50 protein-coding genes and 2 pseudogenes (1 of these 52 cut by a window edge) are annotated in these 43,957 nt (G+C 39.4%); 33 read left to right on the forward strand and 19 right to left on the reverse strand.

From position 1 onward, the window contains the following. From ACFSR5_RS19215 to ACFSR5_RS19235, 5 genes are all read right to left on the reverse strand, one after another. Positions 1-391, reverse strand: the 5' portion of a protein-coding gene (locus ACFSR5_RS19215) for a RagB/SusD family nutrient uptake outer membrane protein (RefSeq protein WP_380906096.1). It extends 1,397 nt beyond the left edge of the window; the window shows 391 of its 1,788 coding nt (coding positions 1-391); it begins with the start codon at positions 389-391; the stop codon falls past the left edge of the window. A 17-nt stretch (positions 392-408) separates the two neighbouring features. Continuing rightward, on the reverse strand, positions 409-3,870 hold the full coding sequence (locus ACFSR5_RS19220) for a SusC/RagA family TonB-linked outer membrane protein (RefSeq protein WP_380906097.1): 3,462 nt from the start codon (positions 3,868-3,870) through the stop codon (positions 409-411). Between the two features lie 149 nt (positions 3,871-4,019). Further along, positions 4,020-5,084, reverse strand: a complete 1,065-nt coding sequence (locus ACFSR5_RS19225; RefSeq protein ID WP_380906098.1) for a FecR family protein — start codon at positions 5,082-5,084, stop codon at positions 4,020-4,022. An 85-nt stretch (positions 5,085-5,169) separates the two neighbouring features. Next, positions 5,170-5,727: an RNA polymerase sigma factor gene (locus tag ACFSR5_RS19230; RefSeq protein WP_380906099.1), complete on the reverse strand. Its 558-nt coding sequence runs from the start codon at positions 5,725-5,727 to the stop codon at positions 5,170-5,172. 350 nt (positions 5,728-6,077) lie between these two features. Further along, the gene (locus tag ACFSR5_RS19235) at positions 6,078-6,887 is read right to left on the reverse strand and encodes a LuxR C-terminal-related transcriptional regulator (protein WP_380906100.1); all 810 of its coding nucleotides are present in this window, start codon (positions 6,885-6,887) and stop codon (positions 6,078-6,080) included. A gap of 207 nt (positions 6,888-7,094) precedes the next feature. On the opposite strand from ACFSR5_RS19235, the gene ACFSR5_RS19240 reads away from it, so the two are divergent. The 11 genes from ACFSR5_RS19240 (at position 7,095) to ACFSR5_RS19290 (ending at position 14,107) form a co-directional block, all read left to right on the forward strand. After that, the gene (locus ACFSR5_RS19240; protein ID WP_380906101.1) at positions 7,095-7,547 is read left to right on the forward strand and encodes a hypothetical protein; all 453 of its coding nucleotides are present in this window, start codon (positions 7,095-7,097) and stop codon (positions 7,545-7,547) included. A 10-nt stretch (positions 7,548-7,557) separates the two neighbouring features. Continuing rightward, complete coding sequence (locus ACFSR5_RS19245; protein ID WP_380906102.1) at positions 7,558-7,860, forward strand: hypothetical protein; 303 nt, start codon at positions 7,558-7,560, stop codon at positions 7,858-7,860. 227 nt (positions 7,861-8,087) lie between these two features. Further along, entirely contained in the window at positions 8,088-8,504 is a 417-nt protein-coding gene (locus ACFSR5_RS19250) for a hypothetical protein (protein ID WP_380906103.1), read from the forward strand. A gap of 296 nt (positions 8,505-8,800) precedes the next feature. Beyond that, the gene (locus ACFSR5_RS19255) at positions 8,801-9,328 is read left to right on the forward strand and encodes a hypothetical protein (RefSeq protein WP_380906104.1); all 528 of its coding nucleotides are present in this window, start codon (positions 8,801-8,803) and stop codon (positions 9,326-9,328) included. Between the two features lie 12 nt (positions 9,329-9,340). After that, positions 9,341-9,556: a hypothetical protein gene (locus ACFSR5_RS19260; protein WP_380906105.1), complete on the forward strand. Its 216-nt coding sequence runs from the start codon at positions 9,341-9,343 to the stop codon at positions 9,554-9,556. A 258-nt stretch (positions 9,557-9,814) separates the two neighbouring features. Then, on the forward strand, positions 9,815-10,363 hold the full coding sequence (locus tag ACFSR5_RS19265) for a hypothetical protein (RefSeq protein ID WP_380906106.1): 549 nt from the start codon (positions 9,815-9,817) through the stop codon (positions 10,361-10,363). Positions 10,364-10,405: 42 nt separating this feature from the next. Continuing rightward, positions 10,406-11,470 carry a hypothetical protein gene (locus ACFSR5_RS19270; RefSeq protein ID WP_380906107.1) on the forward strand — a complete coding sequence of 355 codons (1,065 nt, stop codon included), beginning with the start codon at positions 10,406-10,408 and terminating at the stop codon, positions 11,468-11,470. A 107-nt stretch (positions 11,471-11,577) separates the two neighbouring features. After that, a complete protein-coding gene (locus ACFSR5_RS19275; protein ID WP_380906108.1) occupies positions 11,578-12,207 on the forward strand; it encodes a hypothetical protein in 630 nt (209 codons plus the stop codon). Between the two features lie 12 nt (positions 12,208-12,219). Further along, positions 12,220-12,678: a hypothetical protein gene (locus ACFSR5_RS19280; protein ID WP_380906109.1), complete on the forward strand. Its 459-nt coding sequence runs from the start codon at positions 12,220-12,222 to the stop codon at positions 12,676-12,678. Positions 12,679-12,698: 20 nt separating this feature from the next. Next, complete coding sequence (locus ACFSR5_RS19285; RefSeq protein ID WP_380906110.1) at positions 12,699-13,316, forward strand: hypothetical protein; 618 nt, start codon at positions 12,699-12,701, stop codon at positions 13,314-13,316. A gap of 17 nt (positions 13,317-13,333) precedes the next feature. Beyond that, complete coding sequence (locus ACFSR5_RS19290) at positions 13,334-14,107, forward strand: helix-turn-helix transcriptional regulator (protein ID WP_380906111.1); 774 nt, start codon at positions 13,334-13,336, stop codon at positions 14,105-14,107. Between the two features lie 134 nt (positions 14,108-14,241). Here the strand turns inward: ACFSR5_RS19290 and ACFSR5_RS19295 are convergent, their stop codons facing one another. From ACFSR5_RS19295 to ACFSR5_RS19320, 6 genes are all read right to left on the reverse strand, one after another. Further along, the gene (locus tag ACFSR5_RS19295) at positions 14,242-14,532 is read right to left on the reverse strand and encodes a helix-turn-helix domain-containing protein (protein ID WP_380906112.1); all 291 of its coding nucleotides are present in this window, start codon (positions 14,530-14,532) and stop codon (positions 14,242-14,244) included. 141 nt (positions 14,533-14,673) lie between these two features. Further along, positions 14,674-15,135: a VOC family protein gene (locus ACFSR5_RS19300; protein WP_380906113.1), complete on the reverse strand. Its 462-nt coding sequence runs from the start codon at positions 15,133-15,135 to the stop codon at positions 14,674-14,676. Between the two features lie 432 nt (positions 15,136-15,567). Then, positions 15,568-16,275, reverse strand: a complete 708-nt coding sequence (locus tag ACFSR5_RS19305; RefSeq protein WP_380906114.1) for a hypothetical protein — start codon at positions 16,273-16,275, stop codon at positions 15,568-15,570. 182 nt (positions 16,276-16,457) lie between these two features. After that, positions 16,458-17,075: a hypothetical protein gene (locus tag ACFSR5_RS19310; protein WP_380906115.1), complete on the reverse strand. Its 618-nt coding sequence runs from the start codon at positions 17,073-17,075 to the stop codon at positions 16,458-16,460. 13 nt (positions 17,076-17,088) lie between these two features. After that, positions 17,089-17,880 (reverse strand): carboxypeptidase-like regulatory domain-containing protein, encoded by a 792-nt coding sequence (locus tag ACFSR5_RS19315; RefSeq protein ID WP_380906116.1) that lies wholly within the window; start codon positions 17,878-17,880, stop codon positions 17,089-17,091. Positions 17,881-18,479: 599 nt separating this feature from the next. Then, positions 18,480-18,758, reverse strand: a complete 279-nt coding sequence (locus tag ACFSR5_RS19320; RefSeq protein ID WP_380906117.1) for a hypothetical protein — start codon at positions 18,756-18,758, stop codon at positions 18,480-18,482. Positions 18,759-18,780: 22 nt separating this feature from the next. Between ACFSR5_RS19320 and ACFSR5_RS19325 the strand changes: the two genes are divergently transcribed. From ACFSR5_RS19325 to ACFSR5_RS19405, 17 genes are all read left to right on the forward strand, one after another. Next, positions 18,781-18,966 carry a DUF1348 family protein gene (locus ACFSR5_RS19325; protein WP_380906118.1) on the forward strand — a complete coding sequence of 62 codons (186 nt, stop codon included), beginning with the start codon at positions 18,781-18,783 and terminating at the stop codon, positions 18,964-18,966. A gap of 33 nt (positions 18,967-18,999) precedes the next feature. Further along, positions 19,000-19,584 (forward strand): Crp/Fnr family transcriptional regulator, encoded by a 585-nt coding sequence (locus ACFSR5_RS19330; protein ID WP_380906119.1) that lies wholly within the window; start codon positions 19,000-19,002, stop codon positions 19,582-19,584. Between the two features lie 61 nt (positions 19,585-19,645). Then, on the forward strand, positions 19,646-20,761 hold the full coding sequence (locus tag ACFSR5_RS19335; RefSeq protein ID WP_380906121.1) for an oxidoreductase: 1,116 nt from the start codon (positions 19,646-19,648) through the stop codon (positions 20,759-20,761). 207 nt (positions 20,762-20,968) lie between these two features. Then, positions 20,969-21,376 carry a RidA family protein gene (locus ACFSR5_RS19340; protein ID WP_380906122.1) on the forward strand — a complete coding sequence of 136 codons (408 nt, stop codon included), beginning with the start codon at positions 20,969-20,971 and terminating at the stop codon, positions 21,374-21,376. A 246-nt stretch (positions 21,377-21,622) separates the two neighbouring features. Further along, positions 21,623-22,498: a helix-turn-helix domain-containing protein gene (locus ACFSR5_RS19345; RefSeq protein WP_380906124.1), complete on the forward strand. Its 876-nt coding sequence runs from the start codon at positions 21,623-21,625 to the stop codon at positions 22,496-22,498. A gap of 290 nt (positions 22,499-22,788) precedes the next feature. Beyond that, positions 22,789-23,430 (forward strand): hypothetical protein, encoded by a 642-nt coding sequence (locus ACFSR5_RS19350; RefSeq protein WP_380906126.1) that lies wholly within the window; start codon positions 22,789-22,791, stop codon positions 23,428-23,430. Positions 23,431-23,455: 25 nt separating this feature from the next. Next, positions 23,456-24,358, forward strand: coding sequence for an NAD(P)-dependent oxidoreductase (locus ACFSR5_RS19355; protein WP_380906127.1), 903 nt, complete (start codon positions 23,456-23,458; stop codon positions 24,356-24,358). A 71-nt stretch (positions 24,359-24,429) separates the two neighbouring features. Beyond that, entirely contained in the window at positions 24,430-24,885 is a 456-nt protein-coding gene (locus ACFSR5_RS19360) for a DoxX family protein (protein WP_380906129.1), read from the forward strand. A gap of 9 nt (positions 24,886-24,894) precedes the next feature. Continuing rightward, positions 24,895-25,533 (forward strand): LysE family translocator, encoded by a 639-nt coding sequence (locus tag ACFSR5_RS19365; RefSeq protein WP_380906130.1) that lies wholly within the window; start codon positions 24,895-24,897, stop codon positions 25,531-25,533. A gap of 19 nt (positions 25,534-25,552) precedes the next feature. Further along, complete coding sequence (locus tag ACFSR5_RS19370) at positions 25,553-25,990, forward strand: carboxymuconolactone decarboxylase family protein (protein WP_028071614.1); 438 nt, start codon at positions 25,553-25,555, stop codon at positions 25,988-25,990. Positions 25,991-26,022: 32 nt separating this feature from the next. Next, positions 26,023-26,619 (forward strand): hypothetical protein, encoded by a 597-nt coding sequence (locus tag ACFSR5_RS19375; protein WP_380906131.1) that lies wholly within the window; start codon positions 26,023-26,025, stop codon positions 26,617-26,619. A gap of 11 nt (positions 26,620-26,630) precedes the next feature. Continuing rightward, positions 26,631-27,068 (forward strand): antibiotic biosynthesis monooxygenase, encoded by a 438-nt coding sequence (locus tag ACFSR5_RS19380; RefSeq protein ID WP_380906132.1) that lies wholly within the window; start codon positions 26,631-26,633, stop codon positions 27,066-27,068. Positions 27,069-27,251: 183 nt separating this feature from the next. Continuing rightward, positions 27,252-27,920: a flavin reductase family protein gene (locus ACFSR5_RS19385; protein ID WP_380906134.1), complete on the forward strand. Its 669-nt coding sequence runs from the start codon at positions 27,252-27,254 to the stop codon at positions 27,918-27,920. A gap of 25 nt (positions 27,921-27,945) precedes the next feature. Beyond that, the gene (locus ACFSR5_RS19390; RefSeq protein ID WP_380906136.1) at positions 27,946-28,311 is read left to right on the forward strand and encodes a nuclear transport factor 2 family protein; all 366 of its coding nucleotides are present in this window, start codon (positions 27,946-27,948) and stop codon (positions 28,309-28,311) included. 99 nt (positions 28,312-28,410) lie between these two features. Further along, positions 28,411-29,433, forward strand: coding sequence for an alpha/beta fold hydrolase (locus ACFSR5_RS19395; protein WP_380906137.1), 1,023 nt, complete (start codon positions 28,411-28,413; stop codon positions 29,431-29,433). 38 nt (positions 29,434-29,471) lie between these two features. Then, positions 29,472-30,320: a sigma-70 family RNA polymerase sigma factor gene (locus ACFSR5_RS19400; protein ID WP_380906139.1), complete on the forward strand. Its 849-nt coding sequence runs from the start codon at positions 29,472-29,474 to the stop codon at positions 30,318-30,320. A gap of 35 nt (positions 30,321-30,355) precedes the next feature. Further along, entirely contained in the window at positions 30,356-30,868 is a 513-nt protein-coding gene (locus ACFSR5_RS19405; protein WP_380906141.1) for an FMN-dependent NADH-azoreductase, read from the forward strand. A gap of 11 nt (positions 30,869-30,879) precedes the next feature. Here ACFSR5_RS19405 and ACFSR5_RS19410 read toward each other — a convergent pair. Further along, positions 30,880-31,392: pseudogene (locus ACFSR5_RS19410) on the reverse strand (SDR family NAD(P)-dependent oxidoreductase); the annotation flags it as partial. A 5-nt stretch (positions 31,393-31,397) separates the two neighbouring features. After that, positions 31,398-31,871 (reverse strand): YybH family protein, encoded by a 474-nt coding sequence (locus ACFSR5_RS19415; RefSeq protein WP_380906143.1) that lies wholly within the window; start codon positions 31,869-31,871, stop codon positions 31,398-31,400. 141 nt (positions 31,872-32,012) lie between these two features. On the opposite strand from ACFSR5_RS19415, the gene ACFSR5_RS19420 reads away from it, so the two are divergent. Together ACFSR5_RS19420 and ACFSR5_RS19425 are read left to right on the forward strand one after the other, a co-directional pair. Beyond that, on the forward strand, positions 32,013-32,768 hold the full coding sequence (locus tag ACFSR5_RS19420; protein WP_380906144.1) for a Crp/Fnr family transcriptional regulator: 756 nt from the start codon (positions 32,013-32,015) through the stop codon (positions 32,766-32,768). A gap of 399 nt (positions 32,769-33,167) precedes the next feature. After that, positions 33,168-33,959, forward strand: coding sequence for a hypothetical protein (locus ACFSR5_RS19425; RefSeq protein WP_380906146.1), 792 nt, complete (start codon positions 33,168-33,170; stop codon positions 33,957-33,959). A 283-nt stretch (positions 33,960-34,242) separates the two neighbouring features. Here ACFSR5_RS19425 and ACFSR5_RS19430 read toward each other — a convergent pair whose 3' ends face one another. The 5 genes from ACFSR5_RS19430 to ACFSR5_RS19450 form a co-directional block, all read right to left on the reverse strand. Then, positions 34,243-36,528: a hypothetical protein gene (locus ACFSR5_RS19430; RefSeq protein WP_380906147.1), complete on the reverse strand. Its 2,286-nt coding sequence runs from the start codon at positions 36,526-36,528 to the stop codon at positions 34,243-34,245. Positions 36,529-36,960: 432 nt separating this feature from the next. Then, positions 36,961-37,668: an Imm43 family immunity protein gene (locus ACFSR5_RS19435; RefSeq protein ID WP_380906149.1), complete on the reverse strand. Its 708-nt coding sequence runs from the start codon at positions 37,666-37,668 to the stop codon at positions 36,961-36,963. 85 nt (positions 37,669-37,753) lie between these two features. Then, positions 37,754-38,239, reverse strand: a complete 486-nt coding sequence (locus tag ACFSR5_RS19440; protein WP_380906150.1) for a hypothetical protein — start codon at positions 38,237-38,239, stop codon at positions 37,754-37,756. Positions 38,240-38,265: 26 nt separating this feature from the next. Next, complete coding sequence (locus ACFSR5_RS19445; RefSeq protein WP_380906151.1) at positions 38,266-39,111, reverse strand: hypothetical protein; 846 nt, start codon at positions 39,109-39,111, stop codon at positions 38,266-38,268. A 49-nt stretch (positions 39,112-39,160) separates the two neighbouring features. Further along, positions 39,161-39,565 carry a hypothetical protein gene (locus ACFSR5_RS19450; RefSeq protein WP_380906152.1) on the reverse strand — a complete coding sequence of 135 codons (405 nt, stop codon included), beginning with the start codon at positions 39,563-39,565 and terminating at the stop codon, positions 39,161-39,163. Positions 39,566-39,851: 286 nt separating this feature from the next. Here ACFSR5_RS19450 and ACFSR5_RS19455 point away from each other — a divergent pair, with 286 nt between their 5' ends. Beyond that, on the forward strand, positions 39,852-40,535 hold the full coding sequence (locus ACFSR5_RS19455) for a hypothetical protein (protein ID WP_380906154.1): 684 nt from the start codon (positions 39,852-39,854) through the stop codon (positions 40,533-40,535). A gap of 103 nt (positions 40,536-40,638) precedes the next feature. Then, on the forward strand, positions 40,639-42,582 hold the full coding sequence (locus tag ACFSR5_RS19460; protein ID WP_380906155.1) for a hypothetical protein: 1,944 nt from the start codon (positions 40,639-40,641) through the stop codon (positions 42,580-42,582). A gap of 89 nt (positions 42,583-42,671) precedes the next feature. Here ACFSR5_RS19460 and ACFSR5_RS21275 read toward each other — a convergent pair. Next, a pseudogene (locus ACFSR5_RS21275) lies at positions 42,672-42,880 on the reverse strand (IS256 family transposase); the annotation flags it as partial. 400 nt (positions 42,881-43,280) lie between these two features. On the opposite strand from ACFSR5_RS21275, the gene ACFSR5_RS19465 reads away from it, so the two are divergent. Continuing rightward, positions 43,281-43,847 carry a hypothetical protein gene (locus tag ACFSR5_RS19465; protein ID WP_380906156.1) on the forward strand — a complete coding sequence of 189 codons (567 nt, stop codon included), beginning with the start codon at positions 43,281-43,283 and terminating at the stop codon, positions 43,845-43,847. Positions 43,848-43,957: the final 110 nt, after the last annotated feature.

The raw sequence follows: 43,957 nt of genomic DNA on the forward strand, positions 1-43,957 counted from the left end.
TATGTTTCTTTTCCGCATCCGTCAGAACGGTTGATCCCTCAATATTGTCCAATAAGATATTGATGGACCTGATGTTTTCGTACGGCGCTTTATAATCTTCTGACGAGCCAGGGGTGACCATCCTGTTCCATAGCCAGTCTGAGGTTGCGTTCGTATTGGCTTTAGCAAATAAATCCCCATTTACTTCTGAGTCTGGTACAGCATTTCCATAGCCCGGAAATACACCGTAAAATTGCCATGCATAGGTGACGAAGTTATTGTAGGAGGTAAATGTCGTTTTCTCGACCAGTGATCCTTCCGGAGTTAAGTCCAACAGATTAGAACAGCTCACGCTCGAAAAACCGATAGCGGCTGCAAATGCTATACGTAAAAATGATTTTATAAATTTCATTGGAGTAGGAGTAAGGGTTAGAAATTAATATTAATACCAGCGCTGAATTTTTTTAGGTAAGGATATATTCCCCCTGAATTAATATTATCTGCATCCGCCTCAATTCCTTGCGGAAGTCTGTCAAATAAGAATAAATTCTCTCCCGTAAAATAAAGACGGATATTTTCAATCTTTTTCGTTTTTAACAATTCTTTACCCAGGTTATATCCCAGTGTAATATTACGGACACGCAGATAGGAGCCATCTTGTAGGTATTTGGTCTGAACACGGCGATTAGCTCCAGAGTTCAGTCCACCGTTGGCATACACGCGGCCATAGTAAGCATCCTGATTTTCAGGAGTCCAATAGTCTAATGTGTGTTCGTAAAGTGTCGAAAATTCATTAGTGAACGGCCAGATTACCGGGTTACTCATCCAAAGATCTCGTTTACCTACACCTTGCAAGAATATCGACAAGTCAACATTCTTATAGCTAAAGTTACCGTTGATGCCGAATTGGTAGCGTCTTCGGTTATTACCGATGACCTTCATATCTCCAGGGTTATTGATCGTTCCGTTCCCGGAAAATATGATACCGTCTCCGTTAAGATCTTTGTACAAGACGTCTCCGGGATTTTGTGCGACACCATTGAAGTAGGGAATACCAGGTTTTAGCGTGCCTCCAGTAAGGTCAGCTTTGAGTGAACCCGGTTCAAAATCATCCACGGTATAGTAGCGGTCTGTCACATACCCCCAGATTTCGCCCATTTCTTTATTTTGATAGTGGCCACTGATAGTACCAGCGTTATTTTCAAGTTTGGTTATGAAGGCTCTATTATCCGATAGATTGAAACCCAGCGAGTAATTAAAGTCGTTGATTTTGTCCTTCCACGTTAATTCCCATTCCCAGCCCTTTGATTCCAGATCTGTAATGTTCTGGAACGGAGCGGGAGCCCCCAACACTGCAGGAAGGCCTAGGGGTTGGAATAACATACCGATAGTCTGCCGTCTGAACCAATCGAAACTTGTTGTTAATCTATTGTTGACAAGTGCTATGTCAACCCCAAGGTTTAATGTCCTTACTTTTTCCCATGTAAAAGTGGAGGATACCAAGTCCGGACGATTAATGGTCAAGTAGCGTATCCCGGTCTCCGGGTTGATCCAGTTGGCATTTGTTGTTGACATTTCAGGGTTTACAGGGAAATAGTTTAAGGATTGATCCGTGTTGTATACCACCTGATTTCCGATCTCACCTAAAGATCCTCTTAATTTTAGCAAGGGTATCCAATTACGAACGGAAGACATAAACGCCTCCTCGGTCACATTCCACCCCGCAGATACCGATGGGAAGAATCCAAACCGAGCGCCTTCGAGGAAACGTGAAGATCCATCCAAACGACCATTGACTTCGAGTAGATATTTATTTTTGTAATCGTAGTTGATCCGGCCAAAATAGCCCAATACGGCGTATTGTCCAAATGCATCCGATACGTTCTGTGTACCACTACTGGTGCTTAACGATGGCGATGTCGGACTTAATATGTCGTATCGAGTGGCTGTAAATGTTTCGAAATGACTCTTTTCATAGTTGGTTCCCAACAAATATTTGAGATTATGATTGCCAATACTATGTGTGTAGTTTGCATACAGGTTTAACGCATTATAATTCGTTAGGCTATTCCGTCTTCGATAAAACTGATTGTTGAACAAGTATTCTTCCGTGTAGTTGTTCGGGTTCATGTACTTGTTTTTGGTTTGGAAGTACGTATTGTTTTCATTCTTTTTATTGAAGGTATATTCCGCCGTAATATTTAACCCTTTCAAAGGATTGTATTCCGCTTTACCAAAGAGGCGTAAATCATCGTTATAGTCCTTTTCCGGTTGTTCATATTTTAAATAATTGTTTGGCGTTCCGTAAGGTATCGTCGTGCCATCCATAGCTAGCGCATATCCCGGGTCGAGGTAAGAGCTGAACGTAATCGCCCGGTAGAACATTTCACTCATATTCATTGGGTTCGTTCTCTTGTCATTTTTGTAGAATATATTAGCACTTACATTGAAGTTTTTCGCCAGCTCCGTACTGACATAGGCATTTAGGTTGTATCTGCTGTATGTATCGTTTTTGGAGGTCATGATCCCGTCTTCGTCGGCATACATGCCAGATAATCTATAGGCTATTTTTTCACTTCCACCGCTGAATGATAGGTTATGAAGCTGTTCAAAGCCTGTAGTGAACACTTCACTATAGAGGTCATGCGTCTTTAACGGATATTTCGTATTCTCTACCGTGGTGATACCTTCTGGATATTTTGTAGGATCCGTTTCATATTCCTTCAGTAAGTTTAACCAAATGTCGACATTTTGGCCTGTCCAGTTGGTGGTATTTCCGAAATCTTTTAACCCTTGCACAAATTGCAATGGACTTGCTTTTTCGGGCAGCGTAGTTGCCTTCGACGACGTCAAATTGCTTGCGTAGTTAAATCGGGTCGGTTGGTTTTTTCCAGCCTTTTTCGTGGTCACTAAAATCACACCATAAGCCGCTCGAGCACCATATATGGAAGCTGCTGCTGCATCCTTAAGGATCGTTACGTTTTGAATATCCTTGGGGTTGACATCATCGATATTCATCGGCACATTATCCACCAATACCAATGGCTCCCCTCCATTAATGGACGTTACCCCTCGGATGTTTAATGACGTACCCTGTCCAGGTCTTCCACTACCAAATGTAACTTGCATACCCGGCATAGCACCCTGTAGAGCTTGGGAAGCACTACTTACTGGCCGGTCTCCCAGCACGTTGTCCATATCCACCGACGAAACCGCTCCAGTGAGGTTGGCTTTCTTTTGCGTACCGTACCCTACGACCACTACTTCGTCCAAGGAAGAAATGTCCTCTTGCATCACAATACGCATTTCTTTACTTGTTGTCGCGATTTCCTGATTCAGGTAGCCAATATAACTCACAATAAGTAGGGCATCGTTTTTACTTACGGTCAGTTCAAATTTGCCATTCGCATTGCTACTTGTTCCGTTGCTAGAGCCTTTTTCGGTAATGGAGACACCCGACAATGGAACGCCCGTATTATCAACAACGATACCGGTTATAGTCTGCCCCTGGGGTTTTCTTTCCAGAGGAGTGATCACCATCCTACTATCTTCCAGTTTTTTTAGCGATAGCCCTGCTTTATTTAATAAGGGGAGGAGTACCTGTGTCCACGGCTGGTTTGCAACATTGATGTTGCCTACTTCGCCTTCAAGCAAGAGGCCGTCTAGGTAAATGAACTTTACCTTGGTTTGTTTCTCGATTGATTTGATTACGCCTTTAAGATTACTGTCAAAAAGCCGCAAGGTCACTTTTTCTTGAGCTATGGAGTTGTTGGCCAAGACAGGAGCCGAAAAAATAAACAATAAACAAATGATTGACTTAATCATCAGTAGAATTTTTAACGATAAGGGAATCTGCACACGCGCATTGTTGGCATGTAAATTAATTTTCATAATTTTGATTTGATTGATGTTTAATAAAGTACCTTACTTTCTCAGGGCGCGGTACTTGTTAATTGATTAATCTTACGTGTAAAGGGTACATCTTTGATGTATCCTTTATTTTGTATTGGGGCTTACTTCATCACCATTGGTTTTTTATGTTAGTAAATGATAATTCGTTGATCTATTTTTTTGTATTTAAATTGGGCACCTCCCAACTGCAGTACCTTTAGCAGATCTTCTACACTTTTTTCCGTAAAAGTCCCCGTAACGGAAAGGTTGGTTAATGCCGTATTTTGTAATTCTATTTTTGTATCATACCATTTTTCCATTTTTAATAGCGCTGTTGATAATGCCTCACTATCGAAAGCCAGCTTCTCTTCTTTCCATGCTATTTCAGACGGCGTCTCATCTGGATTTTCTTTACCGAAAGAAGATCTTAAGATTTCATATTCTCTGAACTCTCTCTGTTCCGGGATAGATAGCTTCTCTTGGTTATGGGAAAGCGTGTTGTCCAGGATTTTTATTTTTTCGCCGGGTACGAGATGATAAACTTGCGTAGTGGATTTACGTTTATCGCTTACATACAACTCTATTTTGCCTTCAACGAGACTTGCTTCATAGCTGTCTTCGTCGCGGTACGATTTTATATTAAATGACGTGCCGACAACCTTTACTTTGATTCCTTTAGCAGCTATGATCATGGGCAAATCCTTATTCGGTGTCACATCAAAAAATGCTTCACCGTCCAATTCTATCGTACGGTCTGTTTTTCCAAACGAAGGAAGATAGGATATCGTGCTACCGCCATTTAGCCAAACCTCCGTGCTATCAGGAAGCGTGATTTTCTTTCGCTCTGCATTTTTTGTATGTATAGTCTTTGCCAGGGCCTGATCATCGATAGCAACGTTTTGTAGTCGGGGCACCAGGAAGAGAAGAATAGCTCCTACAACAGCAGCAGCAAGTGCAATCTTGTAGATCGGAAATTTCAACCATCTTTTCTGCAAAGTCGGAAAGGTGTTGTTTTCAGAAGAAATAACCTTATCAAATTTAGACTGTAACTCCGGTAAAGAGCTCTTTTTTACGTTTGATTTTGTTATCGTGTCAAATAGGAGACGGCGCTGCGCATCTTCTTCCAGATTTTTTTCCAGAAAAAATTGCTCCTCTGCACTCATCTCTTGTTTTAGATATTTATGCACAAGTTCGTAAAAATGATCTTCGTTCATGGCGGCTTCTTGGCTATTTGTAGGTAAGACAAATCAAGAGACCAAAATCACCAATAGAAAATTATATTTTTTTTAAGTATCCTGATTATGAGTTGTTTATTTTTTTTAAAAGGCCTCTAATATGAGCCAATGCCATTTGAATATGTCGGTCTACTGTGTTGGTACTCACTTCCATAATGACAGCAGCCTCCTTGTAGCTGAGCGAGTTATCCTTAATCAGGGTAAAAGCCATTTTCATTTTAGGCGGCATTTTGTCAATTATTTCTTCCAATTGTTTGCCAAACTCCTTGCTTAGCATCAGTTGTTCTGGGGTATACGGAGGTTGTACGGGCGATTCAGATTCTTTATACAGTGTTCGGATTTTCTGCTGGGATAGATGATTCAGCGAGCTGTTTTTTACGGATTGGAATAAATAAGTCTTTAAGTTAGATACCTGTTGGAATTTGTCTGCATTCGTCCAGATTTTCGACATTAGTTCGGATACGATATCTTCTGAAACTTCTACATTTTTTGTAATGGAGAGCGAAAAATGCAAAAGGTTGTCGTAGAAGTGAAAGAAAATCTTTTTAAAAGCCATTTCGTCTTTCAAGACAACAGCGTCCAAAATTTCCTCCCATTCGATATCGGCCATTTTCTCTAGCATCTGATTTTCCCCATTGGTCTAAAATATTAATAAAAATCGATATCGGTCAAGCAGTTTGAAAATCTGTCCCGTATCGAACAGATTTTCACCCTGTTTTTCAATAAAAGGGGGATTTATGGTGTTTCGGTTTTCTGTTTTTTGATGTTGATGTAATTTGACAGAAGGTGAAGGAGACGAATAGACATCATCTAAAAGAAATAAAATAGGAGATGAACTATCAGCCATTCATAACGTAGCGACCAAAAACTCTATGCCTGTTACCGTTACACATATTGCACGGTGTGATCAATTATTTTGTTTTGCAATCATCTAAACCGTCATTCTGACCTCAACAGATTACTTACCGCATTTTATATGAATAATTCGAGATTAGAAAAGAACAACAACTGCAAAAGTCCCCATTCGAGGCATTTACAGATAAACTCGCCCACATTTTTTGTTTCCGTTTTCTTAAAGAGATTTTTCCGGTGTGTCCGTACAGTAAAAGGCGATATAAAGAGCTTTTCGGCAATCTGTGGACTTGAGTTTCCTTTGGCCATCAAGGAAATCACTTCCATCTCCCGTTTGGAAAAAGAAGGAATATTATTTATTGCAAGTTCAGAAGAGAGATCGATCTGACAGTAATCATCGCGTGTACCTATGCCGGTAACCAGAACAATTTTGTTGTTTTTCTGTGTAACGTGATGAATATCTGTATGGATGTTCAATGCAGTCGATAATCTGCCCGAATCATCTTTAGCCAAATGTATGGCTTGATGATGAAATAGGTGATAACTACCGTTGGAAACACGCATGCGAAAACAATAAGACGTTTTCAGAAGAAGTTGATGCTCGAACCCTATCTCCTGCATTTTTACCAATGTGGCTTCCTCCGCCCGTAATACAAAATCCAGATCGTCCGGATGTATTTGGTCAATTATTTCCTTCACTGTCGTTGGCTGGCTCGTGAGCCCGTGAATGTCTTTGGTATTCTGGGACACTTGGGAAAGCGAGTAGTCGGCAATATTGATAATATAATGGTAATATGGACCAATTGCCAAAATATCCGATAGGTGATTCACGATACTATATGATTTTTCGGATTGAAAATTATTTGACAGTGCGTTGGGATAGCTCTCCCAAAGGTCAGCAAGAAGATGGCGATGTTTCTTGGGTTCCATAAACTATAAATATGTGGTCAATTAGTTGGTTTTGAAAAATACAGCCTGTTTGTGGCAGTTAAAAATATAGAAAAAGGTACAAAAATATTTGCGCTACGGCAATATTTCAGCGTTTGATATTCCAATGGTCCTAATATACCTCAATTGGGGTATAAGACCTTTCCATACTTTACCTTAATTTCGTATACAAGAGCTATACATACACCAATGGAACAGAAACGCTTTAAGGACCAAAATAAGAGATTAACAGAATTCAGGAAAGAGGTATTGGTCGTCTGCCCGGCTTGTCGGAAACAAGCTGTAGCGAGTGTGGATTATGAAAACGAAAAATCTCGATTGCTCTGCCCATCATGTGGCTATAACAAAGAAAGAACCACAGAAGCACGATTGTTCGGCATAAGAAGTCCAGTAGAGGTGGCCGCAAATCTTTATTTCGGTGCTGAACTGTGGCTGGTACATCCGTTTAAAGGAGACGTTATTTGGGCATATAATTATGCACATCTCGATTATTTGGAAAGTTATATCGCGGCCTCCTTACGGGAACATAAGGACCGGAGCCATTTTACGTTGCTCGAAAAGCTGCCCAAATTTTACCATGATGCCAAAAACCGAACTGCATTGTTGAAATTGATCAACAAGATGCGAAAGCGTTCACTCTAGCCTTGGATCTATGAAACGATTGTATGTGATTTTCTTTTTATTAGTATTTGGATGGATTCATTTTGCGTCAGCACAAGCGACTCAACCAAAAGATAACCTCCTGTTGGCAAAGGCCTATCTGCTTGATATTCAGAAGTCCTTATCTAAGAAGCAGGAAAGACCACAAAAGATCGTTATGCTTGATCGCTTAATCAGCCAAGGAAAAGCGTTAGACAAGGTATTTCACCGAGGTCAATTATCCAGTCTATCACGCTCTTTCATTTTATACTGCAATCGTTGGCACGCTACAAGTCTGATCTTAAAACTGCTGTAGAGAGCCCTATGGAAAGGCGGTATCTCGCGGAGAACATCCATTACTACTCAAACAGATCGATAATGTTCGTGCATCAAGGCAATAGGCATCCAAGTCGTGATCTATCTTAACATCTCTTCTCTTAAACGTGTATCTCAATAGATACTTTAAAAATACCCCATTTGAGGTATTTACATGCACGTGTCAAATATGGAACTTAGCAGTACTTATTAACTAAAAAAATGATTATGAAAACTATTGCCAAGATGATGTGCCTATTCATGTTTATAGGTTTTGTAGTTAAGGGCCATGCACAGAAGAAGGAAGAAACGGTCTACGCTTTTTGTTATTCCTATAAAACTGGGGATAAATTGTTCTATGTATCCAATATTGTAAACGGTGTTATAAATAGTGATATCTATTACGATGTAAATCGTGATGATTTGCAGCTTCAGTGGACGGCAAAGCTCAAGACGGTCGTCAATGATTATTACAATTGGGCAAATGTGTATATGGGGTTTCATGGCAGCACCCGTACGGATGGCTATGACAAAATTGATGAAGAACGTACAGAGATCATAGGCAAATTTAAGCAAGAAGGGTATACAATTCGTTATGTGAATACTTTTTCCTATCGAAAAAGTAAAAGAGAAGATGGCAATTAAAAAAATAACAGATGAAAACATTCTTAATACCAATATATTTTATTGTATTTCTGGGGTTTACAATGCAGAGCCAAGCACAGACTAAAGAAGAGACGATAGGTTGGTTGAAAGAAAAATTATCAAATAATATGTTGGGTAGGATTTCGTACACTGTCGATGTCAATGATAAAAAACACCATTTTCTACAAGCTCAATTGGATATTCTGTCTTGCTATTTAAACTAATTGGCAAAGATTAAAGATAGACTAGTATTGTTATCGACAGAGCTATCTTCCTTTGATTTTATACCAAAAATAATGAAAAAACTACTTATACTTTTTACGTTGTTCCTTGGATTAGGAACAGCTGAAGCACAAGAATCAAAACCGACGAAAGAAGAGACCGTTGAATATATCAACAACAAATTTGATAAACTCGTTTATCGCTCAAGCAATTCAGTTGCTGCTGATCAGATCGATTATTTGAACACCAAATTTGATGGCTGCAATTTCATTGTTAAGATGTCTTTCAAAAGAGTTATAGGTAAAAATGAATACTGTGTTGAAACTAACGATTCTTTTGAAATTCCTATAGATAAAATGGAGAAAGTAGAAATAATCGAATCTGGTTTGAGGTTAATGTCTCATCGAAATGCGAAATTAGTTAAACAAATAAGAGTGGGGACAAGCAAAGACTCCAATGGTACTTCTGAAAAGATTGATGAGAACGAAATATTATCCGCTGGATATCTTCCAATGTATCAGTCAGATGCTGACGAGTTAGTAAAAGCCTTCAACCACCTTCGTAAACTCTGTGGTGCCCCAGAGCCTATTTCTTTTGATTAAAATTTAAATAACATGAAAAATCTTATTTTACTACTAGTCTTTGTCACTTCATTGATAACAACCTTTGCACAGAGCATTACTTATCAGTTTATCTATTACAAAACCGGTACAGATGCGAAACCCATCTACTACTTTTCTGATCTCTTTACAAGCAAGGATTGGTCTAGTAACAAAGAAGAAATCAAATCGGAATTCAAATCCTTATTGGCAAAAGAAGGTATAGAGTAACCCCATTACTTATTCAGGAGGGGTTAACGGGGGCAAATTCAGCAGATTCGAAATTTAAGGCCAATGAGTTTAAGGAAATCATTATAAATCAGGATAAAGACAATTTCGAACGTATACAAACTCACTATTCGGCAAACAAAAAGGAGGTCTTTAATCCCTCGAAAAAGACAATTAACTTAAATAGATTATAATTATAGATTTTTCAATTTAAATGGTGGGATTTATTGCTTTTCAAACTTAATCCAGATAGCATATAATATGAAACAACTACTCATACTTTTCGTTTTATTCCTCGGATTAGGAATGGCGGAAGCGCAAACAAAAGACACTCCTCAAAGAATAGAGGAAAAGGAACTGGTGTCAGGAACAGAGCCAAGTAAAGATGCAACGGTTTTGTTTATAAAAACAAAATTGGCAAACGGTCTCTTGTGGTATACAAACCTAAGCTCAGTTCCCGGCAGTAACTGTGACAAATCTGCATTAGAATCCATGTTTAGGCCATCGTCTACGTCCTTTGTGACTAATACATTTGTATTTACGGCAACGTGTTCATACGACCCGACAATGACAGGTACACTTACGTTATTTCTCGATAAAGTAACTTCTATTGATATTGAGGGGAAGCATGGATTAACCCTAAAATCAGACAAGCCTTTTTTTGAAGTGATACACAATGGAGAAAAAATAAAACCGAACCTTAGCACTACCATTACATTTTTAGACGTATCAGACAATGAAAAAGTACGTAAAGCTTTTAAGCATTTATGTAAGCTGTTAAACATTCAATTGGTAGATGATATGTTTTAGGTCTTTTCCCGAAGAACCATTTAACCGTATTAAATCTTAATTATGGTCGCAAAATTAGTATTGCTATTCCTGTTCGGGTGGGTAGGCGTAGCTTGGGGACAGGAAGTTATTGAAAATAATTCAATAGTGTACGATTCAGACCGGAAGTCTAACCCGATATTTGATTCGCTAAATTATAATATACGTGAAAATCATCGGATATTACAATATCATGATCCAATTTTATATTTAGGTGCCTTTCCAATTTTTAGACCGGCCTCCGAACGTAGAACGCCGTTAGAAGACAGAGAGGGTAAGAAGGGATATTGGTTAGAAGGAGACATGAATTATCGCTTTGATCTGTATAAAGGAGCGTATTATAGCCCTGGGGCGACACGACCACTACGAGTGACATTTGACGCAGGTTTTACTGTGCGTATGACAAGAGATGAATCCAGTCCTTTATTGCCGACCAATAACCGTTTCGGTATAGGATTGGATTATATGCTCTCGGAATTATTCAAGCCCAAGAATTCGTCTATTAATTTTTGGCTGACTGTATTAGCACATCATTATTCAAACGGTCAATCCAAAACTGATTTTTTTCATGAGGACGGTCTTCGTAACAATTATAAAAATGGTGATTTCAGCACAAATTATATACGGTTTCTATGGTATATATCAAAAAGATGTCAGCATAATAATTTGTTCTCGGCGGGATTGGGCTACCAAAGAGATGGAGGGGTTGCTGGACCTTTTATCCTCGCCGAGGAAATGAAAAATGGTCACTATGGACAGAATAGGTTACTGCTCAATATTCAAGCTTTGCGGATACCCGGGTTTAGCATCGATGATGATGGTAATACCAGATGGCTGACTCGAAGAACAAAAATGTCGTTCAGGACGGAAATGTCCCTTATTTTGGACCAAGATTTAGTCGGTATCTCAACTACGAATAATCTATATCGGTTCGGAGCGCATAATTATTTTACTTACTTTCCAGCAGAAAAGGGGCGGGTAGGTCTGATGGTCAAGCACTACTTTGGGAGAGACTATATGAATATGCGGTATGACGATGTTGTAAACGCGTGGATGGTAGGTTTAACAATAGATATGAACAGATATTAACCTGCTTAAAATTTAATCCTGTTGCACATGTTCTAGTGCGCAAATAAATGGGGCTAGCAATAGAGCATATCTAAAAGACATCGAAATAAAGCTAACAAACATTAACCATGAAAAAACTACTTATACTTTTTATATTATCGTTAGGATTAGGAACCGTGAATGCACAGGCGAAGAAAACAGTGTCAAAATCAGCTGTTGCAGAGGGACAACCAATAGCATCTACCAAGGAGCAAACTCCTGCTGAGGCCAAAGGACCATCAAAGGAAGAAACAATAACCTACATTCACAATATTGTTAAAAATATTAAATATTACAATTTCGAAAGTGCCCCCAACATTAATGTAACCACCTCAGATAATACTATTTACGAAAGTGTTGTTTTAGATGGCTGCAATCTAATAATCACCTCGTTATGGGAAAGGAAGGCTACCACAAAATTAGGTTCCAGTCAAAGTAAAGGCCAACAAATTGTCACGGTTCCAATAGATAAAGTTGAAAAAATAAGTACAGGATTAAACTTTATAAAATTTTCTTATTACCAAGGAGAAGAAGCGATTAAGACAAAGCTAAAAGTCGACGAAGTGAACTACGCTAAATCCACAAAGGTTACAGAAACGTATTCACCGGATTATACAATAATTGGCAATGAAAACGAAGAGGTTTTTAATAACCTTGCAAAAGCATTAAATCACCTAAGGAAACTCTGCGGTGCTCCAGAACCCATTTCTTTTGATTAAATACTAGATACCATGAAAAAACTACTTATACTTTTCGCATTTGTCCTAGGGATAAGTGGGACGAAAGCCCAAGAAACAAAACCTTCATTTGAAGAGACGGTAAATTATATCAACAACATCTTTAAAGAAAACAAACATTTGAATATCAATGTTAAAGCTAATAAAAGCGTGAGAGGCGGAATTTGTCATGCCATTAGTGCTTCAAAGAATGGTAAAGTTATTTTTTATTCTCACTTTTCCGAGGCGGGGATATATAAGGAACACGAGTTGTTTACCATATTTTCTTTTAATTTATTTGATTTTGAAAAAATAGATATGCCAGATGATCATGATTGGAGAAATATATTAGACAAGAATAATAATAGCATAGGTTTAATATCTGATTTGCCAGCTACTTATGTGCCCAAATTAGTAAATGCCTTCAAGCATCTTCGAACCTTCTGTACAAAAGAAAAAGATCCATTTGAGTAATCTTAAAAGATTGATATGACATGCGCTACACCACACTACTTTACCTGTTGTTATCCTTCCTGAGCCTATCCGCTCAGGAAAACACACTCTACAAAGGAAAAAATGTCCGGACTATCCCCATTGTTGAGAAACGGGATAGTACTGGCTTGGATCCTTTCAAGGTAGCTCAACGGGTGGAACTAGTATTCTATACCAGTAATCGTATGTCCTGGAAGAACAGTGCCGGGAAAAATCTCGAAGAACTGCTCACGGATGGCCGTTTAAATATTCCTACAGATAGTATTGCGGGGCGAGTAGAGCTCGATTCTGCTCAATGTGCCGATTGGCAGCACACTCTGTACCAAAGCCAACTCTGCGACGAACTGCTGGTTGCAGGATGTTATGAACCACGGCACCTGCTCGTTTTTTACGACGACAGCAACAGCTCAGTCGGCTTTATAGAAATTTGTGTTAGCTGCGCCGGCGCTTGGGTAAGCCAAGGACTTCGATCTTTTGTTGTCTGCCCTGAACGCATGAGCGTATTGGAAGGTATGGTCGGTCAGATTGCTGAGAAGAGCAACTTAACAGCTTTCAAAAGTAATACAGAAAAAACGAGAAGCAAACGTGACCGTAAGGATAAACGAAATTCAATCCCATAAGAAAAAACTCTTGGATCATGAAAGGTAATGAAAACCAACTGGTTACTTCATGGGACAATTACCCGGAGATATTCTCTCCCGAAAAGGGAATGGAACACAAGCTCAGTTTAGTTGACCTATTGGCAGATTTCCTGTTTACAGGCAGTTATTATTACTATACCATCGATATACTTGGACAGGCACTTTCCAATCAGCATAGGAATATCCTCCAGGTACATGGCCTTACCGAGATGCCCCAGACTTTAAATGAGGTTATTGATCTGGTTCATCCGGACGATATGGATTTTGTGATCCGGGCAGAAGAGGCTGCCCATCGTTATATTCTCAGTATCGGTATTCAGCATATCCAATCGCTGAAGTGTTGCTATTGCTTTCGTATGCGTGTAGGTGATGGAACATACCGACTGTTTCATCACCAGTCTATTTCTATTGTAGTGGACAGCAAGTTTCGTATTGTGAAGAGTCTCAATATTCATACGGATATTGAACACCTCACTCGTGTAAATAACCGTATCGTCACCATTATGGGAATCAGGGGAAATGATGCATTCCATCAAATGACTATAAACGACAATAGAATGAACCCCCTTCCGGACTTAAACCTTACGTTGAGGGAGCGTGAAATCCTTCGTTATATCTCCAAAGGATTCTCCAGTGAAAAAACTGCAGAAATATTGGGTATCACAACAAATACCTGTAGGACGCACCGTAAAAATCTATTTCGAAAGATAGGCTGCCATAGCGTTGCTGGCCTCATTCATAAAGCGACAGCGTTAGGCCTTTTACCATAGTAACAAGAGTCCGGGAAAAGTGAAAGTATCCCAAATGACACAGTCCATTCTGGACATAATCACGTCGGGTTTGCCCACTTTTCAGATAGATGGCCTCTCAATAATTTCAATCAAGGGTATAAAAAGTGATGAGATTAGAATTCAAATGATATATTGACTTTGCCTCCCAATCCCTTTTCAACAACATCAAACAATGTTTTTAGTGTGATGTTACTTCCGTTATTTTCAATTTTCGAAATATACTCTCGTTTTTTATCGATGAGTTCGGCAAGCTGGGATTGGGTAATATTTCTTTCTTCGCGCGCTTTTTTAAGGAGCTGCCCAATTTTAAAAGATTCAAAATCCCGATCCAGCTCATCTCTTCTTTGGGTGCCTACTTTTCCGTAAACATCATCTTTAATATATTTCCAATTCTTAGTTTCCATTTTTCTATACCTTTTGTTCGTCAGAAAAGCCATATCTTTATGAGTAAATATACCTCCATATTTTGTGTTCAATTACCCCGAATTCGGGGTAATTAAAATCGGAATTATTTATTTTCTCCCAAACGCTCAGATATTCTAGTTTTAGAATTCAGCAATAATAATCTTTTTCATTCCCATCATTTTTTTAAATGCGCCGGGTTTTTTGTTGAGTTCCTCCCAATTTTCGGGACAAACCTGCCAGCTTAATCCGTATTTGTCTTTCAGCCATCCACAAACGCTCTCCTGTCCTCCACCCGATGTAAGAGCGTCCCAGTAGTAGTCTATTTCAGTTTGATCTTTACAGGGGATCATCAGCGAAATAGCCTCGTTAAATTTGAATTCCGGTCCGGCATTGATCCCGATGAAATGCATTCCCAGAATCTCAAATTCTACGGTAAGCACTTTTCCAGCGAAATCCTTCTGGAAATCAGCCAGTCCTTCGGCTTCTGAATTTGGATAATAAGTAATATTAATGATCTTGCCGTCTTTGAAAATCGATAAGTAATATTCTGCGGCTTCCTGTGCGTTGCTGTCAAACCAAAGGTTTGGAATTATCTTTTGCATAGCTTTATATTTTTGGTTATTATCACATTATTTGAGTTTTAATAATTTACAGTCTTACAAATTTATAGGATTTGGTCTTCGATCCACTTTCCATAAGATAAGAAATAATAACATTTACGGCTATTTGTCGGTATCTTCCCGCTACGGCTTAGATATACCACCTTTCCCTCCGTTTTTAAAATCTAGATCTTTCGAACAAGAAAAAGTTAGTATGCAAACTGATAGAAGATTAAATCACAAGAATTTTATCATATGTTTCTTCATACATGTTGTTTTCAATTTTTTGTTAATAAACAGATGTTATAATGTTTGATCTCTGAATAATATAGCTGCGGAAATACTACACATGCCGGCTAAGATAAACGTGGAGCTTTCGTAGTTAATTTGGAATATTGGAATTATGGTTATTGTTTTTATGTTATGAGGTATTTGCTATGTCAGTTCTTTCTGTAAAATTTCCGTTGGTATAGCTTTCATATATTTTGGAAGTAGCGAAAGCCTCTGCAATTTTTTCAAATTGCTTAAGGGGCTCAAATCTGGATTCCTGTCTTCAATAGAAACCGCTAAATGTAAATATTGGAGCTGGTTTAACCCTCGCAACGGGTCAATATTTTTAATCGCTTTCCCTGTACCACTCATTTTTCCGTGATCGATAAAAAGCTCTTTTAAATTAGTTAACTCTGAAACTGGAGCAAGGTCGTAAAGATTATTGATGCCATAGATATACAGTGTTTTTAAATTTTTCAAACCTTTTACAAAATCAATATTTTCAACCTTTTTAATATTTGCCAAGATCAAAACTTCCAGTGATTTTAAACCAGAAAGATTTGGAATTTCATTTTGTTGGTTGCTACTTATCTGTAGGTATTTTAAATTAGGCAAAGTGGTCAATACGGCCAGGCGTTCTTGGTCAATATCATTTACAGTTATTGCCTCTATATTTTTCCTTCCGCAAAGCGAGGACTGGTTCGTGTATTGGAGTTTAAATTTTTTAAGTGGCGTACCAAGACTTACCACTTTTGCAGTTTCCTGTAGCGCTGATAAGTCAAACGGTGCAGTAACCGTTTCTTCCAAAGTACCAAGATGAGCATAGACTCCGCCAGGTGCTTTTGTCTCTAATAAATAATTGTCCCAATTCATTTGCTGTCTGGTTTTTAATTTAAAATAATGTTCTTCTGATTTTCAACAAATATCCAAGCTTTTCAATAGTGAATAGTTAATAATCTAGTGTACACGAGGGTTTCTTTCAGTTTCCCATTGTTACCTGAAAATAGATCGTATTCAACATGCCGTTGTTTTCATTATAATAGTTTGGAATTATACTAGAGCCCATAATGCTCCAGATACCTATCCCTAAACATAAATGCCTCTGATGTCTCATCCACAACAAAATTCACCATCCGCTTTTCTACTCCTCCGTTATCACCACTATACTGCTGTGCATCGAAGGGTGCAGGGAACGGAAATTGATTGATAGCATCCATGTCCATTTGCGATTTAATGCTGTCGAGCTCCGCCTTGGTTATCTTTTTAAAGGTTTCTACCAAATAGGACCCAAACATATCGTACACCAGATTTGCGTATTCTACTGGTGTTATAAGCTCATTGAACCTATTAGAATAGCCGAAAATGGAAACTTCTTTGGTTGTTACGCCATTCAACTTTCTGTCTTTAAAAGCTGGGTGAAATTTAACGGTATCCGTATTGTAAACAGAATCGTAAAAAAACTTGTGCGTACTCCTGATCGTATCAAAATACAATGTAAAATCGTAATTCCCCTTTTGCATCAATTTTTTAGGTGTCAATACGTTTGCCCAAATAAAATCGAAAACTAAATGTGCAATCTGCCCGTCCACCCTTGGTCTTTTGAATAAAATGGAGGCTCTCGACAACCCTTCATCATCATCGATGCTCCAAAATCTGCTAATAGTTACTTCCATATGTTAGCTGTATTTATAATTGAGCTTTATAAGTAAACTTACCATTCTCTTCTAAAACGTAAGTCTCGTCCTTGAAAATGGGTTTTTCTTCCATCCAGTTACTGCTTGTAACTGTTATTTTGTCTTTTTCTATTTTGCTTGTTTTACCAAATGCTGATTCTGCTACTTCGTCATAAGCAATGTCCAGCTTGTCGACTATTCTGTTTTCCTTATTTACGGTAATCAAAGTTGCGAACAGCTCGTTTTCACCGCATTGATAGGAAACGACTATGGCGGCAAAGTTTTCAGAAAAAGGTATTTTATAGTGTAGCCTGAAATTCATTGCATCTTTACACTGGGGATCAAACTTGATCTGTTTAAGGAATCCTTGTGTGTCAGGTTCCCCGGAATTTTCAAAGTTGTCGAAATTGGTAGAGTCCATTATTGGAAAATGTCGAACGTTGAGCCCAATAAGTATATCGGCTCCGGCAGACTTCAACCGAACAATGGTGGTATCGTTTTCTATAAAATAGTACCTTATCCGTTCTCCGCTTTGTCTCCCGACAGACGGTATAGTGTCAGATTTAAATCCTTCTTTTATAAATATCAGGTTACCCAGCCATTCCGGGCTTCTGGCCAGCCTAAAATATCCGGTACTGTCGGTCGTTGCTACCGAGCTGTTCTTCCTTTCTTCCTCAAATATGGTTACACCTTGAATCGGCTTTTCGTTTTCATCCACTACTATTCCCTGATAAAAATTATTGGCCGAATTGCAGGAAATAAGTGTCAGTATCAGAATATAAAATAAGGGGTTTCTTAGGATCATATCAATTGGTTATTCCAGGATTAACACATCAAAGTCTTTGCCAAAATGTTAGGATTAAAAGCATTAATTTTAACAATTAAAAATTTGCAGATTTGCTTGGTTAGCTACTAATAAGCTGTTATCTCTGTAGCATAGTTTTCCGGAAGCGGAAAACAGTAGACGGTACATGGAAGTTGGCTAAATTGTCCGACAGGCGAGGGGGATGAATTTCGGACACCGGCCGACAGGATGCCCGATTCGGGAAAAAGGTAACGTTTGGCAAATCAACGAGCTTCGTAGCCACCTTTGCTGCAATACTTTTATTGACTGTACCTGAGTAATAACAAAATAAACACTTGGATTGTTCACATTCTCCTCATTGCCATAATGGTTTTTTTGGATATTTATAGGAAAATGCCACCTGGTTGTCTGAGGTATTGATATTAGCTGTATACTGGAAACCGTCAATAATTGAAAGGTCATGCAAGTTTGAAAAAAAAAATCTCCAGCCCGTTGGGTGTATTTTTTTCCAAAAACCTTGTGCCTACTAAACACTAACCTTTGATGCTCCCGAAACGAAACATAGCATACTCCGGCTCTTTACACGAATAAAAAAAATGTCAGGCATGAGGAATATAAGCATTGGAAATGGTATTGAAACAAAACTTTAATTCCCCTAATTGCTTCATGATACCCTTATCATGAAAATCTAGGTCGATGATGCAAATATCGGGTAGCGTTCTTAGTGAAGATAGCTGACTGTTCCCGTCTGTAATATTATCAGAGCGAAAGACAACATCTCCCCTCGAAGCAACGAGGTCGTCATGTATTAAATCCATCACTGGACTTTTATCGTTGATAAATGCAACGGTAGTTCGGTTTATGTTCTTTGTCTCCATATTGACATAGTTTTTTATTTGTATGGAGTGCCTGTACAATAAAAATAGAATTGCCGTTAGGTTTGAATATGAGTACAGAAACAAAGAGGGTAAATGGTTTAGAGCCTACGGAAACGAGAATTGGGAGTTTGATGAAAACGGCTTAATGAAAAAACGGTACGCAAATATCAATGACCTCGAAATAAAAGAGGCTGACAGGTATTTATAATTACTAAATTGTAAACGAAAACGGAATACTTATATGGTCGAAAATACTTTATTAAAAAACATCTCGAAATATATAGATCTTACGCAGGATGAAATTTTAGCTTTCGAGCGTTTTTGGACGGAGAAAACATTGGAAAAGGGGGACTATCTTTTGCGTAATGGCGATACCTGTCGTTATGATAGTTATGTCGTTTCGGGAGCATTAAAAGCATTTTACATCAACGCTGACAATGGCAATGAGGAAATCTTGTTTTTCGCTATCGACGACTGGTGGGCTTCTGACTTAGATAGCTTTTCCAAACAGAAGCCCTCAATATACAACATCCAAGCCATAGAAAGAACGACCGTTTTACAGATTAGCCACTATTCTTTTCAGCAGTTACTGGCTGAACTTCCCCGTTTGGAGCGGTACTTTCGGATAATATTAGAAAGTTATCTGGGCGCATTGCAAAAAAGAATTATCTATAACAATGTTCAGGATGCCGAAAGCAGATATTATGCCTTTTTGGAAAACTACCCAAACATAGCATCCAAAGTACCCCAATATCTGATTGCATCGTATTTGGGTGTATCAGCTGAATTTATAAGCCGCATTAAGAAAAAAAATAAACCGTCTTGACCTAGATCAATTTTTTCTCCATCAATTACCGTCAACTTTGCTTCATAATATTAAGAAGCAAATGAAACATCATCCTATTTTTCAGAACGCCATTACATGGCAAAGAGAATTGATCAACCGGACGGTAGTTGCCCCCATGTCACGCGTGAGCGCTACGGCGGACGGCTTGGCTACCCACGAAATGAAGGACTATTATTCCGCATTTGCAATTGGAGGATTTGCAGTTATCATTACCGAGGGTATCTACACTGATGTATACGGTAGCCAGAGTTATAACAACCAACCTGCACTTGTAAACGATGCGCAAAGCGCTTCATGGGAAAAGGTAACCCGTGCTGTCCATCAATCTCCCTCCCTTATTTTCGCCCAGTTGATGCACGCAGGTGCTTTATCGCAATATAGTGAGAACACCTTAGCTCCGTCTACCCTAAAACCTATTGGTACAAAGATGTCCTCCTACGGTGGCCAGGGGACATTTCCTACCCCTAAAGAAATGGACTTGACGGATATTGAAAGAATGAAACAGGGCTTTATCAATGGAGCTGTAAATGCTTATAAGGCAGGCTTTGACGGCGTAGAAATTCACGGGGCAAATGGCTATTTGTTAGACCAGTTCCTCACACCGGAACTGAACCACAGAAACGACCATTATGGTGGCACTATGCAGAACCGTTTCCGTGTTATTGCTGAAATTATTGCTGGTATAAAGGCTTCCGTACCAAAGGATTTCATTGTTGGTCTACGGGTTTCAGAGGGGAAAGTAAATGACCTTACCTACCGTTGGAAACATGGTATTGAAACAGCTAAAGAACTGGCAGAAGAAATAAAGGTGAGCAAACCCGATTTTGTTCACGTAGCGGTGCAGACGGGCGAATGGGAACGGGACAGCTTTTTTGGAGAAGGAATATCATTGGCATCGGTTATCCGGCAGGCAACGGGCATTCCTGTAATCGCCAACGGTGGTTTCCATAATCTTGAAAAGGCGGAAGTTGCCTTGAAGGACAACCATGCAACGCTGGTTGCTATCGGAAAAGCAGCCTTAGCAGATCCCCATTGGGTGATGAAAACGATGAACGGGTTACCCTTGATTCCTTTTCACCGTGAAATGCTGTGGCCGGAGGCAACCCTTAGCCATACCCGGAAAATCGTCAAAGAATTAAATCTTGAAAATAGTTAGAAAGAGAACAATGAAAATGAACAGATTCTTGATAATCGGCACTTTACTTTCAGTATAGGCCATTACAGGAAAAACGTTCGCACAAAGAAACACATCTATAACTTCAAATAAATAAAAAATGAAACCTGCTTGTGTCACCATTGAAAAAAGGATACATAAAAATCAATTCAAGCAAGCTTCATTGCCATTAAAAAACAAATTATTATCATGAAAATTTCACAAATTAAAATTACGCCGGACGCTTATGAACCATTCCGTCTGGCTCAGGGACATCGTGTAGGCGATCTGTTGTTTATTTCCGGACAGACCGCTATTGGCAAGGATGGAAAGCTTATGGGCATAGGTGACTTTGATGCACAGGCAAAAATGGCTTTTGAAAATCTGGACAAGGTATTGAGAGCTGGAGGTTCAAGTCTGAAAAACGTGGTTAAGGTCACTATCATGCTCCGTGACATGAAGAACTTTGAGAAGATTGTAGAATTGAGAGGCAAATACTTTACCCCCCCTTATCCGGCAGATACTATTTTTGAAGTATCGTCATTGTTTTCGCCGGATGCATTGATTGAGATTGAAGCCATTGCTGTGGCTGATGCGCTGGCAGATTGGGAAAAGTAATACGAAAATTAAACCAGTCACAGTAAGGAGTGGATAAGCAGTATCTACTCCTTGTTTATTCTGGACATTTATAGACAACGAAGTATAAATAACCATACATTATCAAATGATAATAATTGCGTATTTTAGTATTTTCTGATATACTAAGTTTGACATGAGAATAAACTTCACATTTCATAATTATCATTTTTCAATCTGGACGGAAAAGCATTCCCAGGACTATACTAATTTTTAGACATCTTCCTTATGATACAAAAACATTCAGATAACTTTGATCTGCTCAGATATTTAAGGTCTCAAAAAAATGATGGCCATATAGCGCCTTATTATCTGGCATCAAAAAAGTGTCTTGAAGACTTGAAAATCACCAATCCCTTTAAAAACTACTTTTATACTATCGGCCTGTATTATGGTGAGGGAGCTCGCATCAGGATAGGCACTACCGATTATGATTTAACACGAGGAAGCCTGTTGACGATTGGCCCCGGAATGACCTGTCAATGGCTCAATACCAGTTTTCCCTCAAATGACACGTTATTTTTTTATGATGATATTTTTGTAAATAATTTCAGCAGGTCATTTTTCTATTCCCTCGAATTTTTTTGCCCCGATGAAAAGAGTGTGATGCAACTCACCGACAGGCAATTTGAGGAAATGCAGCAGCTTTTCAGCACACTTCGGGCAATCGCTGATAAGCCCGAAGCAGTATCGGGAATACTATATTCGATCCTGATCATTTCACAGAAATATTTCTGGAACCTGTACCGGGGCAATAAAAAGGAACTCAACGGTAAAGAACATACCGTTGTAAAGTTTAGAGAATTAGTTTCAAAGAATTTCTCGCAGTTTAAAGATGTTGCTTTTTATGCAGAACAGTTGCATATATCCCCAAAATACCTGAGCGAAATATTAGTAGAATACACCGGGCTTTCGGCGAAAAAATGGATTGAGTTCCATATCATGCAGGAGGCAAAGTACCTGTTGAGCTTTTGGAATATGTCTGTCAAGGAAGTGTCTTTTCAACTTGGCTATACAGACTCTTCTCATTTTTCCCGTGCATTCAGAACCTACGAAGGCCAGCTCCCCACTGAGTTCAAAAATACAATTGAAATTCCTGCATAATCGCGGGTTCTACATCAAAAACAGAAAAAACTACATTTTTTGCCGTCATACTTACAGTATTGACGGCTAGGCTCCTTCATATCTTCGTATGGTATTACATAAAACGTACAATGAAGTTTAGATAAGATGTATTTCTTTCGTTACGAAAAGACAAGACAAATCACCAACGGAAGAAAATATCCTGAATAGGTTGTCACGTTTTCTGCACTTCATGTGTCCATATTTTAAACAGTGGTTGACTGTAATAATTATCCGACCACAGCCTAACAAAAAGAAATTTGAAGGGAACGATGAAAGAAACAACGAAAATAAAATACTTGCTGGCCTGCTTGTTTTTCAGCATGTGCTACGTGCACAGCCGGGCGCAAGTTCCTGTAGAAATCACTGCAGGGCATTCGAGTTACTATTATCAGCATATGTTTTCCGGTAAAATCATAGCGGAAAAGCCGTTTGGATTTTTTAATACGTCTTCTATTTTGCTTCCTTACGACAAAAAACGCGGAATTGAAGTGATGAGCCAATCGTATCTTACTTACGAAATAAATAAACGCTGGGCAACCGGTTTGGGTTCTATCTATGCACCGGGAAATCGCTTTGTGCCTTCGGCTTTTGTTTGGTTTTTCAATAAAAAAAATGATTTATCGTATCTCATTTTTACGAGAATGGATGTTTGGTCTAAACCCAGCCTTGAGCTATTCGGTTCTGTGGAATATCAAGGCAGCAAAAATCAGGATTTTAATCTTTATGCGCGTTTGCAGCTTCAATATATTACTTCAATGCATTGGAACGGGCACTTAAAGAGCGTGCAATATGCAAGATTAGGAGTGGACAATAAAGGTGTACAATATGGTTTGGGTATAAACTTTGACCAATACGGGCCAAATACTGAACACTATAGCAACTTTGGACTTTTTGTGCGAAGAGTATTCTAACAGAACTTTTAAAATACAATTAAATATGAATATAGATAAACTCAAAACAGAAACACCTCACAATAAAAGGAAGAGCGTAACAGTACTTGGATTGGGTAATATGGGAGCCGCGATAGCCCATACATTTATCAATCAAGGTTATGATACGGTTGTGTGGAACCGTAATGCGGAAAAATGTAAACCACTAGTTGAAGCAGGTGGAGCGGGTATAGAAATACTTATTGAGGCAGTTGCTGCCAGTAAACAGGTTGTGATCTGCCTGTTAAACAATACGGCTGTGGATGAAGTACTCAAACAGGTAGCTGGTGCGGTTGCCGGAAAAGTATTCATCAATTTAACGAGCGGCACACCTGCTCAGGCTCGTGATTTTGCTGAGTGGGCTGAAAAACAGAACGCTTCCTATATCGACGGAAAAATATTGGCCGACCCAATAGACATCGGAACCGCCAAAGCACAGTTATTATTCAGTGGTAAGCCAACCGTTTTTGATGCGCAGTATCCGCTGTTGGAAAAGCTGGGTGCCATTACTTACTACGGAGAAGACGCAGGAGCCGCGGCTGTAGATTTTTTAGCGCAGGTAGCTATTGGCTATGAATTTTTAATAGGTTTTTTGCATACCCTACAATTGGTGGATCAGGAAGGAGTGGATTTGGCCGCTTTTGCACATCGGGTTGCGGGCACGCTACAGGGCTATGGCCCGCTGCTGTCCCTAATGGTCAATGAAATTAAGTTGGGTACATACCAGCCCGACTTGGGGCCGCTTCAGGTTCAAGCCGCTATGTTTGATGACCTCATCAATCATCGAAAATCAAAAAATGTGGAAACTCTGCGCATGCAAGAAATCAAAAACCTTATGGACCGTAGAATAGCTAATGGGCATGGAGCGCAGGGATTTTCGAGTTTATTCGAACTACTGGGGAAACAATAGCAATTACCGGCATTGACCACAATATTTGAAGGGAATGCAAACAAGATATGAACTAGAATAAAAAAAAGAAAATGATGAAACAGAAATTTTTTAGTACACACAATGATTATACAGGTCTGATCATTCGCCTGACAATCGGTATCGTTATGTTTCCACACGGAGCGAGGGCTATGTTGGGCTGGTTTGATGGCTATGGGTTTACTCAAACTTTGGAGGGTTTGCAACAGATGGGACAGCCGTGGCTGGTGGGGCTATTGGTTATATTAATAGAGTTCTTTGCATCCATTTTTATAATAATGGGCTTTGCCTCCCGTTTTTTGGCAATTGCATTGGGTGGACTTTTTATCGGAATAATTTTATTTGGCGGACATCTCGAGCATGGCTTTTTCATGAACTGGTTTGGCGATAAGGAAGGTGAAGGATTCGAATATCATTTGCTGATGCTCGGCTTATGTCTGGCACTGTTCATTCAGGGAAGTGGAAAATATTCACTGGACAATTTGATATCCAAAAAACTCACAGCTTAAATTTAAACAATGATGATCCCGATTCATGAACTTTTATGGTTTGCTTTGGCTGCCTTCCTGATGGTTATCAGCCCGGGGCCGAATATGATTTATCTTATTTCAAGAAGCATTACGCAGGGTAAAACAGCCGGGCTTGTTTCACTAGTTGGCGTTATCTGTGGTTTTTTATTTCATATCGTCCTGGCGGGATTTGGATTGACGGCTATATTACTGGCTGTTCCGTTTGCTTACGGAATACTGAAAATTTCGGGCGCTATTTACTTGCTGTATTTGGCGTATAAGGCCATTAAACCCAATGGCAAAACATTTTTTGAAGTGAATGAGCATATTGCCAAAGACAAGCCTCGAAAACTGCTCCTGATGGGCTTTTTTACCAACCTGTTGAATCCTAAAATGGCTGTATTTTACCTGTCTTTTTTTCCTCAATTTATCAAACCGGAATATGGCTCTATATTAGGTCAGAGTATGGCATTGGGTATTACACAGATTTCTATCAGCTTCACTATCAATTTTATTATTGTAATGACCGCTGCAAAAATGGCTTCTTTCCTTACAAGAAATCCACTTTGGGTAAGGACGCAAAAATGGTTTATGGCCAGTGTACTGACTTTTTTAGCCATAAAAATGGTGCTTTCAAAAGCTAAATAATGACAAACAAAAAATAAATATGGAAAACAGAATAGACATACAGCAGCTTGAGCCGGATGCATTCAAGGCAATGTTCGCTCTGGAAAATTACCTACACAATTCAGGACTTTCTAAAGCGCATTTCTATCTGATTAAAATTCGTGCTTCGCAAATCAACGGTTGCGCTTTTTGTATCAACATGCACACTTCGGATGCATTAAAGCAGGGTGAAACCGCACAGCGAATTTTCCTGCTCAACGCCTGGAAAGAAACCGGATTATTTACCGAGGAAGAGAAAACAATTTTAGCCATAACCGAGGAAGTAACCTTAATCAGCCAAAACGGGTTAAGCGATGAAACGTACAGACAGGCCGAACAACTTTTTGATGGAAACCAGATTGCACAGATCATAATGGCGGTTGTTACGATAAATGCATGGAATAGGATTGTAATCAGCACCAAGAAAACAGTAGTATAAAAAGAATAATGAACTAAAAATGATACTCAATTATGCAAACAATTCCTAAACCATTCAAAATCCTGGTATCTGTCCTTGTAGTTTCCAATGTCGTGTTGATGATTTGTATTGTCTACCTACATTTAAATAACAGGCCAAACTTTAATGCAGAAAGAATAAATATCAATGATGCTTCCGGAAAAAATCGTGTCGTTATTGCAAACACAGACCATATTCCCGAGCCCATTATTGATGGAAAAACGTATAAAAGAGCTTACGCCCCAGCAGGTCTTATATTCTATGATAAGAACGGCGACGAAAGAGGCGGTCTTGCTATTACCGATAATGAGCAGACTAACTTAAATGCCCTATCATTCGATTACCAGAATGCAGATGCCATTGGAATTCTCGCACAGGATAATAAAAGCGACAATTATTTCAGGGCTGGGCTGGTGATCAATGACAAAGACCTGTCGCGGAAACCCGGACATAATATCAACCGTATCAACCTGATAACGGAAAACGGGAACGCGGCTTTGGTAATGAAGGATAACAATGAAATACCGAGAATTATTCTAAAGGTTGATAGTGTGGGCAACCCGTCTTTCGAAATGTTCGACAAAGACGGTAAACTGAGCTGGAAACAATAAACTCAAGTCTTATGAAACAGACATTAAAAACCATCATCCTTATCATACCCATTCTTATGGCGGTGAATACTTTTGGTCAACATCAAAATCGATTAAAAATGGAACAGAATAACAGAGAAGAACGTACTGTTACGGAACATGTCGCCGTCATCGATAAAATCAGCATTCCCAAAAAAGCTATCGCGGAGTATTTCCAAAAATCGCTTTTCATCAGAAATACACTTCGGCAGCAGCCCGGCTTTGTAAAATATGAAATCTTTCAACAGACAGGCGATAGTGGAGACCTTCGGGTTATTACAGTTGCCACTTGGGCAGACCGACAGCGGATGGACGATGCCAGAGTGGTCATACGGGAGGCAATGCAAAAAGCGGGGATTAAAATGCCCGCCTTTTTAGAACAACATGGTATTACGATGGAAAGGGGTATCTATCAGATGGTCGAGGAGTGAGTCTTATAGATTTATAGCAGACTTGATAATTATCTTCAAGAAAGTATAAAACAGTGATGTCTTAATGTCTATAAGAGAACTTGACCGGATTCCGCAAGAAACGGATTTCAATAGATGCATGGTATCGTTAATTTTAAAAGAAACAGCAAAGCTGAGTAATGAAATCATAAAAGGTATTCTAACATGCACATTAAAAGTTATCCTTCCATTCTGTACTTCGGCACTCCGGTAGTACTTATCAGTACCAAAAACCCTAATGGTACAGATAATCTTGCACCCATATCTTCGATTTTCTGGTTGGGGTGGCGTTGTATCATTGGTCTTGGGGCTTCCTCCCAAACTGCCAAAAACCTTTTGGTAACCAAAGAGGTCGTATTAAACCTATCATCGGTAAACGAGGCAAAGGCAGTGAACCTACTGGCCAGAACCACGGGTTCTAATCCAGTGCCCCAATCTAAAATGTTAAAGGGGTATCGTCTCGAAGAAAATAAATTTGAAATAGCAGGATTGACGGGAACCCCTTCCGAAACCATCAAGGCCTACCGGGTTAACGAATGCCCTGTACAAATGGAAGCTGTTGTCATGGCCATTCATAAATTGGCAGAGGATGAACCATTAGAGCAGGGCAAGATCATCACATTTGAACTAAAGATAAACAGGGTATATCTCGATCAATCAATTATTATGGATAATTATACAAACCGGGTTGATCCCGATAAGTGGAAACCTCTCATTATGAGTTTCCAGGAGTTTTATACACTTGGCGATAAAGCACATGTATCGACGCTCGCAGAAATTCCTGAAATTTTATACAATACCAACGATAGAAAATCAGCACAGGAGGAAGTTTAGTGAAAACAAAAATAATGACTAAGAAATGATAACAAAGGACGAAATTTTAAATCTCGAGAACACACTTTACGGAGCCATCCAAAATAGGGATACGGAAGTGCTCGGCAACCTATTGCATACTGATCTACTTTTTATAATTCCCGGCGGTCAGACGATAACCAAAGAAATGGATTTGCAAACGTATCGTGAGGGAAACTTAAAAGTAAACGAAATCACTCCCAAAGTAGAAGAACTGCATATCATAGCGGATCTGGCAGTTATTACTTTGCAGATGGAGTTAAAAGGGAATTATAATAACGAGCCTTTTGAAGCTAAATATAAATATATCCGTTTTTGGAAAAAGTTTCCCGAAGGCATAAAAGTAGTTGGAGGAAGCGGAATGGCTATTTAATCAAAAGCCTGTATAAGACACAGGAAATCGGCAAAACAGTAAAGATTAACAAAACAGGACGATGCGATTATGCTTCTATTTGCATTGTATATAAATAAGATGAAAGAAAAGTTCCTCATAACCTTGATAATTACCTCAATCAGCTGGCAGTTTTGTACAGCCCAAATTAATTCCATCAATGAATACAACCGTATTGAATTAAATGGTGTCAGGCACAGCGTATTTATTAAAGGGGAAAATGCCCTGAACCCTGTTTTGCTCATATTGCACGGTGGCCCTGGGTTTTCTGATTTTTATTTTTGGCAAACACACAATAAGGAACTGGAACAGCGCTTCACGGTGGTTACATACGACCAAAGGGGAACGGGTTTATCCTACAACGATACCATGCCTCCCGGAAGCATCACTATTGAACAGCTGGAAGATGATGCGCTAAGTTTAATACATATTCTTAAAGAGCGTTTTAAGAAAGAGAAAATATATTTGGTTGGTTATTCTTTTGGTTCTATTATGGGCATGCATCTGATTCAAAAGTATCCATCGCTATTTCAGGCTTATATTGGCGTGGGACAGGTTACCAGTATGTATTTGAATGAAAAGGTTTCGCTCGATTATTCAATTCAACAGGCCAAGTTAAAAAAAGACAGCGTAGCAATGGCTCAATTGCAAAAACTCCGTAAGCATTACCCGTCCCGCTCAAAAAATGAAATATCAGACCTGTATTTATCAAGAAAATGGCTCCGGCACTTTCATGGTGATTTTTGTGAAGGTACCAATGTTGGCCAGCTCTATAAAAATATGGATTCCTTTGCCAGGCAATATTATAAAGATAGCCTGATAGCTAAGGGACAAGCCTTCACAATGAATGCCATGTGGGATGAAGTAATGCAGGTAGATTTATTTAAAACGGTTCGGGAAGTAAAAGTCCCCGTTTACTTTATCGCAGGGCGGTGTGACTATAATACCCCCTCCACACTTGCTTATAAATTTTTCAGGAAACTAAAAGCGCCTCAAAAACAATTCATCTGGTTTGAAAACTCAGGGCATTATGCAGCTTTTGTAGAACCGGAAAAATTTAATAGGATTATGGTGCAGGAAGTTCTGGCCGATAAAGGAACATAAAGCCTGAAATTTGCTAATATCAAAAATAGAATAAAAAGATGGAGAAACATTATAATAAGTTATTGACCTATGCCTACAATATTGTCGGTTCTTATGAAGATGCGAAAGATCTAGTACAGGATGTACTGGAAAAATACATTACATTGGATAAATCGAGCATCCGCCACAAATCCAACTTTCTGATTAAAAGCACGATTAATCATGCCATAAATTTTAAAACCCGCCAAAGCAAAAAAGAAGTTTTCGGCGAATGGCTCCCCGAACCTGTTTCATTTGATAATGCCGATGCAAAACTTATTAGGGACGAAACGGCAAGCTATACCATGCTCGTGCTGTTCGAATACCTGAACCCAAAAGAAAGAGCGGCTTTCATATTGAAAGAGGGCTTCAATTATTCACATGCTGAGATAGCCGAACTGCTTGAAATAAGCACCGAAAATTCACGCCAGCTATTGAGTAGGGCCAACAAACAATTAAAAGGCAGTAAATACTCAAGTTATAGCCCCCATTCGGGTCACTCATTTGAGACCGTAGGCAGGTATCAGAAAGCATTGGCTCAGGCTGACATCGTGGAATTGCAGAACTTATTGGTAAACGACATAAAACTCAATGCCGACGGAGGTACGAAGGTGCAGGTAGTGAGCGGTTCGGAAATAGGGAAAACAGCTACGGCCACTTTATTGGTTTATGTACAGCAGCATTTTCTGATGGGAAAAATATTTACCTTTCAATTTTTCAATCATCAACCTGCTATCTGCTTTTGGGAGCATGAAAAGCTCCATAACTGTCATATCCTCCAATTAAGTGAAGATGGATTGATCCAGGAAATATATTCCATTGTAGACCCGGATAAGCTAAAAAATATTACCAAGCTGTCACATATTTAGTACTCAAATGGTCTTCCATAGAAATAGTAAAAAAGATGAAGGCATTATTGAGAATTGACAGTAACTTACGTTTAAAAAAACCCTATTCCCGCAATGCGGGAGACAATTTTGTACGGGCATGGAAAGAACTGAATCCGGAAGGGAGCATCAGTATACGGGAAGTAGTCACCTCCCACATTCCTCATCTTGAGCAGGAAGTACTTGAGAAATTTTATACTGCCGGGGATACTTCAGACCGCCTAAAATTGTCTAATCAGTTGATAGCAGAACTATTCGGGTGTGATGAAATCCTTATCACAGTGCCTATGTATAATTTTGGCATACCCTCTTCGCTGAAAGCATATTTCGACCTTGTGCTGCGGACAGGTAAAACTTTCAGATACGACGAGGACAAGGCAATCGGATTGCTTCAGAATAAAAAGCATACGTTCTCTCCGCTATGGGTCCGTTCTATATACATTTGCCAAAAAACATGCGCTATATTGACGGGGCTATATATTTGGCTATTCTCATCAATCGCCCCGTTTATCAGCAATATTCCGGTATAAACTCCATGCTCAAGAAGCGAACTATTTAAACACAGTACCAGTGATCTAAGCGCAGAACTTGAAATGGAGTAGGACGAATATTCGGGCATTGGACATATTGCAATTCCACCACCCGAAACTAATACGACACCTTTTGATCCGATTAGGTTTTCTTTCAGGGTCTGAACGGTAGTTAGCAACCCAATCACATTAATAGTAAAATCATGGATTAAGTCAGCTTCGGAAGCCTGAAAAATACTTCGTTTGACGATATTAACTACATTGTAAAAAAGGACATCTATTTTTTGAAATTTTTTTGAGATACTTTCCAAAACAAATTTTAATTGTATTTTATTCGCAACATCAGCTTTGTAAGTAAAAACGTAATCTTTATAACCTGTTAGACTTTGCTTTAACGAATTAAGATTGCTTTCGTTTCTACTTATCAATATCACACTAAAACCTTCTATCAAAAATCGTTTTGCCACTGAGATTCCTAATCTTTGACCTGCGCCCACTATGAGCATTATTTTTCTATCCCTCATTTTCGTCACTCCGCTTGGTCCAATATTTTTTCAATTCTTGTATTCTGGGTGGTCTTGATAAGCCATCGGTCATTCGATTTTATCACTACCATAGTTAAGTAACCCGAACGATCTTCTACATTGTCATCATTTTTAAAATTCTTCCAGATCCAAGTAGCATATACTAATGCGATGTCATCATGTAAAAATTTTATCGTAATATCATCCAACTGATAAGTCATGTTTTGCTTTGATTCCCGTAAGAATTTATGGGCTTTTTTATGGCTCTCGATATTCGCTTTATTTGAATCATATCTCCCCCCAGACCATGTTATAAACTTGGTGTCTTTTGTAAATAGCGCGCCCCAATTATCTATTTCGTGATTATTCCAAAAAAGCACGTAGTCTGTAAATACCTTTCTAATCTCTTTTTCTTCTTTCTTCATATCTGTCATTTTTTTGTTGGTCATATCCTCTTGAATGGCTACATAGTTGTCCATATTTTGGTTGGGTTGTGAGAAGCAACTACTTAGAGTAATTGACAGTTTTAAACAAAATACAAATTGTAAGCACTTCATTTTATCCATCTCTATTTCTATTTTTGATTATGCTATAATCGAATTGCGATTGAACAAAATTAAATGACATATATTTCATGCCCTGTGATTCTAATCACAAAAGTATTTGACTATAAGAAATTTGTCGCAGCTAACCTCCATTCTGTTCAACCCCAAAAAAGTCGTATTTTTGATGTTAGTTTAAATCAATCACTGTATCAGTTGATAATGACAGAAAATGACCAAAATATAATTAGGGAGTTCCATAACATATTAGCCATGAAGTACCCTTATGTAAATCACAAAAATTGGCTAAAAATCCAAGACATTTCGATAGTCAAAAACATTGGGAAAAATGAATTGATATTTCGGGCTGGAGACTATTTAAACTATGGCATTTTCGTTGTTGAGGGTTGTCTAAAACTATTTTATTTTGACGAGAACGGATTGGAGAGAATATCGACATTTACGACTAAACATGAATATATAGACAATTGGAATGACATTCATCAGAATAAACCATTGCCGTATTCTATCAGTGCGCTTACTCCGAGTACAATTATCCTTTACCCGCTCGAGAAGATGGTTGAGATATTCAAACAAGAAGCCGACCTACTACAACTCTGTATAGACTTGTCTCAACAAATCATCCAAAAGAAACAAGAGCATTACAGTGTCATAACTTTAAAAACGCCTTTGGAAAGATACTCTTACCTTTTGAAGCACAGAAAAGAATGGATTTCAGATATTTCTGTAACCAACATAGCGCAATATCTACACCTAAGTAGAGAAACCGTCAGTCGGGTGCGAAATAAAATAGTAAAGGATAAAACTTCTTGATAAGTACCAACATATTATTGGATTTTACCAAATTCCAATGCCAAAACACTACCGACAATACGGACTACAGAAATTCTGAGGGTTCATTTCAGAAAGTTGTTTGATATTCTCGAAACAAGATAGACTTTAGTCTATTAAGAAGTTTTAGCGTAGTTAAAGCGGTACAGGTCTTTGCGGTCTGTACCGTTTTCGTTTTACAATCTTCCGATGTTTGATCCAAATTGAAAAGACGGATGGCTGTTGTATAATTAAGTGACTCTTTTTTTTTTTTGCAACTATTATTAAGCATAATTTATCAATTGGATGAGGAGCTGGGAACTGCGAAACTATTAGATACGTATCGGAAGAGGTAGGATTGTTCGGATAAAACCGTAATTTCATCGATCAAACAGCTTTAACATGAAATTTCTATATCGATATATTCGTTTGACTTTATTGCTAGTGGCATCAGCTCATGCCATGACTGTTTTTGCACAAAAACAATCTAATGTAGACAGTAATGCTGTTGCGCTCCAGTTCGTTGAGCGACTACTTCCTGAGGGCAGCTATACCGCTGCGGTGTTGGGAACTCCCAGGCCAAATGCGTCACAGCTTGCAATTGTTGAGAAAATGAAACTTGCCATCAAAGACAACGAAGACTGGTTTCTCGAAGTAATGAAGGGATTGGAACCCGGACAACCTATCCCATATCACAAAAATCTGGGTATTAGCGAAGCGGAGTATGCTGCTTTTATGGAGTTCTCCCAATCTGTCAAAATGGACAAAATAGGAGCAATAGCGCTTAAGGTTATCCGCAGGGACAGTACTTTACATTTCGAACCCAAGGACTTCGGCGATTATTTAAAATATCTAGTCATCGATTTAAAAGACCATACAGTCATGGTCGATAGTCTACACTTGCCCCCCAAAGGACAGATCACTATGGATGCCAAACAGACAACGTTGGTTGCAGGGCCGTGGACTGGATACTCCTGGGGACTCGAAGAATTTCGCAAAGACGGACAATTAATTGCAGATCCGGATAGAGTAGATCCGACGAAGATGGGGGAAATGAATATAAAATCAATCAAGGTTGTTATAGGTAAACTCGCTCATAGCAATCAGTGTTTTCTTTATCTCAAGAGTGATATTGTTAATAAAGGGCATGTACTTGCAAAACAGGATATCGCCCTCTTATTAATCAAAGAATAGGCTATGCGTAGCTACTCGAAGTTGAAATACTTGGTTAGAACAGCTTGCTCTTGGATTGGGCAGGTCAGGCTCGGCTCAGTCACAGTTCCCAGAAACTCCCATTTGCCGCTATTTATTTCGTTCCAAAATTAACTTTATTAAATTTAGGTAAGCCTTGTTTTTCAAGAAATCACTGTGACCTTCATCTTGTAAAGTGATGAATTGATCAGCAGGCTTTAATAGTTTTGAGAGCTTAAGAGCAGGCAGTACAATAACCTCTAATACGGTTCATTAAATATTTTTTTTATGGATTTACTCGCAATTGAAAGGCTGATTTTCCAAATATTCCATTGGCGTCGATCCCTTCAATGATCCCTAAAAATACGCTGTTTATGTCCGACGTGAAGAACTCAATGGTGGCACTACCATTCTTATCCGTTATGATGTTCGGTGCCCACAACAGTGTATTCCTGAAATCAGGAGAGGGGGTGTGGGCTGTCTCATAGTCTGGTTGATAAAACTCTTTTTCAGGATAATATCCCTTTGTCCGGGTTACACCGTTCATTTTCATCAATTCCTCTTCCGTATATTTTGGATATCGGTAAACGATTTTTTTTGTGTTTGATGAATTAAAATAAAAAGGATGCGAAGTTGGAGGGTTTGGCCCTGTCCAGACAATATAAGTTTTTCCCTCTATAGGCATTTCATCCCCATCGCCTGCCGGACAATTTAGCCAGCTTCCATGTGCTCTATCGGTATTATTCTGGTATTTTGCCAAACTATCTAAGCTTCCTATATATTTATCGCGGAATATGTTTTCCTTTTTAGCACTGATGACCACTTCTTCGAGTTTGATGGATCTGCCTGAAAGATTCACATAAGGGCTTTCGTCTTCTTTTTTGAAGGACTCCGTCAAAAAAGGATACTGGATTTTTTTCCAAAATTGGGCGTCATGGAGTTTTTTAAATGGATCAACTACTGTTAATTCATAGTCAGCCGGCTGTCCAAAATGCTTGATATAAACGTCTTTTCCGATATGCATATGTTCAGGGGAGATTTCAAAAGTATATGTGCCACCAACCTCTACCAATTGATTCACGTTCTGTTCGGCATTAAACAACATAGCGGCCTGTTGTGGATTGTCGCTTTTTTTTCGTTTTTTACTTACCAGTTTTCCGGAAACAGTGTTTGCTATAATCGGCTCGTCATATGCCAGCATTTCCCTTAAGGCCTCTTGACTCCACACATAAGAACGCCATCCCTGAGTGAGCAATAGTAGATCCATAGCAGTATTCCGGTTGTTGTTGCTCGTGTCAAAATAATAGGACGGATTGTGTACGCGGCCGCGGATCTGGTTCGAGACAAGGTAGTGGGTCTGTATATCTACGCCATCTGTTGGTTCATTATAAATTCTGTCATAGACTGTCGCTCCAAGGTGCGCCACAACGGGTTTCCCGTATTGGTCTCTAGCATTAATTTTTATTTTGATCTTTTCTCGCTTGTTCGCTTGGCTCTTTGAAACCTCCGTCGTGATCATCATCTTCTTATTGGGCTTGATATACACGAGCCGTTCAGCAACAGGAACAGCTGAACCGTTCATAAGCGTTATTTCAGATATCCCATAGGGGACTTCTATTAGGGGTAACTTGACAAGAATACTATCCTTAACTTCGCCAGAAGCAATCACGGATGGTATTCCGCGGGTTTGGACCTGAATAAAGAATGATTGGGAGCCTTCCGATCGATTAAATACCTTAAGGGTCAAGGTATCATCCGTATTATCTAGTAGAGAAAATGCCATTCCAACTTCCGCGGCCTTCGGAAGTGAAATTGCTTTTCCTTGATAAGGTTGGTCTAATTGAACAGCATACGTTTTTCCAGATTCCGGTTGGGAATAAAAATAACCCATTCCATCATGTATGCTTTTAAAGACCGCAATTTCCTTTTCATTTTCGAACAACCTTCCCGAAATTTCTAGCGGGTGGCCATTTTTGCTGGAAGCTTTGAACGCTATCTTATTTCGGACACCGGCCAACAGGATGCCCGATTCGGGAAAGAGATCGAATTTCAATGGAACGTCCTGGGTGGAATCTGGGTGTTGCTCCTTACGATGCACGTCCAGCTGTTTGAGATTCTCTATAATTTTGATCCTTCTGGCGTCCACAAACTGTTCCTTTTTGTTTTTTACGGAAGAGGAAGAATAGGCACATAACCAATAATGACCTTGTTCAAGAGCATTGTCCAGATAGATATGCCCCGAAGCTAACCCTTCCTTGATTGGATATACTTCTTCCCACACGACACTGTCGTTTTTTGACTGCACCAGCTGCACATAAAGTGAGTGATCTTGGGCAGACAGCTGAAAGTGCTTTAAATCCACGGAGTAAGCCTTAAACCAAAGATTTTCTGTGGTTTCGTAAATGTTTTTATCTGTTCTTAAATAGATTGAACTTTCGATATTCTTATTGCCCAGTTTTTCCAGTACACTGGCCAGAGAATCTATCGTACCCCGGGAGGTTTGGCCGAATACAGCAATTGGACATGTATTAAGTAACCATATGACTAGAAAAATAATCTGCTGTTTATTCATTTAGTTCAGTTTTCATGTGCAATTGTTCAAAAGCAAGGCTGTTATTTGGTGGACTGAAATTGGTAAGAAATCATTTTGCCGTCTTTGACCTCTACGATACACGGGTAAATACTAATTTTCTCCCGGTACTGAATATTATTTTTCGAGATCAATAAAAACGTTTGGCAAACCAACGAGCTTCGTAGCCACCTTTTGCTGCCATACTTTTATTGACTCTACCTGAGTAATAACAAAATAAACACTTGGATTGTTCACATTCTCCTTCAGAAACGCTTCAACCTCCTATATACATCACATATTAGGTAAAAGAACAACCCAAGAGTATTCTTGGATCCAGCTTCAAAGCTTCAACTTTTGAGGTAATAATTGCTCTTCAGGCGAACTTGTAGAGCACCTTTAGTTGCTTTCCGTTCATTTGTTCAATGAAAGATTCTATCCAAATATTGGGATATCCCTTCCTAGCATTGTTTTCAGATCCGGGTACGGATGCCTGTCCCTGAAATCGATTTCCTCCAGGTAAGTATCCAGTGAGACCATTTTAAAACCTTTCAATTGCAGGGAATTGATCTGCTCCGCAACACTAGCCTCAGCTACCAGCTGGTTCTTTATCCAGAAATAGTCGGGTAAATTCGTTGTTTTCAGGTTAAAATCAGGATATAGGTACAAGGGCATTGTCTTATTGGCTCTTTTATGCCTCGGTGACCTTTCAAAATCGATATAATCTTTGTTTTTCTGTCTGAGGAATCTCTGGAATAGGTAGTCTTTTTCGCTGATCCGCTCACCTATTCCGGATACTGGGATAACCTGCGCTTTTTCATATTCGTCCTCATTGGAAAATCCCTGAAGGAAATCAAAAAGGTCTTTTGAAAGGATAACGCCTTTGCTATGGTCATAATAATCCGTATCCAGCTTCCTGACACTGGGGCATATCCAGTAAAAAGATTCCGGTAGTTTGTAGTCATCCGTCAGGGGTACCGGTTTACCGGCTCTCATGGGCGAATACTCAAACCAGTTGTTGGAATACACGGGTTTATTGTAAGGGTCTTTGCTATCGACCCGTTCTGAAAAGGTCGAATCCATGTAAGGCGGTGCGGTGGGTTCGCCCTTCCAGGGTATTAGCGATATCATCAATTTTTCCATAAGCTCATCTGATTAATTGTTTTCCGACAGCTGACATATATCGCTTTGCCAATTTTCTTAAACGCCAGCCCGTTCATGTTTACTTTTAATTATCTGTTTGCGCCTGATATATTACCTGAATATACTCTTTAAGCCTTTGCTGTCCGTAAAAATCCTTTTCTTTCAGTTCTTTTAAGAATTTGGGATGCCTGTCGAGGAAATGGTCCGCATCTTCGGTGATGCTTACCCGCAGCTCCCTGTTTAGCAGAAAAGCAATTGTTTCGTTTGGACTTGAATAATTTTTCGGATACCGATCGATCTTTTCGATGATCTCGTTCATTTTTATGTATCCGTTTCCTTCTTTGGCATAGGAGAGGCCTTCGGTAGGGCTCTTATAAATGATCTGTTCTATATCGTCGAACAATTGCCTTTTGAGCGTTTTACCTGAATCCGTATCCATAAAGAAAAGGTCTTCGGTGGCTGAAACAGCGCCTCCGATCTTGGACTGCCCCGTCGAAATCGTTCCGTTCTTATAATGTGCCAGGTATACCGCACTATTCCTGTCTATAAATAAACTGTTATAAGCTGTCATGGGTATAATGTTTTTTCAATTAAAAACTACCTGATAAGCTGTAGCGGTTCGCCTGCATTCGGGCGGAAGAGTAAGAGCTTATAGGCATAAAAGTTATCATCTTCAAGGCCCAGCATCGCGGATCTCCCTTTGAATTCTCCATCTGTTCTGATGAGCGCTACCACTTTTCCGTTGCCATAGAATTGCATCCTGTAATGTTCCAGCCTAAATGTTTGCTCCCTGTTCACATCTGCTTTCAGCTCTGCCATCAACCTTATGGAATCCGCCCGATCGAAATACGAACTTCTGGAATGTTCGGATAATCGCAGCTCATATTTCTGTGCAACGCTTTTGAAGTTTTTTGTCTCGTAATCCCTGATCATATCCTTATAGTAAGCTACCACCTCCCGTTCCAATTCTTTTTTATCTTCTTTGGTCAGGTCCGTTCCATTTTGCCAGCCAGTCAACCTATAGGGAAGTTCCACATCGAAGGGAAGGATATGGACCGCCGAAGGAGAAGCTTCGCCCGGTATTGTCGAATATTCCTTTTCTAGCACGATAGAATCCTTTTTGTTTTCATTCCTGACGATCCTGATCTTTACTGAATAGGCATCCGATAATGAAGCATCAAGGTTGAAATCGCTGTCCGATTTGGGAAGCAGGGTAAGCTTTAGTATATGTTTCCCGCTGCCGAGCAACAGGGAATTGACCGGGAATGAAAGCGAAGTAGCGCTTCCGTCATTAAAATCGGTATATACGGGCATGTCATCTATAGAGGCCGAATAGGAACAATCATTGTTGTGAATGAAGAGCCAGTACCGGGGCTGGTCCTGCTGGGCAAAGCCGCTGTCGCTGAAAAGAACGAGAAAAATTATGCTGCAGATTAACTTCATACGTTTTTTAAATATTATGTTTATATAGACAGATAAAGCATCATTAAAGTTACCTGCTGATTGTCATTTTGCCACAGCCCATATAGGTTACCCCCAAATAGCTGAAATAGATCTCGTGTGTCGGGTTGCCTTCTTCTGTAATATCCAGTGTACAATTTCCAGATGATCTTCGCAGAATGCCAAAAATATTTTTAGCATGAAATGCAAAGGTCTCCGTATGTGCCTGCATTTTGGATAGACGGATGGTATCTTTTTCTATTCTGTTTACAGCATGGCAGCGGAGGACAAGAAGGTTGTCTTTGATATCAATATCCCAGAAAGGTTCCTCTCCCTCAAAATAGCCACTGGCCGTAACGGTATCTCTCTGATGGATTTCACTGGTGACAGCTCCTGAAAAAAACGATGGTATGGCACAGGCCATCAGGATGATCAGCCACTTGTTTATTCTATCCATATTTTTTGACCTTATGAACATTTTTTCTGAATGTTTTCTATGAGTAGCCAGCTGCTTTAACTTCCTGGTTTATCTATATTATTGGTTATAATCTGTTTATCTCCTGTTTTCTCTAAAAGGCAGAGATAATTAACTAGAAAAAAATGAAGCAAATTTCAAGCCGTTTTTCCATTGAAGGTTGTCCTAAAAATTATGTATATTTATTACGATCAAATAACATAACCAATTAAGCAGAGCAGGAGTGAGGCTACCCTCTGAGCTAAGCCTAATGATCAAATAACAAATAATGAAAGATATCAATAAGACAACTGCTAAAGATGTGACATATGCTGCTGCAAAAGCTATATTAGGATCCATACCTGTGGTTGGAGGTGCTGCCACTGAATTATTCGGTTTGGTCGTGACGCCACCTGTAGAAAAGAGACGCCAGCAATGGATGGAAGCGGTGGCAGGAAAACTGGCAGAATTGGATCAACAGGGGACGACCGATGTGAGCAAACTGAGCGCTGATGAGGAGTTTATCGACGTGGTATTACAGGCTACCAGCCTGGCGATCAAAACAAGTGAAAGAGAAAAGCTGGCAGCACTGAAAAATGCAGTGATCAATACAGCAGCGAATGAGAGCCCTGGTAAAACCAAAAGTCATATTTTTCTGAATCTGGTAGATGCATTCACGGCTTGGCACATTAAGATCCTTGCGCTCTACGATGATCCGAAAGGATGGTTTGAGGCCAATAGTAAAAATCCACCGAACCTGATGTCTGGAGGATTGTCAGCGGTGCTTAAAGCTGCCTACCCCGATATTGCGGCAGAAACAGAACTCAGGAGCCTGATCTGGAAAGACCTTCATGATGCCGGACTACATAATTCCAGCGAGTTGAATACCATGATGTCCGGGGATGGAATGATGTCCTCAAGGACAACGCGGCTGGGAAAAGAGTTTTTGGAGTTTATTTCAGAAAGTGTTTAATATCTGCTGATGTTTACAGGCAGAGACACAGAAAATTCGTATCCGATATTGTGCAGGACATCGGACCCGGTTACAACAAGGCCACGATAGCGATTTAAAGAGAATGGTTAAAAAGAGAATACCGGTTATCAAATTCCACTCTATAGATGATCTGTCCAAGGGCAGGCATCTTTCTGATGTGGCAGTACTTCTAAATGCATTTGACCCGGAAGCAGAACCGGAACTGAATGACTTGTTTGAATTCTATAACATCAGGTTATATTTTGAACATCAGCTGTATCCCGGGAACTGGACGGAAGTTCAAAAACAAAGTGGAAAGGACATAGTCGATACCCTGTACAAAATACTGAAGACGCGTATGCTGGAGATAAGGGATGATTGCTTCGAACAGGAACTTGCCCTTGTAGATCGACGATATTACCGTGACTTTTGGAAGTTGGTCGCAGATCTTGATATAATAAAGCACCTGTCACCCGGGGTACTGATTTCTTTGCTGAAAACAGATGAAAGACATGTTCATCATATTCTTGCCTGGAAAAAGATCGTGGACAAATTTGACAGGACACTCCGGGATTTTATGCTCGGATACGGGGGGGCAGCGGAGATGATCCTGACACATTTGGAGGAATTAAATAGTAGAAATCGAATGCCAATGTTCCTGCCAAAGAGCCTGCGGCCAGAGGATAAAGAGGCAATCGTAGACGCTTATCTCGATAGGGATGAACCCAATCTTAATTATATCCGGCTGATTGAAAACTCAAGAGATAGCGATTTAAAAATAAGCCCGAAGACCAGGTTAAAGGCGAAAAGAAAATCAGATGAGCTGACCGAACGTCTTTTTAGTAAAGGAAATTCGTGGAGTGTTGGGGTGGCAGTTTCTTTCAGTACGGAACAGACGGAGCCGGTAATCTTTAAACACGAAGGATCGGAAATGGAGGTGATCTATAGCGAATCGTTTATCGATAGCTTCACAAATGATGTCGATCTTTTCGGGATATTTGCTTTCCTCTTTTTCTTTACTGACAGCGCTAACCTAATCAACCTGGTAAGCAAGGAAACAGAGCTGAGAACTCTGGAACGGATATCGATGCGTTCCAGGTATGAGTATAAAACAGGTATGGCGTTTTACAGAAAAGAAAACCTTTCCACGCTTCAGATCGCAATATTCAGCCACTACCTGAAACGGAAGGGCAAAAGTATTGAAGGTTTAATCAATTCATATGTTCGCCATCTTAATAATGCTCTTTCAGAGCATGAGCTTAGTTTCAGCCTGCCTGTCGACGGTTCCGGCTACCTGTATAAGATCAGGGTGATAACACCCGACTTTGATTTTCTACTCAAACAATACCAGACACTTGCCGACGAGGGCAGCATTGATATGGAACTGATACGGATCAGTTCAGGAACCTTGAGACTCAGTGAAATAGGCAGCCTGATGACGAATAAGTACATATATTGTGCCTCCGAGGAACTGGAGAAGTTGCAGCATGTTTTCTTTTCAGATCAGGGACTATTTCATTATATCAAACCTTTTGAAGATAAATATGACTGTCTTTACGATCTGCTTGTAAAGGAACAGGTTGAGTATCATTATTTCGAAGATTATCAGAAAGACGGAATAGACTATCTGTTAAATCATGGATATTTGGGAAAGAACGAAACGGGCCATATTGTTATAAAAAAGGCAATGCTGCTTTACATACTGGGTTGCTTTTACAAAGACGGGGTGATCAGTTACTGGAACCATTCCGGGAAGGTCAGGAAAGTACTGAACGAATTATTGGATGCAGGAGAGGTAACCGCTGACAATACGCTGTTTACACGACAGGAGAGGAACTATTACAACTATTATCTGAATAAAAAGGAGTTTACCAATGGATTCGATCTTCGTAATAAGTATCTTCACGGCACTAATACTTCCTTGGAAAAAGAGCATGAGATGGATTATTATAAGCTCATCAAGCTGATAATATTAACGCTCTTAAAGATTAGTGATGATATAAACATAAAAAACACAAATCATGATCTTTCTGCAAACTTAAAATAAGAGCCCAAATATCCGAGAAGGGGAGTGTAAAACCAACTGTGTCAATGGCTGAATTACCGCCCCGCGAGGCGGTGATTCAACCATTATTCTTATTGCAAATCTAAGACCATTCTTTCCGGAAACCAAATAGCCAATTTCTGTGCCGTAGTCCCCAATTGGCCAGAGGCATCGTCCATTTCTTCTTAATGTTTTTATGTGCTAAATAGATCAGTTTCAATAACGCCATATCTGAAGTGAAGGCACCTTTGGTTTTAGTGACGTTACGGACCTGACGATGGAACCCTTCGATGGTATTGGTTACTTCTTATAAGATCGACTCTCAGTTCAAGCTTGACCATCTCAGATCTTAGTTTATCTAACGACTAATAATAGTACGGAATTAGAAATATTAATCTAAAAAAGCGTCCCGTTGAACGCCCTCTAAAAAGCCCCAGCTATCAACAAAATCGCACCTTGTATTCTGCTGTTAATCTTTTTCCAAAACGGCTATAAATACTTAATTCAACAAAATGAACAGCCCCTTTTTCACTTTAGGCAGGAGGGCACAGGATGCCTATTCGTATATAAAATTCTATTTTTATTGAAACACCTAGTTATTTAATAACCAACGTATGAATCTAAGAACTAATCTACTTATTAGCTTTCTGTTCATTCAAGTTTTTTGCGGATTAAGAAGCTTTGCTCAATATGTATCAAGTATGAGTATTGATCTCGAACTGACAGAGGGACTCGGTCCCAAAGGCAACTTTTTTCAATCCATCAACAGACTTGATAAACTGGATTCTACAATCCGTCTTCTTCTACCTAATTACAAGCTTAAAGGGGAAGAACTCGCGGATGCGACAGAATACGTCTTTATGGTCGATAAATTGCAATTTCTTTTTCAGAACTACGTGACGGGAAAACTACCAAAGCTTTCTTTTCTAAAGGAAGTTGCGCGAAATAATTGGAATATAAAGGATACAATTACGTTGTCGAAAGATCCTATGAATGTTGTCATTAGGATTCTGGTTGGTAAAAACGCAAACGGCAAAGAAATCTATATCGTAGACGGAAATCAAGATGGTTCTTTCGGGGACGATGTAGCGAGGCCTTTTGCCAATTGGTCTGCGATATCCAATAAAATTGCTGAATCAAGTCCCGTTAAGTTGGATTTTTTAGCGGGAGGCAAAGTAGTCACCAAGGAAATTCCTGTTGTTCTCGGAAAAGACCCTACAGTTTATACTATAGCAGCGCAATGCTTTTGGTTTGTATGCGGCCTATGAACTACAGGTTCGCTGATTTTTTGAAGTTCTGAGGATAAAGATCCTTTAAGTTTTTATGGTTTATTGACATGATGTTTTCCAAGGTATGCATTAACCATTGGAATGGGTTC

Origin of the sequence: Sphingobacterium suaedae, from assembly GCF_042684625.1 — a bacterium.
GTDB classification, from domain to species: Bacteria; Bacteroidota; Bacteroidia; order Sphingobacteriales; family Sphingobacteriaceae; genus Sphingobacterium; species Sphingobacterium suaedae.

What these genes read in the sequence shown, in the direction of transcription:
- ACFSR5_RS19265 (WP_380906106.1), top strand. Translation starts at nt 9,815, where the DNA reads ATGAAACAACTACTCATACTTTTCGTTTTATTCCTCGGATTAGGAATG.
- ACFSR5_RS19440 (WP_380906150.1), bottom strand. Translation starts at nt 38,239, where the DNA reads ATGACAGCTTATAACAGTTTATTTATAGACAGGAATAGTGCGGTATAC.
- ACFSR5_RS19290 (WP_380906111.1), top strand. Translation starts at nt 13,334, where the DNA reads ATGAAAGGTAATGAAAACCAACTGGTTACTTCATGGGACAATTACCCG.
- ACFSR5_RS19280 (WP_380906109.1), top strand. Translation starts at nt 12,220, where the DNA reads ATGAAAAAACTACTTATACTTTTCGCATTTGTCCTAGGGATAAGTGGG.
- ACFSR5_RS19250 (WP_380906103.1), top strand. Translation starts at nt 8,088, where the DNA reads ATGAAAACTATTGCCAAGATGATGTGCCTATTCATGTTTATAGGTTTT.
- ACFSR5_RS19355 (WP_380906127.1), top strand. Translation starts at nt 23,456, where the DNA reads ATGAATATAGATAAACTCAAAACAGAAACACCTCACAATAAAAGGAAG.
- ACFSR5_RS19380 (WP_380906132.1), top strand. Translation starts at nt 26,631, where the DNA reads ATGAAACAGACATTAAAAACCATCATCCTTATCATACCCATTCTTATG.
- ACFSR5_RS19220 (WP_380906097.1), bottom strand. Translation starts at nt 3,870, where the DNA reads ATGAAAATTAATTTACATGCCAACAATGCGCGTGTGCAGATTCCCTTA.
- ACFSR5_RS19240 (WP_380906101.1), top strand. Translation starts at nt 7,095, where the DNA reads ATGGAACAGAAACGCTTTAAGGACCAAAATAAGAGATTAACAGAATTC.
- ACFSR5_RS19400 (WP_380906139.1), top strand. Translation starts at nt 29,472, where the DNA reads ATGGAGAAACATTATAATAAGTTATTGACCTATGCCTACAATATTGTC.
- ACFSR5_RS19390 (WP_380906136.1), top strand. Translation starts at nt 27,946, where the DNA reads ATGATAACAAAGGACGAAATTTTAAATCTCGAGAACACACTTTACGGA.
- ACFSR5_RS19335 (WP_380906121.1), top strand. Translation starts at nt 19,646, where the DNA reads ATGAAACATCATCCTATTTTTCAGAACGCCATTACATGGCAAAGAGAA.
- ACFSR5_RS19320 (WP_380906117.1), bottom strand. Translation starts at nt 18,758, where the DNA reads ATGGAGACAAAGAACATAAACCGAACTACCGTTGCATTTATCAACGAT.
- ACFSR5_RS19325 (WP_380906118.1), top strand. Translation starts at nt 18,781, where the DNA reads ATGGAGTGCCTGTACAATAAAAATAGAATTGCCGTTAGGTTTGAATAT.
- ACFSR5_RS19405 (WP_380906141.1), top strand. Translation starts at nt 30,356, where the DNA reads ATGAAGGCATTATTGAGAATTGACAGTAACTTACGTTTAAAAAAACCC.
- ACFSR5_RS19420 (WP_380906144.1), top strand. Translation starts at nt 32,013, where the DNA reads ATGACATATATTTCATGCCCTGTGATTCTAATCACAAAAGTATTTGAC.
- ACFSR5_RS19285 (WP_380906110.1), top strand. Translation starts at nt 12,699, where the DNA reads ATGCGCTACACCACACTACTTTACCTGTTGTTATCCTTCCTGAGCCTA.
- ACFSR5_RS19315 (WP_380906116.1), bottom strand. Translation starts at nt 17,880, where the DNA reads ATGATCCTAAGAAACCCCTTATTTTATATTCTGATACTGACACTTATT.
- ACFSR5_RS19345 (WP_380906124.1), top strand. Translation starts at nt 21,623, where the DNA reads ATGATACAAAAACATTCAGATAACTTTGATCTGCTCAGATATTTAAGG.
- ACFSR5_RS19295 (WP_380906112.1), bottom strand. Translation starts at nt 14,532, where the DNA reads ATGGAAACTAAGAATTGGAAATATATTAAAGATGATGTTTACGGAAAA.
- ACFSR5_RS19375 (WP_380906131.1), top strand. Translation starts at nt 26,023, where the DNA reads ATGCAAACAATTCCTAAACCATTCAAAATCCTGGTATCTGTCCTTGTA.
- ACFSR5_RS19455 (WP_380906154.1), top strand. Translation starts at nt 39,852, where the DNA reads ATGAAAGATATCAATAAGACAACTGCTAAAGATGTGACATATGCTGCT.
- ACFSR5_RS19340 (WP_380906122.1), top strand. Translation starts at nt 20,969, where the DNA reads ATGAAAATTTCACAAATTAAAATTACGCCGGACGCTTATGAACCATTC.
- ACFSR5_RS19245 (WP_380906102.1), top strand. Translation starts at nt 7,558, where the DNA reads ATGAAACGATTGTATGTGATTTTCTTTTTATTAGTATTTGGATGGATT.
- ACFSR5_RS19395 (WP_380906137.1), top strand. Translation starts at nt 28,411, where the DNA reads ATGAAAGAAAAGTTCCTCATAACCTTGATAATTACCTCAATCAGCTGG.
- ACFSR5_RS19430 (WP_380906147.1), bottom strand. Translation starts at nt 36,528, where the DNA reads ATGAATAAACAGCAGATTATTTTTCTAGTCATATGGTTACTTAATACA.
- ACFSR5_RS19310 (WP_380906115.1), bottom strand. Translation starts at nt 17,075, where the DNA reads ATGGAAGTAACTATTAGCAGATTTTGGAGCATCGATGATGATGAAGGG.
- ACFSR5_RS19275 (WP_380906108.1), top strand. Translation starts at nt 11,578, where the DNA reads ATGAAAAAACTACTTATACTTTTTATATTATCGTTAGGATTAGGAACC.
- ACFSR5_RS19370 (WP_028071614.1), top strand. Translation starts at nt 25,553, where the DNA reads ATGGAAAACAGAATAGACATACAGCAGCTTGAGCCGGATGCATTCAAG.
- ACFSR5_RS19305 (WP_380906114.1), bottom strand. Translation starts at nt 16,275, where the DNA reads ATGAATTGGGACAATTATTTATTAGAGACAAAAGCACCTGGCGGAGTC.
- ACFSR5_RS19350 (WP_380906126.1), top strand. Translation starts at nt 22,789, where the DNA reads ATGAAAGAAACAACGAAAATAAAATACTTGCTGGCCTGCTTGTTTTTC.
- ACFSR5_RS19230 (WP_380906099.1), bottom strand. Translation starts at nt 5,727, where the DNA reads ATGCTAGAGAAAATGGCCGATATCGAATGGGAGGAAATTTTGGACGCT.
- ACFSR5_RS19435 (WP_380906149.1), bottom strand. Translation starts at nt 37,668, where the DNA reads ATGGAAAAATTGATGATATCGCTAATACCCTGGAAGGGCGAACCCACC.
- ACFSR5_RS19460 (WP_380906155.1), top strand. Translation starts at nt 40,639, where the DNA reads ATGGTTAAAAAGAGAATACCGGTTATCAAATTCCACTCTATAGATGAT.
- ACFSR5_RS19465 (WP_380906156.1), top strand. Translation starts at nt 43,281, where the DNA reads ATGAGTATTGATCTCGAACTGACAGAGGGACTCGGTCCCAAAGGCAAC.
- ACFSR5_RS19415 (WP_380906143.1), bottom strand. Translation starts at nt 31,871, where the DNA reads ATGGACAACTATGTAGCCATTCAAGAGGATATGACCAACAAAAAAATG.
- ACFSR5_RS19445 (WP_380906151.1), bottom strand. Translation starts at nt 39,111, where the DNA reads ATGAAGTTAATCTGCAGCATAATTTTTCTCGTTCTTTTCAGCGACAGC.
- ACFSR5_RS19330 (WP_380906119.1), top strand. Translation starts at nt 19,000, where the DNA reads ATGGTCGAAAATACTTTATTAAAAAACATCTCGAAATATATAGATCTT.
- ACFSR5_RS19300 (WP_380906113.1), bottom strand. Translation starts at nt 15,135, where the DNA reads ATGCAAAAGATAATTCCAAACCTTTGGTTTGACAGCAACGCACAGGAA.
- ACFSR5_RS19425 (WP_380906146.1), top strand. Translation starts at nt 33,168, where the DNA reads ATGAAATTTCTATATCGATATATTCGTTTGACTTTATTGCTAGTGGCA.
- ACFSR5_RS19255 (WP_380906104.1), top strand. Translation starts at nt 8,801, where the DNA reads ATGAAAAAACTACTTATACTTTTTACGTTGTTCCTTGGATTAGGAACA.
- ACFSR5_RS19260 (WP_380906105.1), top strand. Translation starts at nt 9,341, where the DNA reads ATGAAAAATCTTATTTTACTACTAGTCTTTGTCACTTCATTGATAACA.
- ACFSR5_RS19225 (WP_380906098.1), bottom strand. Translation starts at nt 5,084, where the DNA reads ATGAACGAAGATCATTTTTACGAACTTGTGCATAAATATCTAAAACAA.
- ACFSR5_RS19235 (WP_380906100.1), bottom strand. Translation starts at nt 6,887, where the DNA reads ATGGAACCCAAGAAACATCGCCATCTTCTTGCTGACCTTTGGGAGAGC.
- ACFSR5_RS19385 (WP_380906134.1), top strand. Translation starts at nt 27,252, where the DNA reads ATGCACATTAAAAGTTATCCTTCCATTCTGTACTTCGGCACTCCGGTA.
- ACFSR5_RS19365 (WP_380906130.1), top strand. Translation starts at nt 24,895, where the DNA reads ATGATGATCCCGATTCATGAACTTTTATGGTTTGCTTTGGCTGCCTTC.
- ACFSR5_RS19450 (WP_380906152.1), bottom strand. Translation starts at nt 39,565, where the DNA reads ATGGATAGAATAAACAAGTGGCTGATCATCCTGATGGCCTGTGCCATA.
- ACFSR5_RS19360 (WP_380906129.1), top strand. Translation starts at nt 24,430, where the DNA reads ATGATGAAACAGAAATTTTTTAGTACACACAATGATTATACAGGTCTG.
- ACFSR5_RS19270 (WP_380906107.1), top strand. Translation starts at nt 10,406, where the DNA reads ATGGTCGCAAAATTAGTATTGCTATTCCTGTTCGGGTGGGTAGGCGTA.